This window comes from Ensifer canadensis, from assembly GCF_017488845.2.
Taxonomy (GTDB): Bacteria; Pseudomonadota; Alphaproteobacteria; order Rhizobiales; family Rhizobiaceae; genus Ensifer; species Ensifer canadensis.
This window is the reverse complement of sequence record NZ_CP083371.1, coordinates 1,714,776-1,771,243: the sequence shown is the minus strand read 5'-3', so window position 1 is coordinate 1,771,243 and position 56,468 is coordinate 1,714,776. Positions and strand designations below refer to the sequence as shown.

Sequence of the window (56,468 nt, the reverse complement as noted above, 5' to 3'; positions counted from 1 at the left end):
TAGCGTGCGGCCGACCTGGCAGTGCGACCAGGGCAGATAGGCAAGCGCGATGTTCTTGCCGATCGTCGGCCCAAAGGCGATGGAGGTGGTATAGGAGCGGCGGCCGAGTTCGTCGACCAGCACCGCGCCGGTTTCCGGGTCCATGACCGGCAGGCTGCCGACCGGGTAGCGCTTCACGCCGTTTCTATCGGTATTCTCCGTGAGGATGAGCGTGCAGAGCATGGCCGGCTGGTGCTCACGTGCCTTGTATTCAAGATGTTTCGCCTTGCCGCGGAAGTCCACGTCCTTCACCTTCGGACGAGCCAGATCGGCCTCGATGAGGTTGTACTGTGTGAGAAGATCGGCATTCTGCAGGCGCAGGCTCTTTTCCAGACGGCGCGAGTTTGCATAGGTTTCGACGCCGAAGGCCATGACGCCGGTTGAGCGCAGTGCGTCCCAGACGGCGAGGCCGTCCTCATATTTCATGTGCAACTCCCAGCCCTGCTCGCCGACATAGGAGATGCGGAAGGCGGTGACCTTCCTGCCGGCGATTTCGATCGGTTTGATCGCAGCGAAAGCAAAGTTCTCGAGATCGAGGCCGGCCGGATCGGCAACCACCTTCTTCAGCGTTTCGCGGGCGTTGGGGCCCCAAATGCCGATGGTGATGAACTTCTCCGAAACGTCGGTGATGGTGACGTCAAGGCCGCGATCTTCGGCGACGCGGCGCATGTACTGGAAGTCGCGCGGGCCGGCATCGGCGCCGTTCACGAGACGGCAGCGATCGGCCATGCGGAAGACGGTGAAGTCGGCCCGTACCATTCCTTCGTCATCGAGGAAATGGGTGTAGATGCCCTTGCCGATATTGCCGTCGCCGCCGATCTTGGCGGCGCAAAGCCACTCCAGCAACTCGACGTGGTCAGGGCCTTCGATGTCAACCATATGAAAGTGCGAGAGGTTGACGATACCGCAATCCTCGCTCATCGCCAGATGTTCGGCGTTGGACACGCGCCAGAAATGGCGGCTGTCCCACTCGTTCTGGCGCACTGGAACGCGGTTGCCGTATTTTTCTAGGAGGTGCTCGTTGGCGGCGTAGCCATGGGCGCGCTCCCAGCCACCGAGTTCCATGAAGTAGCCGCCGAGCTCTTTCTCGCGCTCGTAGAAGGGCGAGCGCTTGACGTTGCGGCCGCTGGCATAGGGCTCGCGCGTGTGCACGGCCGGATAGTAGATCTTCTGCGCCGCCTCGAAGCAGCGGCCCTCGATGAACTTCTCCTCCAGCTGGTGCGGGTAGAAGCGAGAATAGTCGATCGAGGCGTGGTCGATCTCAGTGCGCCCGTCCGTCATCCAGTCGGCGATCAGCTTGCCGTAGCCGGGACCGTCCTTCACCCAGATGGCGACGCAGTACCAGAGGCCGCGCACCTTCTGGCTCTCGCCGCAGGAGGGGCCGCCGGCGGCCGAGACCTGCAGCAGGCCGTTGAAGGAATGGCCTTCATTGTAGCCGAGTTCGCCGAGGATCGGCGTCAGTTCCATGGCGCGCTCGAGCGGCTCGATGATCTGCTCCATATCGAGGTCGCGCTGCGAGGGCGACAGGCGTGCCTCGTGCTTTTCGAGAATGTTGCGCGGATGGCAGAGGCGCGGGTTGGTGGTCTCGTAATAGCCCCACTCGATCTGGCCACCTTCGGTGGTCTTCGGATCGCCGGTGTCGCGCATATAGGCGGAGTTGCCCTGGTCGCGCAGGAGCGGGAAGCCGATTTCCTTGCCGGTGCCTTCGAATTCGTTATACGGGCCGAAGAAGGTGAGCGGATGGTCGACCGGCATCACCGGCAGATCCTCGCCGACCATTTCGGCGATCAGGCGGCCCCAGATGCCGGCGCAGACGACGACATGGTCGGCCATGATCGTGCCGCGATGGGTGACGACGCCCTTGATGCGGCCGTTCTCGACGATGAGCGACCTTGCCGGCGTGTTGCCGAAGATCTGGAGCTTTCCGGATTTCTCGGCCGCATCGACCAGTTTGCCAGCAACTGTCTGCGAGCGCGGGATGACGAGGCCGGCATCCGGGTCGAACATGCCGCCCATGACCTGATCTTCCTCGATCAGCGGGAACATCTTCTTGATTTCCGCGGGCGAGACATAGTGGGCGCGGGTGCCGAAGGCCTTGGCGGAGGAAAGCTTGCGCTTGATCTCTTCCATCCAGACATCGTCGCCGGTACGCGCGACTTCCAGGCCGCCAATGCGGGCGTAGTGACCCATCTTCTCGAAGAAGTCGATCGAATACTGCGTCGTCCAAACCGAAAGATAATCGTGGCTGGTCGTGTAGCAGAAGTCGGACGCGTGCGCCGTCGAGCCGATATCGGTCGGGATGCCGGACTTGTCGATGCCAACGATGTCGTCCCAACCGCGCTCGATCAGGTGATGCGCGATCGAGGCACCAACGATGCCACCCAGCCCGATGATTACGACCTTCGCCTTTTGAGGAAACTCTGCCATTGATTGCGACCCTGATTGAAACTGAAGCCGGATTTTAGGATTTGCGGCGCTGCGATTAGAGCCTGTCTACGACATAATTATCGTGCTGCACGACCAGAGCCTGCACTCTGCAAACAGGATTTCTCCATCACGACAGAGCCGTCGACAAGGGTGCATCTCCTCGAACTCGGGTTTTTTCTTATCACCGCGACGACGCAGGGCCGCTGCAGAGTGGATCGCACGTGGCGCTGACAGCTTCATAAGTCACGAGCCCTTGACGTCGTTAGCTCTCGACGTCGTTCATTTTCTCCTGATGCGCGGAATGCGCGCCGAAAATTGCGTTACGGGGACTGTACTCTGCTGGGGGAAACGCCAAACTTTTCAGATAAATAAGCCGGCCGCGATAGATTGGTGTTGACAATACACAACAGTCTTTGGCAAATGTCATCGCCGACCTCATCAGGTCGGCCGTCGCGGCATCCGAACTCGAAAGAGGTCCGGGTGCGCGCTCACGGAGCGTGCCTAGGAGCACGCTGGGAGCCGTGACTGCGCTTGCCTGCGAACGACAATGACGGAGGGCGCGCTTTGGAATTTCGGGTTGATCGCCAGTTGGCATTTTTGGCCGTCGTCAACGTTGCTGTGCTGGTAGCGGGCGGCGTGTTGGTCGGTGCCAGTTTCCTCGACATCTACAACCTGCAATCCATGGCGGGCCAAGTCCCCGAGCTCGGGCTTCTCGCGCTCGGCGTGATGCTGGCGATGATCTCGGGCAATGGCGGCATCGATCTGTCGGGCATCGCCCTTGCCAACCTTTCGGGTGTCATCGCTTATCTCGTGCTGCGCGACACGGTTTCGCCCGATGACGCGCCGCTGCTGTTCAGCTGGAGCTTTGCCGGCATAGCACTGCTCGTCGGCCTAGTTGGCGGAATGCTGAATGGGTTTCTGATTTCGAGCGCCGGCTTGACGCCGATCATCGCCACGCTTGGCACGCAGCTGTTCTTTACCGGCCTTGCGATCGCTTTCACCAACGGTTCGGCGCTGGGCCTCGGCTTCATCGAGCCGCTCGACGCCTTCGGTAACACACCGGTTCTCGGCGTGCCGCTGTGCTTTGCGCTCTTCTTACTGATTGCTCTCATCCTCGGCGGCGTGCTGCGCTACAGCCCGTTCGGCCTCAGGCTCCTGCTGCTCGGCAACAATGCCAAGGCCGCGCGCTATGCCGGCATTGCGGAAAAGCGCATCCTGTTTTTGACCTATACCGCCTGCGGCGTGCTTGCGTCGGTCGCCGGCATCGTGATCGCCGCGCGCACCTCGAGCGTGAAGTGGGACTACGGCAATTCCTACGTGCTGATCGCCATTCTCATCGCCGTCATGGCGGGCGTTCGCCCTGAGGGCGGCTATGGCCGGGTGATCTGTGTCGTCCTGTCGGCGACGTCGCTGCAGATCCTGTCGAGCCTGTTCAACTTCATGGACATTTCCAACTTCTTCCGCGACCTCGCCTGGGGCGTGCTTCTGCTCGTCTTTCTCGCGACATCCGGCTTCGACGCCAAGGCCTGGTTCAAGGCATTGCGCGGCTGATCCAAGTTCCAGGGCCGGCGAGATGCCTTCGCACGCCGGTCGATCTGTCAAAATTCGAAGGTTCTTTGGGAGGAATGCATGCTTGCCATTCGTAAATTCGCTGCCTGCGCCGTCGCGCTTGGAGCACTGACTGCAACCACGGCTGCCATTGCCGAGGAAACCCCCAGCATCGTCACGGTGGTGAAAGTCACGGGCGAGAACTGGTTTACTCGCATGAACGAAGGCGTCGATGCCTATGGCAAGGAAAACCCCGGTGTAGCCACCAGCCAGGTCGGCCCGGGCAAGGCCGACGCAGCCCAGCAGGGCCGTCTGATCGAAGATCTGGTTGCCAAGAAGGTTGCCGCGATCGCCGTCGTGCCGATGGATGCTTCCGCCCTCGAAGGCGTGTTGAAGCGCGCCGCCCAGCGCGGCATCAAAGTCATCACCCATGAAGCCGATAATATGAAGAACACGCTCGTCGACATCGAAGCCTTCGACAACAAGGTCTTTGGCGCGCGCTTCAACGAGAAGATCGCCGAATGCATGGGCAAGTCCGGCAAGTGGACCTCCTTCGTCGGCTCGCTCGGCAGCCTGACCCATGTGCAGTGGGCCGACGGCGGTTCGGAAAACGCCCAGAAATACCCCGAGATGGAACTGGTCTCCGAGAAGAACGAATCCTTCAATGATGCCAACCGCGCCTATGAAAAGGCGCGCGAGATCCTGCGCAAGTACCCTGACATCAAGGGCTTCCAGGGCGGTTCGGCCATCGACGTCATCGGCATCGGCCGTGCCGTCGAGGAAGCCGGCCTGCAGGACAAGACCTGCGTATTCGGCATCGGCCTGCCCAAGGACACCGGCTCCTACCTCGAATCGGGCGCTGTCGACGGCATCAGCTTCTGGGATCCGAAGGATGCCGGCTACGTCATGAACAAGGTCGCCGACATGGTGCTGAAGGACGAGGAACTGAAGGACGGCATGGACCTCGGCGTTGCCGGCTACGAAAAGGTCACCGTCAAGAAGGGTGCCGGCGACGGCGTGATCGTGGTCGGCCAGGCATGGGTCGACGTCGACAAGTCGAACTACGCCAAGTACCCGTTCTGATTGGGTCGAGATGATGGCGATGCCGGGCCCGACAATGGGCCCGGCGTTGCGCGTCGAGTGCCGCTACAGCGTCGCGCGTCGAATGTGATGCGCCAGGGACACTGTAACGCTTTAGACCTGCTGCAATCGTCTCCTGGATCTATGGCGATCCAAGGAAACGTGCAGCAGGCCCGTTCTTTTTGGTCAGGACAGTGCCATGCAGCTCAAGCACGAAGCCGGCGCGCCGCATCCCGGCGGCGAAACCTCGAAAGCCGCAATTCCCTATCTGGAAATTCGCGATGTCCAGAAACGCTTCGGCGGCGTTCGCGCGCTGAAGGGGGTCAGCTTTTCGATCGAGCCCGGACAGATCTACCATCTCATGGGCGAGAATGGCTGCGGCAAGAGTACGCTCATCAAGATCATTTCCGGCGCGCAGCCGGCCGATGCCGGCGAACTGCTGATCGATGGCAAGCCCGTGGGCCATCTCACACCGGTTGCCGCGCTCGCGGCCGGGATCGAGACCGTCTATCAGGACTTTTCTCTGCTGCCCAACCTGTCCGTCGCCGAAAATGTCGGCCTGACGCAGCAACTGGTCGCAGCCTCCGGCAAGCTTGCCCGGCGGCTTGATCTCGGACGAATGCGCCAGACGGCGGAACGGGCGCTCGCGGCCGTGAACCTGCCGACGACCCGCGCCTTTCTTTCGACCCGCACGGACGAGCTGCCGATGGCCACGCGTCAGCTCATTGCCATTGCGCGCGCCATTGCTTCCGATGCGCGCCTCGTCATCATGGACGAGCCGACGACGGCACTGACGAAGCACGAAGTCGATAATCTCATCTGCATAGTCAACCGACTGCGCGCCAAGGGCGTCGCAGTGCTGTTCGTCACCCACAAGCTCGACGAGTGCAAGTCGATCGGCGGGCGCGCCGTCATCATGCGCGACGGCCAGAAGGTCGCCGAATGCGACATCGCCGATCACACCAAGGCCGAACTCGGCTTCTGGATGACGGGCAAGGTGCTGGACGAGGCGCGCTATCGTTCGGCGCCGAAGTTCGGCGAGGATCTGCTTGTCGTCGACGCGCTGTCGCTGAAGGATACCTTCGCCAATGTTTCCTTCTCCATGCGCCGCGGCGAGATCGTCGGTATCACCGGGCTTCTGGATTCCGGCCGCAACGAGCTGGCCCGGGCGATTGCCGGCGTCGCTCCAGCCGATACCGGACGCATCCGCCTCAATGGAAAGGATGTGACGCCCCGCAAGCCCGCCGATGCCATTGATGCCGGCATCGGCTACGTCCCCGAGGATCGCCTTTCGGAAGGTCTCTTTCTCGAGAAGCCGATCGAAGAGAACATTGTCGTGCCGGTGCTCGATCGCCTGCGCGGCGCCTTCGGCATCCTGGACGGCCGCCGCAGCCGCGCGCTGGCGAAGCGCTCGGTCGAAGACCTGCAGGTGGTCACGCCGGATGTCGCCAACCCGGTGCAGTCGCTGTCGGGCGGCAACCAGCAGCGCGTGCTTATCGGCCGCTGGCTGACCATCAATCCGAAGCTTCTGGTCCTGCACGGGCCGACCGTCGGCGTCGATGTCGGATCCAAGGACACGATCTACCGGATCATCCAGCGTCTCGCGGACGAAGGCATGGGCGTCATCATCATCAGCGACGACCTGCTCGAACTTCTGCAGAACTGCGACCGGATCATGGTGATGCGCAAAGGCGAAGTGGTGGAAACCTTCCAGGCCGAGGCGCTGGAGGAAGAGGCGCTTTACCGCGCCCTTGTAGAAGAGACGACCGTGAGGACCCCGCAATGACCGATACGACATTCAATGGGGCCACCCCAGCTGGCAACGACAAGGTTTCGCTTGGCTCCGCCTGGCGCTGGCTGCTGCGTCATCCGCCGGTCGTGACCTTTGCGCTGATCGTGCTCGTCTGCCTGGTGGTCGGCTCGATCAATACGGACTTCTGGCAGGTGTCGAACCTGTTCGACATCCTGCGCGCTTCCGTCGTGCGCGGGCTGTTCGCGCTCGGGGTCCTGGTGGTGCTGGCGTCCGGCGGCATCGACGTTTCCTTCACCGCCATTGCCGCCTTCGTCATGTATACGGTGACGATGCTGGTCACGAACCTGCTGCCGGGGTTGCCGATGCCGGTGATTTTGCTGGTCGCTGCCGCCGGCGGCGCCTGCTTCGGAGCGCTCAATGGCGTGCTCGTCCACGCGCTGCGCGCGCCGTCGCTGATTGTGACGATCGGAACGCAATACGTCATTCGCAGCTTCCTGCTGACCTTTGTCGGCACTGCCCTGTTCATGAACATTCCGGGCTCGATGGAGGCGTTCGGCAAACTCGCGCTTTTCACCCATCAAAGCGCCAACGGCTCCATCTCGGTGCTGCCGGCCTTCGTGCTTGTGCTCGCTGTTGCGGCCGCGGTGACCTGGTGGATCCTAGAGCGTACTTTGATGGGCCGGGCGGTTTATGCGGTCGGCGGCAATCCCGGCATCGCCGAACGCCTCGGCTTCAATCTGCGCACCGTGCATATCTTCGTCTTTGCCTATGCGGGCCTGCTGGCCGGTATTGCCGGGATCATGCATGTGGCGAGCAACCGGCTTGCCAATCCGTTCGACCTTGCCGGAACCGAGCTTGAGATCATCGCCGCGGTCGTTCTCGGCGGTGCGCGCATCACCGGCGGTTCGGGTAGCGTGATCGGCACGTTGCTCGGCGTGGTGCTGATCACGCTTGTCAGCAACGTCCTCATTCTCGTCGGCATTCCGAGCACGTGGCAGCTCGCCATTATCGGCGTCTTCATCGTTTTTGCCGGCACCGTCTTCTCGCTTCGTGCAAAAGGCTAACGGGCTTCGGCCGTCGTCCAGCGGGTCAAGGACTGCTATCCGCGGTCACCAATTCAGTAGGGAAGGTTGAGTGCATGGCGCACGACGTATCTGTAATCGGACTTTACATTCTAGATATTCTCGGCCGACCGGTGGACCGGATCCCGTCCGGCGGCAACGTCGAATTCATCGACGAGATCCGCTTGACCGTTGCGGGCACTGCCGGCGGTACGGTCGTCGACCTTGCCAAACTCGGGCTGAACTGCCTCGCGGTCGGTGCGGTCGGTGACGATGAGAAGGCGGACTTCGTGCTCGCCACGCTCGACCGCTTCGGTGTCGACCGGTCGGAGATGCAGCGCATTGCCGGCGTGCCGACATCCGCGAGCATTCTCAACATCCGCCGCAATGGCGAACGGCCGGCTTTGCACGTACGCGGCGCCTCCGGACATTTCGAGATCCCCGCGGATGCGCGCGAGCGGGTGCTGGCGCCGCCGATCGTCCATCTCGGCGGCACTGGGCTGCTCGATCGCCTCGACGGCGAACCCAGCCGCGTTTTGCTCGAGGAAGCCAAGCGCTTCGGCAGAACCACGACCTTCGACCTCCTGGGCGCGAACGACAACACGCTGTCGCTGATCCGGCCGCTTTTCCCCTTTATCGACTATTTCATGCCTTCAGTGGAGGAGGCGATGCTGATTTCCGGCCAGAAGACCGCCGAGGATGCCGGCCGTTTCTTTGCCGATCTCGGCGTCAAGCACTGCATCTTTACGCTCGGCGGCGACGGCGTCTGCTTCCTCGATGCCGACGGTAAGAGCCTGCGCCTCCCGGCATTCGAGATCGACGTGGTTGACACCACCGGCTGCGGCGACGCCTTCAATGCCGGCTTCATTGCCGGGCTTCATCATCGCATGGAGACGGAAACCGCCTTGAAGTTCGCCCAGGCATCCGCCGCGCTCGTGGCGACGGGTCTCGGCTCTGACGCCGGGATCACCTCTTTCGAGGCGACCTGGGACTTCATGAACAATGCCCGCGTGAAGGCCAACTGACGCCAGTCGTGGCTGCTGCCCGATCCTGTATCGGGCAGCAGGACGGCTATTGCAGCAGCATTTCTGCCGTCGCGATGTCAGTGACCAGATGGGTAGCGTAGCCGCCCTTCAACGTCGCCCTGATGGCCGTCAGCTTGCTGGCGCCCCCGGCAACGCACAGGCGCCGCGGCACCTGGCTTAACTCGTTGAGTTCGATGCCGACCATGCGGTTGTCGAGATCACCGCGCACCGGCCGGCCTTCCGCGTCGATGAAGCGGCAGATCAGCACCCCGACCGCTCCTCCGGCCTGGTAGGCGTCGATGTCTTCCTGCCCGGTGATATTGGCCGAGCGGATCAGCGTCTCGGGGCCGATGTCGCCGACACCGAAGAGGATGATGTTGGAGGAATGAATGAGCTCGAACTGCTTGACCAGCACCTGTTCGGCCAGAAGCGCCTGCTTCAGGGCGGGTGTCGACAGCAGGGCCGGTGCAAGCAGGTTGATGCAGCGGGCGTGGATGCGGCGCGACATCAAGGATGTGCAGAATTCAGGCGCGAAATCCGGATTGGCGATCGAGCTTCCGGAGACCTGCACCACCGTCAATCCCTCTACCGGCTCGGGAAGCGAGATGCTGTCGGCCACGGCCAGCACCGTCCGGCCCCAGGCGACGCCGATCGTGTCGCCTGGCTGAACCATATCGGCAAGCAGGCGAGCACCGGCCTCGCCAAGCCGTTGCACCAGGTCGCTGTTGTCGAGGGCGGGAATGACCAGCGCACCCTCCAGGCTGAACTTGTCCTTCAGACGCCGTGCGATACCAGTCCGGGAGCCGACTTCCGTGTTCAGGCGAATGTTGACCAGGCCACGCTCGCGCGCTTCCTGCAGGTAGTTGACGATCGTTGCCCTGGATACACCGAGCATCTTGGCGATTTCGCTCTGGGTGAGCTGGTCGACATAATAGAGCCAGGCAGCCCAGACGACGCCGTCGTCGAACTCCGCAGGCAAGACTATGCCTTCGCCGACTGCCCGGTTTCCCCGCGCCGTATCCATCATCGTCTGCTCCCCTGGATTGTCATGGCTTCTCCTGAAGCGGAAAAAGTGTCCGCCGTCAAACAAATTTGCCATGCGTGTTGACACATGACACAGCATGGTGGCAATTGTCTCGACGAAGGTTTTGGGAGACGCCGAGATGGAATGCTCGACTATAGGCGCGTGCCAGTGGGTTGGAAACGAACCAATCGGCAAAGCGCGGCTTGGTGTCTTTCCCGCCCCCACAAATCGGCTGCAGCTCGCTCTCGACGTCGACCGCAATCCCAAGGCCATGCAGCCTTGGCGTGATGGCGCAGACGCAGGTTGCCGCCTGCAGCCAACCGACGGATAGCGTCGCCGTTTTGTCCTCACGGCGTGCGGGGAACGGTCGTCCGTTCGGCGCGCAGGCCGAGCAAGGGCTGCTGACGACAGGACTTGATTTTCAAACCCCATGGAAAACGCTGCCAAGCGCGGGAAGACAGGAGCCTTTTATGAAATCCAGATGGTCAGAAACCGAATTCGCCCGTGTCGTCGACACCTACGTCAACGCCGGCGTCAACCGGGACCTAGCGATCCGCACCTACACGACACGGCTTCTGGGTTCGGATCCCGAACTGGTACTGCATGGCGGCGGCAACACCTCCGTCAAGACCACGTTTACCGAGATGGATGGTTCCGAGGTTTCCGTTCTGTGCGTGAAAGGCAGCGGCTGGGACATGGGCACGATCGAACCGGCGGGCCTGCCTGCCGTCAGGCTGGAGCCGCTTCAGGCCATGGTCAAATTCCCGACACTCAGCGACGACGACATGGTGATGCTGCAGCGCCGGCTGCTGCTTGATCCTGCAGCGCCGAACCCTTCGGTGGAAGCGATCCTGCACGCCAACCTGCCGTTTCGGCATATCGACCACACCCATGCCAATGCGATCGTGTCGCTGACCAATCAGCCGCATGGCGAGGATCTGGTGCGCGAACTGTTCCCCGATTCCATCATCGTTCCCTACGTGATGCCGGGCTTCGATCTCGCCAAGGCCTGCGACGAGGCGTTCCGCGCCAATCCGGGCGCCGACGGCATGATCCTGCTGAAGCATGGCATTTTCACCTGGTCGGAAGATCCGCGTGAATCCTATGAGAAGATGATCGCCGCCATCGACAAGGCCGAGCGCCGCATCGCCCGCGGCAACCCGCGTCCGTTCATGGTCGTCCAGCCGGCGGCCCCGCTTGCCACGGCAGCTCAGATCGCCCCGGTTCTGCGTGGCGCCATCGCGATCGATACCGGCGTCGAGGGCTGCCCGCGCCGCTTCGTGCTGGAACATCGCTCCGGCCCTGATGTCCTCGATTTCTGCAATGCCGAGAATGTTGCCGATCTGGTTCACCGCGGCAATGCAACGCCCGAGCATGTCATCCACATCAAGCGCTTCGGCGTGGCGCTGTCCGCTCCTGTCGCCGGCGACATGGCCGGCTGGGCTGAAGAGGTGCGCGCAGCCGTCGCCGCCTATAAGGACGAGTATCGCGCCTACTTCGAGCGCAACAACGCGCGCGTCGGTGGGATCAAGCGCATGCTCGATCCGATGCCGCGTGTCTTCTATGTTGCCGGTGTCGGCCTGTTTGCCGCCGGCCCGACAAAGAAGGCCGCCCGTGTCGGCGCCGACGTTGCCGAGGCGACGATTGCCGTGATCCGCAATGCCGAAGGCATCGAGAGCTTCGAGGCATTGTCGGAAGAGGACCTCTTCGACATCGAGTACTGGTCGCTCGAGCAGGTTAAGCTGACGAAGCAGGCGGAGAAGCCGCTGAGCCGGCAGGTCGCGGTGATCACCGGTGGTGCGGGTGGGCTCGGGCTGGCGATTGCCGAGGCTCTGCACGCCGAGGGCGCCGAGATCGCGCTCTTGGACCTTGCCGAGGATGCCTTGCAGAAGGAAGCGGCAAGGCTCGGTGGTGTCGGCCTCGTCTGCGATGTGACGAAGCCCGAAGCGGTCGACGCGGCGCTCGCCGATGTGGCCCGGCATTTCGGTGGCATCGATATCGTCATCTCGAACGCCGGTGCGGCCTTCCAGGGCGCCCTGCTCGATGTTTCGGAGGAGGTCTTCCAGAAGGCTTTCGCGCTGAACTTCTGGGGGCACCACTATATTGCCCGCAGCGCGGTCCGGATCATGAAAGCCCAGAGAACTGGCGGTGCACTGGTCTTCAATGTCTCGAAGCAGGCGGTCAATCCCGGCCCCGACTTCGGCCCTTACGGCACGTCGAAGGCGGCGTTGATGGCACTGATGCGTCAATATGCCGTCGAACATGGCGCCGACGGCATCACCTCGAACGCGGTCAACGCCGACCGCATTCGCACCGGCCTGATGACCGATCAGATGATCGAGGAGCGCAGCCAGGCGCGCGGCATTTCGCCGGAAAGCTACATGCGCGGCAACCTGGTTCGACGTGAGGTAACGGCACGGGACGTCGCGGCCGCCTTCGTCCACCTCGCCAAGGCGCGCACCAGCACAGGCGCGGTGCTCACGGTCGACGGCGGCAATGTCGGCGCGATGATGCGCTGAGTTTAAAGCGTCCGTTATTCCGCCAAGTCCGAAGTAGCTCGGCCCCGGTCAGTCCAACTTGACCGGGGTTGGGCATATCCGTCCTTCAGGGCAGTCGCTCCCATTGGCTGTTCCCGCCGATCCATCTGCCGGCCGCCGCAGTTCCCTGGGGCACAACGATCCATGCGCGGATTGCAGGGGTGGAGTGAAGTCTTAGCGCTGCTATGGGCGCGGGGTATCGACTATATATCCCTCATCGAAGTGAACGAAGCGCCAAGGACTGGCAGCTAGGCTTCGAAAGCCCACGGAAAGGGGATCATCATGAACGTAGCACGCTCTTTCAACAACTGGCTCAAGTACCGGCAGACGGTCTCCGAACTGGGCCGCATGTCCACGCGCGAACTGCGCGACCTCGGCATCGACCGCGCCGACATCCCGAGCATTGCCCGCAATGCCTTCGGCCGCTAACCGCGCCTGAGACCATCAAAGATTTCATGAAGCGCCCGCTCGGAAACGAGCGGGCGCTTTCTATTTCTGACGCTGCTCGTTCGGTCCGGACACTGTCGCTGAGCGCCGCGCTTCGAGCCCCGGAGCCATTCGGCAGGTCGGCGCTTGCGTCCCATATTTTCCTCGGACTGGATGCGTTGAGGGCCTGCGACGCTTGGCGCGTCGACGCGGCAATTTCGATCGGCTAGATCAATGCCGCATGCGCGGAGGCATGGTGGCTCGGCCGCCGCAGAAAACCGTGCCCGCTTCCAACTCGACCAAGCCTTAGATTGAGGCATGCCCGAGCCCGACAGCTCGCGCCGTTGACTCGAGGCGACCCAAGCCCGTCGCACCGGCAAAGGATCTTCATGACCGCGCTCATACAACACGGTTCTGCTCTGTTTCGTGACTATTCACTGGAGATTACCGGCAAGGATATCTGGCAAATCGAAGCTGCGAAATCCGAGATTCCTGCCGGCACGCCAATCAATATCGCCTACCTCGGCAACGAGAGCCACGCGCAACGCATCGAGGCGGCCGCGCGTATCCGGCAATGGGGCTTCGAGCCTGTCCCCATCATTTCGTCCCGGCGGCTGAGATCGGTGCAGGATCGGGACGAATTGCTCACGGGCCTGATCAGCGCAGCGCGTCCTGCCCGGTTCATGTTCGTGGGTGGCGATCCGTCGTCGCCAACCGGTCCCTATAAGGACTCGCTCGATCTAATTGCCGGCGGCATCGTCGCGGACCATGGCATCGTCAACGTCGGGATCGCCGGCTACCCGGAAGGCCATCCGAAGATTGACCAGGCGCGCCTGTGGGTGGCCCTTGGCCAGAAGACCGAGCTTCTGAAGGCCCGCGGCTGCAGCGTCGAGATCACCACCCAATTCGGCTTCGATGCGGATGCGGTCGTCGACTGGATCGCGCAGGTCAGGGCGCGTGGCATCGATGCGCCGATCCGCATCGGCGTGCCTGGACCTGCGGATGTGAAGCGATTGCTGCGGTTTGCGGCGCAATTCGGTGTGGCTTCGTCCGCGGCGATCGTCGGGAAATACGGGTTCTCGCTGGCCAACCTCGTCAACAAGGTGGGGCCGGATCGTTTCATGAGCCGGCTTGCAGGCGGCATGGCGGGCCGCGATCTCGGCACGGTCATGCTGCATCTCTACCCCTTCGGCGGCATTGCCGACACGGTCGCCTGGGCTGCGCGCGCCGCTGGCCGGCAAACGAATGAAAGCGTCGGTGCGCTCGACAGGCCCCGATATTATTGATCGGGCGGAAAACACGTCAACCAAGCGGTGCGAATGCCGTCGCCTTGATCTCGACCAGCCCACCGTCCGGATTGAGGTCGGCCACGGCAAGCTCGACCGCGGCGGGGTAGGGGATAGCAAAGAACTCGTCCCGCACCGCGGCGATCGCGGCCAGTTGCCCCGCCTTGTCCAATGCCAGGCGGTCACTTCCGAACACATGAAACATCTGGAGTTCGACGACGTCATCGAGGCGCGCCTCGCACGCAGCCAGCAATTGCTCGATCAACGTGAAGACACGGCGCAGTTCGCGACGAAATCCTTCGGCGTCCATCGGTTCGGTGTCGCCGTTTGCGGCAACAATGCCGGACAGGTAGACGAAATCACCGGCACGGCGCGCGGGCGCGTAATGAAACTGATCCACATCCGACTGGAGTTCGGCCGGTATCACGACCTTTCCGGTCCGGGTGGGCACAGCGTTGACGGTCGTTCCGATGGGCTGCATCATATTCTTTCTCAAGGTGTTGAGACTTCTTGATCGGCAGCCGGTATTCCCTGCAGTGCGGCGAGGGATGGACCGACGAGGGCTTCGAGCTCCTGTCGGGTCGCGCCATCGCGGGCCTGCATGGAAATGGCTTGCATCATGGCACCGTAATAGGTCGCCAGTGTCGGTATGTCGGTGGTTTGCGGGAGGTCGCCGTCGGCCACGCCGCGCTCCAGCCTTGCGTGTACGCGCTCCACCGTTTCTTTCCTTATGCCTTTGAGCAGGTCGTAGAGTGGCCCGGTTTCTGGCTGGCAATTCATCACGCCGAGAATCAACAGGCAGCCGTTCGATTGCGGTGCCCTAAGCGCGACCTCGATACTGGCGAGAAGCATCGCGCGTATCGCCTGTCGCGCCGTTTCACCCTCATCGAGTGCGCGCATCGGGCCCGATCCTGCTGTCGCGGCATAGAGGCTGACCGCCTCGCGAAACGCGGCTTCCTTCGACCCGAACGCGGCGTAGAAGCTCGGCGGCGTGATGCCGATTGCCGCCGTCAGGTCGTTGAGCTGGGCGGCCTCGTAACCCTTCGCCCAAAACACCTCCGTGATTTTTTGAAGCGCAAGATCGCGGTCGAAACCACGTGGCCGTCCCCTGGTCGCCATGAGCACTCCTTTCTGTAGTGAAGTTTATATAAATAGCAAAAATATCTCCCGCAACCCTGACCGCAGAAATATGTAGTGATAATTATAGAAAGCATTCGCCGGTAGCGAACACCGCTGATCGCCAACCAATTGCTTCTCCGATGCAGACGGATGCCGGGCGGCACTAGAAATGGATTCCACTCAGCCTTACGCGCAAGGAACAGCGCCTCCATATTTGTTCAGCTATGGACAATATCCGGGGCTTGACTACAGTCCCTCGAATAAACGGTTGCGGATCGGCGATGCCGGTCGTTGTTGGGCAATAAGGGCGAGCCAGTCTCGCTGATAACGAGGGACGGGCATGAGGCAGAGCAGTACTTTGAGCGCGCGAAACAACGCATCGATCTATGCGCTGTTTGCCGTTTGCGCGGTTCTCGCCATCATCGGCAGTCTCTTGGCCGGCGGCGATCAATCCGGCTGGCGGTGGTTGCATTACGTCACCAAGCCGACGGCAACGATACTTTTGCTCATTGCTGTTCTACGCAACATCGGCCCGCCATCGCGGGCCTATGGGCTGGCGATTGTCGCCGGGCTCGCCTTTGCGGCGGCAGGCGACTTCTTTCTGATGTTGCCGGGCGACTATTTCCTCGCCGGCCTCGTCTGCTTTCTCCTGACCCACTGCGCCTATATCTGGGCGCTGACCCGCGATAGCCGCTTTGCCGCCGACAAGGGGATATTCGCGATCTTCGCAGGGATCGGTTTGATCGTCATTACCGGATTGTGGTCGTCCTTGCCGCCCGGTATGCGCCTTCCCGTTGTCATCTATGCGCTGGCGCTGGCAGCAATGGCCGCACAGGCAATTTCCCGTGATCGACAGCTGGCGGTTGGAGCGCCGCAGAAATCCGCCGCGCGGTCGGCAGCCCTCGGCGGCCTGTTCTTCATGGTCAGCGACACGCTGCTTGCCTATGGGCGGTTCCGCTGGAACATTCCCTATAATGCCGTCTGGGTGCTGGGTACCTACTACACGGCGCAATGGCTGTTCGCGCGCTCGACTAAAGGCAATGCGCATGCAAGATAACCATCCGTTTCAGCTGCAGCCCAGCTTCGAGCGGCTGCGTGCCGCCTGGCTCGAACAGCGTCCGTCCTACGAGCAGCGCCGGGACGATCTGAAGCGTCTGCGCCGTCTTTTCCGCGAGCGCCTGGATGAGATGTCGAAGGCGGTCAGCGCCGATTTCGGCCATCGCTCAGTTCACGAGACGCTGCTCGGCGAAGGCAGCGTGGTTCTTTCGGAGATCGATCACACGCTGGCCAGACTCAAGGCCTGGATGAAGCCCGAACGCCGGGCGGCCGGATGGAAGCTCTGGCCGGCAAAGGCAGAAATTCGGTTCGTTCCGCTTGGTGTCGTCGGGATCATTTCGCCGTGGAACTACCCGGTCAATCTGGCGCTCGCGCCTCTGGTCGCGGCGATCGGTGCCGGCAATCATGTGCTTCTCAAGCCGTCCGAACATACGCCGCGCACGTCGGAGTTTTTGCGCACGCTCATCGCCGATGTTTTCCCAGACACGCGCGCGACGGTGGTGCTCGGCGGTGCTGATCTCTCGGCGGCCTTTTCCGCCCTGCCGTTCGACCATCTGTTCTTCACCGGCTCCACCGCCGTTGGCCGTAAGGTGATGGCGGCTGCCGCTCAAAATTTGACCCCGGTCACGCTGGAGCTCGGCGGCAAATCACCCGCCATCGTCGGGGAGACGGCGGATTTGCCGCGTGCTGCGAACCGCATCGCCACCGGCAAGTTCTTCAATGCCGGCCAAACCTGCATCGCGCCGGACTATGTCCTTGTTCATGAGAGCAAACGCGATGCTTTCGTCACCCTGCTGAAGCAGCAGATGGGCGAGCGCTACGGTGCCGGCAACGGTTATGAGGACTACACGTCGATCATCAACGAAGCCCAGCACGACCGCCTCGCCACTCTGGTAAACGATGCGCGCGCGCGCGGATACGAACTGGTTTCGCTGCTGGACATGAAACAGATGCCACCGTCGCGGGTGCGAATGCTCGAGCCCACCGTAGTGCTCGATCCGGACCAAGACAGCGCGGTTATGCGCGAGGAGATCTTCGGGCCGATCCTGCCGGTCATCGGCTATCGCACCCCGGCCGAGGCGATCGGCTATGTGCTCGGTCGCGATCGGCCGCTGGCGCTTTATTGCTTCAGCGCAGATGCGGCCGAGATCGAAGCGATCCTCGCCCGTATCGTTGCCGGTGGCGTTTGCGTCAACGATACGCTCTACCAGTTTGCCTGCAACGACATGCCTTTCGGCGGTGTCGGGGCGAGCGGCATGGGCCACTACCACGGCAGGGAAGGGTTCCTGACCTTTTCCAAGTCGATGTCGGTGCTCAGAAAATACGATCCGGCGCCGAGCGATTTGATCTCGCCGCCGTACAAGGGGCTGACGGACAAACTCGTCCGTTTCATCACCTGGATCCCCGGGCGCTGAATGTTTCGGCTGCCCGGGATCACGCCTGGAAAGCGGGCGTGATCGTGCAGTTCGTATTGCAGCCGGTGGTGTATCGTCCTCATATAGGTGATGCCGCCTGTGGCGCCCACGCCGTAGACGCCGCCGGGCGGCCCCGCGCAGAACATCGCAAGGCGAAACTGCAGCCAGTCGGGTTGTTGGGCGAAACCGAGTGAAAGCTGTCAGTCTGTCATCGAAGTCTCTGGAGGAAAGGCAATCGGCAGGTGATGATTGTCGCATGACCGATTCTGTTGCGAGCACCCCTTCATGACCAGTCCCTCCGGGCACCCACTCAATCCGCTGCATCTCCTGGCCGCCTTTGGTACCGGCGGGCTCTTGACCCTCATGGTTCACTTCAACGGCGAACTGGGACGCTACGGCAACGCGTTGTTCTCGTCCTGGGCGGCGCATGGCACGGGGACTGTGGCGGCGCTTGTGATGCTCGCCATGCTTTATCCCTGGCGCAACCGGAATGCCGGGACGAAACCGCATGCGCCGCTCTGGGCCTATCTTGGCGGGATTTCCGGCGGCGTGACCGTCATGTTGACCTCTTTTGCCGTGAACTCACCGCTTGCACTATCCGGGACTCTTGCCTTGGGGCTGGCGGGCCAGGTGGTATTCAGCATCGCTGCGGATCGCTGGGGGCTGTTCGGCCTGCCGATGCGCCGCCCGGATCGCCGCGATCTGGCAGCCATGGCACTGATCGTTGCCGGCAGCGCCCTTATCATCCTGTTCGGCAGAGGCAGCGCATGACCTTGCCGATCCTTCTCGCCTGTCTCGCCGGTGTGCTTGTTGGTGTCAGCCGGCAGGTCAATGGCCGGCTCAGTCTCTCGACGTCACCGCTGATCGCATCGTTCTGGAACCATGTCGTCGGCTTCGTCGCGTTGAGCATTCTTGGGCTGTCGGTCGGCGGGCTGATCCCGGCGGGCGCTGCGGACGCGCCTTGGCACGCCTATCTCGGTGGTTCGATCGGTGTGGTCTTCGTTGCCGCCGGCAGCTGGCTCATCGCGCGCATCGGTGCCGTCAATACCGCCCTGCTGGTGATCGGCGGGCAGATGGTCTCGGGCGTGGCGCTCGATCTGTTGCGGGGAACATCCGCAACCTTCCTTGCAAGCGCCCTTGGCGTGGTTCTGATCCTGGCAGGCATGGCGCTGACTCAACGACGCCGCTAATCGCCGAATTGCGCAGGCAAGCGCCATAGCCGTAATAGGCGGCCTCTGACATCACTCGCTCTGATAGATACTGGCGACAGGCGCCTTGCCGATCATGCCTTGCGCAGGCCCTCGTTCGATCCCGCGCAAGGCAATGGGTCTTAGGCCCGCCGACAGGAATGGTGCCACTGCTTTCGTGGCCTCAATAAGGCGTCCAGACGCGTCGGGAGCGGGCACATCGCGGGCTGCCGGTTGATCCCCAACTTATTGCTCAAGCTGTGGACAGCCTCCGTCCGCATGGAAAAAGCGACGCTGAGCGAAAAAAGCGTCATTCGGGTGTCACGGGCGGCCACTGCCGATCGTCATCAAGGTATCGCGCTTGAGCGTGCAGGCCCAACCCATGGTGATATCGAAATGACTCAACCAACCTCGCTTCTTCTGATCAAAGCCGTACTGCTCTCCGGGCTCGCGCTCTGGCTTGCCGTTATCGTCCTCAACAACGTCGTCGCATTTCGCAATGGCGTCTTTGCGGTTGGTATGCTGATGGGCATGCAGCTCTTCGATCAGGAACCGCCCATCCGTACACCGCTGTTGTCGCGCCGTGTAACGAACGCTGTGTGGCATCGTATGGTCTTCAGCTTCGTTCTGGTGATGGAGGTGGCAACCATGATGCTTTTGGCGGCGGCCGCCATCATGCTTATCGGCACATTCTTCGGACTATCGGACGGTGCCGCCGCGATGATATGGGCGAACCTCGCTCTCGCAGCCTTCATCGCTCTCAGCCTGATCATGCTGCTCGGCGGTGCCTGGTTTGCCTACTATGTCCGTCAGGAGACCATGCAGATCACCCATTTCATCCTGATTGGGCTCGGGGTGGCCGGCACCCTGTTGGTGAACATGCCGATGCAATAGAGTAGCGCCTGACCCTGCGGTTGACGGAAGGGTCAACCTCAGGCTTTGCCTGCTATCGCCACCGCGCGTTGCTTTGGAAGGACACGCCGACAAGGACTCCGATGGCAAAGCCGATCAGTCCCGCCGTACTGACGACCGTCGTCGCGGTGCCCGGGTTGTCCTTTGCCGCTTCGACAACGCTTTGTCCCTGTGTACGCACAACACGTGCGGCCGAGCTCACCCGTCCTCTTGCGTCCTCCGCCAGATCGGCGGCACTGCCTGCAGCCTCGCCAGCGCGTGCGGAGATCGATCGTGTCAGATCGGCAACCTGTGCCCGCAGCTCGGAAATCTGGTCTTCGACGGATCGCTGAATGTCATTTGCCATTTTTTTGCACCTCGTTTGTTCTACAGCGACCTTTGCGCGTCTTATTAGACGCGCAAAGGTCGCTGTAGCACTTTGAATGGCTGCCTGTTTTTATCCTTAAATCGAATAGGATTTAAGGAAACATGCAGCAGCAAGGTACCAACGACGACGGCCGGCTTAAGTTCCGCATGGGATCGTAACCGGGGGCAACCGCCGATGCCGTATCTGAGTATGCGTTGAGTTCTAGCGCGGCTTGAGCGTCTTGCTCATATTGGTGCCGGTGACCCGAAACCCTGTTGCCTCATAGACATGCCGGGCGCGGCTGTTGTCTTCGGCGACGCGCAATTTGATCTGGTCGAACCCGTTTGCCAAGAGCTCGGCCTCAAGTGCTTCGATCGCGAGCTTTCCAAGGCCTTTTCCCTGGTGGGTGGGCAGAATATGGAAATCGCTGATGAAGGCTGAGCGGCCCTTTGCGTCCGGTCGATACCAGAGATAGCCGACATGCTCGGCGCTTTCGCTGTCGATCAGACACAGCAGGACGTTGCCTGGCGTGCCGACGCCTTGCGGCAGGTCCTCGGCGATTTCACCGGTTGCCTGGGCGAGGGCGTCTGCGTCGGGGAGCCCGTAGTTGGCGGCGATCTCCGTGGCATAGTCGGGGATGAAATAGGCGAGATATCCAGCATACTCGCTCTCAAGCATAGGTCTGAATGAGATCATGGCTCTTTCGCATGTCAGCGGCGCCGCCATTCCGACGGCTCATGCCGCGGAAAATTCGTGAACGGCCACGTGGTCTCGTGGCAGCGAGGTAGACGTCAATCGCCCGCCCGACCCCACCCTAAAACTGATGGCGATCGCGTTCCCGGGTCTTCTGCCAGACAAAGGCAGTCGAGCGCAACCGATCTGTTCGGATTTTGATGAGGCAGAGGGATCCCAAAAACAAAAAAGGCCGGCAATGCCGACCTTTTCCCGTTCGCTGCTTTACCCTGCCAGTACATCCGTGGTCAGCGGTTTAGCGCAAACTCTGACCGGAACACATCCGTCTCACCGAGACTGTCTATGCTCAACGATCAATTCGTTATGCCCCATATGGCGAGCGATTGCGGCTATTTCAAGCCCTTACATTCCAAATCCTGTCTTCGGCCCCGGAGACCTGAGGCGGCCAAGGTGCCGATGCTCCGCCACCATTGACGGACCTCAGGTCGGACCTAAATTTCTGCCGATTGCGAACGGAGGATTTCCGGATGGAATTGCACCGCGGTCGGCTGATCGACCATATTCAACTCGTGATCAAGGATCTCGGCGCCAGCCGGAGGTTTTACGAAGCCGTGTTTCAAGCTCTCGATGTGCCGATGGGAGGCGAGGGCAAAGACTACTTCTGGGCCGACGAGCTGTTCGTCTCGACCGCCGACAGCGAAGCGGCCCAGGGAAAGCTGACCGGGCGCCATCATCTCGCGTTCCAGGCCCGGGACCGCACCATGGTCGACGCCTTTCACAGGGCCGGCCTTGAAAACGGCGGTAAGGACAATGGGCCACCCGGCGAACGCCCCTATCACCCAGGTTACTACGCCGCCTTCCTGCTCGATCCGGATGGCAACAACATTGAGGCGGTGTTTCACGGACCGGCGAACCGCAGCGCCAGTTCGGTGAAGATCACGTTCTAAAGCATGTCGCGCAAAAGTGCGCAGCGGTTTTGCGATGACGACATGCGCAAAAACCAGAGCTTAAAGCGCAACAAGCGAATCCTGGAGATCGCGACGCGCTTTAGCGGCTGCCGGGGTGACCCGCCGCTCACGCGCTGCTGTCGCGCCGACCGGCTTGCGTTGCCGCTGTTCTCGACCTGGAATCTGTTCACTTGACATTCTGCTAAAAATAGAACAAAAAGAGAACAGATGTGGAGATGAACGATGACCCGCACTGACATCATCAATCGCGCACTGGCAGCCGTCGCCGACTCCCGCCTGAAGCGAGAGCGCGACAGCGAGCGGCGCAAGCAGATTTTTGGTCGTATCGACCTCACGGCACCCTTGCCGAAACTGAGCCGCGGTGTGCAGCTCAGCTTGAATCTCGATGGCGGGCGGAAACGATCCGAGCCGACGAGGGCGAAGTCCCATTGACCCCGAAGGCCACCGCGATTGGTGGCGCGCAAAGTCGATGCCGAGCGGTTGCTTTCCAATGAAAGAGCACTGTACGCCTTGGTGTGGGACTGCCTGCGGTTAATGCCACGAACGCGGCGGCGCCTAGGATAATCGGTACGACGGGCGGGTATAAAGGCATCTGTCGCGGCCAGAGTCATGTTACCTCAGTGATAGAACCGCTCGGCCACGGTGCCGGGTGAGGCATCCCATCTTCCAGAAACCGTTGTCGGAGGGAGCCTGACTCCAAGTCGGAGCCGCCGCTTTCGCTTCGCCCGCCGCGGCATGCCATGCTGTCTCAATCTAGATCCGTAAGGTGTTCGAACGGTCGGCGCCGACATCAATGTCGGCCCGGCTGGATCAGCCTGCGGACGGAGCGAGATGGCGGTGAACTGCGGAGAACGATGGGACAGGTGGCATCTCGTGCGGTCAGATGTACGCGATTTGCGGCGGTTATGGATCACCGCCGGCCGCGTCCTGAGGAGAGGCGTCCTTGTCGGCGCCATGATCTTGTCCGGCTGCATGGCGCCCGATACGCGCCCGACCAACAAGCCACTTGTCTTCACCACCGGGAGCATCCAACTCCGGGACACGCAAAACTTTGGCGACGTCGGCATCATCATTGCCTTTTCCGGCGGTGGTGCCAGATCTGCCGCCTTCGGCTATGGCGTCCTGTCCGCCCTGGCTGATCAGCCTTCGCCCGGTGGTCTGAGCCGAATGCTCGCCGATGACGTCGCAGTCGTTGCTGGGGTTTCCGGCGGTGCGGTCCTTGCCTCACATTTCGCGCTTCGCGGGCGGACCGGTCTTGACGATTTTCGCCGGAATTTTCTCGGTCAGGATGTGGAAGCCTCGCTGCACACGGCCTTCACGCCGCAAAATCTGCTGCGCGGTTATCAGGGTGGCATGAACGACCTCTCGGGGTTCCCGTCCTGGCTCGATCGCAAGCTCTTCCGGGGCGCGACACTTGGCGACATGAGCCGTCCTGACCGTCCTCGGCTGGTGATCCACGCCACCGACCTCTACAATCGCAACCCGTTCATTTTCGATCGTCCGTCCTTTGCCGCGATCTGCAGCAACTACAATGATTATCCGCTGGCCTATGCCGTGGCGGCGTCCGCTGCTGTCCCGGTGGTGTTTGCGCCGGTTACCCTGCAGAACTTCAGCAAAAGCTGCCTACCAGGCGATGGCGGAAGCCCGCGAGCACAGTCGTCGGCGCGTAGCGCGACGTCGCTTGTCGAGCGCGAATATTGGAATGCGCTCGGCCGCTACGAGACGGCGCCGGATCTGAACTATCTCAAATTATACGACGGCGGCCTGGTCGATGGCATTGGAACACAGAGCCTGCTGCATCTGATGGGCCGGCCAGCGCCGGAACCGCTTCCTGCCGCCCGCGCGCGACGGCTCCGACACCTGCTGGTCATCGTCGTCGATGCCTCGACGCGGGTTGGAGGTGATCTTTCCATCAATGCAAAGAGCCCGAATGCCCCCGATGCGATCGTGGCCGCGATCGATGCGATGATCAACATCCCGAACTTCCAGAGCTTCGATGCCCTGCAAAATCGATTGCCCGTCTGGCGTGATCAGGTCATCAGATGGCGCTGCGCCGCTCAGCGTTCCGGCAAAGGCTGTCGCGATCTCGATGTCGGCATCGTTCGCCTGGCGCTCGCCGATATCGCCGATCCGCCAACGGCAAAACGCATCATGCGGCTGCACAACCGCCTGACGTTGAAGCCCGACGATGTCGACTTTTTGTCAGGCCTTGGCCGACGGCTTCTCATCGAGCATCCGGCTTATCGACAGTTCCTGCAACGCACGGGCAAGGGGATGCCGCTTGCGCGTTCAACGCCAGATCTCCGGCGAGGCGGACTCGTGACGGCCCGGCGGATCACCAGTATGTTCTGACGTTTACGCTCGGCATCGAAGCGATACGAATGCCCATCAGTGGTATCGGCTGATCGCCAGGTCCGCCGTTTCGATCTCGGGCTTGGTGCCGCTGATCAGATCGCTCAGTACGCGGCCCGAGCCGCAGGCCATGGTCCAGCCGAGCGTGCCGTGCCCGGAGTTGAGGAACAGGTTGGCGAAGCGCGTTGCACCGACCACCGGTGTTCCATCCGGCGTCATCGGCCGCAAGCCGGACCAGAAGGTTGCTTGCCTCTGGTTGCCAGCGCCGCCGAACAGGTCTTCGACCGAATGTTCGAGCGTCGCGCGACGTGTCTGGGGAAGGGCACTGCTGAAGCCGGCGATCTCCGCCATGCCGCCGACGCGAATTCGATCGCCAAGCCGGGTGATGGCGATCTTGTAGGTCTCATCCATGATCGTCGATACCGGCGCCCGCGTCTCGTCGACGATCGGAACGGTGATGGAGTAGCCCTTCACGGGATAGACGGGCAGGCGAAGGCCGAGCGGCTTTAGGAGCGCCGGCGTATAGCTGCCGAGGGCGGCGACGAAGATGTCGGAACGGATCTCGCCCTCTGCCGTCTCGACGGCGACGATGCGGTTGCCCTCCTGTCGAAGCCGGCGGATATCGACGCCGAAGCGGAACTGCACGCCGAGGGCCTCGGCGCGTTTCTGCAATTCGTTGGTGAACTTGAAGCAGTCGCCGGTTTCGTCGTTGGGCAGCCGAAGGCCGCCGACGATCTTGTCGCGGACCGGCTGCAGGCCCGGTTCGGCGGCCACGCAGCCGGCCGGGTCGAGCACTTCGAAGGGCACGCCATCGGCCTTCAGCACTTCGATATCCTTGCCGATGCCGTCGAGTTGCTTGGCGGTCCGGAAGAGCTGCAGGGTGCCCTGCGTGCGGTGATCGTAGGCAATGCCCGTTTCCCCGCGTAGCGCAATCAGGCAATCACGGCTGTATTCGGCAAGGCGGACCATCCGCCCCTTGTTGATGGCGTAACGCGCCGAGGTGCAGTTGCGCAGCATTGCCGTCATCCAGCGCCAGGTGGCAGCGTCCACCATCGGGCGGATGATCAAGGGCGCGTGCTTCATGAACAGCCACTTGAGTGCCTTCTGCGGGATGCCGGGTGCCGCCCAGGGCGAGGCATAGCCGGGAGAAATCTCGCCGGCATTGGCAAAGCTCGTCTCCAGCGCGGGGCCGGGCTGCCGATCGAGGACGGTCACCTCGTGACCCGCCTTGGCGAGATAATATGCGGAGGTGACGCCGATCACACCAGCGCCCAATATGGTAATCTTCATCGCATCCTCAGGATCACAGATCGATCGTCAAACTGGCTGAGGTACGCGCAAAATGCTCGCTGTTACCAGCCCCCAACCCCGGCAGAAGTTGCGCTCGAACATAGTGAAATAATCGAGCACGATCATGCGAAGTAGCGCTTGAATATTCGAGTATTCGCTGATCTTAAGAATTATCGGCGGGAAAATGAAAGAATCTGCATGTCCGGTTTGGATGCGATCGATCGCAACATCATTCGTCTGCTGCGTCTCAATGCGCGCATGAGCAACACAAAGCTCGCCGCCGAGGTGGGGCTGTCGCCTTCGGCCTGCCTGAGGCGCATCAATCTGCTGGAGCAGGGCGGCGTGATCCGCGGTTATACGGCGCTGGTCGGAAACGCCGATGGCGACAACGCCATTGCGGTGATCATCAACATCACGCTCGAACGCCAGACCGAGGAGCACCTCAATCGCTTCGAGGCGGCGGTGAGGAAGCACCCGGAAATCCAGGAATGTTACCTCATGACCGGCGGTTCCGATTATCTGTTGCGGGTGGAGGTCGAAAATGCCGGCGACTTCGAGCGCATCCACAAGGAAATCCTTGCGAAGCTCCCGGGCGTGTTGCGCATTCATTCCAGCTTTTCGATCCGCAACGTGCTTGTGTCACGCGCGAGACGGCGCTAGCTCATTCGCGCAGCGAGAACCGTAGCGCGCGGCTTCTGCCCTATGGAGCGGTTCCAGCGGACGATGGCCGATACCAAGCATGTTTCCTCAACCAACCCGTTCACTGGCATTGTCCAAGCAGAGGCCATTGCGACGGCCTCCGCACAGACTTCCGAACGCGGATCAGTGAAGCGCGCGCTGCTCGGGTGGTGTGGATTGCAGCCACGGCGGGAACGCCCGGCTCGAAACCAGACGCGCGATCAGGCGCCCGCTCGGGGATAGGACGTCGACGATCGCGCCCCGATATTCGTATTCCTCGGCGAGTTCGTCGACGATGAGTTGTCCGTAAGCGACCGCACGGCCGTCATTGGGGTGCTGTTTGCCGGCCTGATCGCGGCTCGTCACGCCGGCCGCATGGATATGGTACATGTAGCGGGGCATAGTCCGCCGATCCTTTCCGATTTGCATGGGCTTTCAATGCTTCTCGCATCCACAACCGATGGCGGAGGGATGTCCGAGACACGCGATGACGGGATTTTATAACACGGTTTGTGGGACCGTTCCCGTGACATGGGCGTGACGCTTGCAGTCGCGGTCGCTAATATTCAACTAACCATTTGGAATATTATCGTTTTTTGCCGACTTAGTGGGCGCGCCCACGCGAAGGGGCAACCGTGCGCCGGCATTTCTATGGTCTCTTCAGTCAAGACCCACTGCATGTTTCCCTAACTCCTATTCGATTTAAGGATGGAAACATGCAGCAATTCAAAGTGCTACAGCGACCTTTGCGCGTCTCATAAGACGCGCGGCGCTGTAGAACCTGTATGGTGCCCTCGGAGCGCCTGACCGGCGCTCCGCGCATGGCTGGTCTGCGAAGTCAGGTCTACGAAATCGCGCGCATTTTTGTATAGTCAACTCATCGAAGCGATGCATCTCCTCCCGCAGGACTTCGAGTGTGCAGGCGCTTTCTCCTCCTCCCAACGAGCGCTTGCCGGAATGGCGACACTCCTCCTCCCGGTTGCCATTCAATCCCTTTGAAAGCCTGCCGCACCTCCTCCCGCGGCAGGCTTTTTCTTTTGGAGAGCTGCCTTTATGCAAGGCAGGTCGTCATCACTCAGGATTTGGAATTGAGCCTGGAGCGCGCGGCTGCTCCCGTTCGCAATGCGGCGGCCCAAGTGCATAGGGACGGCACCACAGCAGGTTTCGGCACAGGGGCAACGCAGTTGTGAAATAGAGATCAGGCCAGCCAGGCACACGTCAGGCGCCTCGTCTGTCGCAAATCCTAGCTCGCCCGTCTGGCGAGCCAGTTCTGCCATTCGTTCTCGTTGCCGTGGAAGACATTGAGATCGATCTTGCCTTCGACGCCGTGCGACAGCCCGGAGCCCGAATACTGCCAGAAGATCCACTTGCGGCCTGGATATCTCTTGGAGGGATGAGCTGCCACCGAGCGCAGCCAGAACGGATAGTCGAGCAGTTCGCCGGTCAGGTTGTCCTGATAGAAATCCGGGGCGGTGTAGATGATCGGTCGCTGGCCGTAATGCGCCTCGAGCTTGTCCATGAAGACCTGCATCTTTTCAAGCACACGGGCGCGCGACAGGCGTCGCTTGCAGCTGGACTCACCGTTGTATTCGACGTCGATGACAGGCGGCAGAGCGCCGGCTTCTCTTGGAACATTGCGGATGAACCAGTCGGCCTGCTCGCCGGCCGTGCGGCACCAATAAAAGAAGTGGTAGGCGCCGCGCTTCAGCCCGGCTTCTTTTGCCTTGCGCCAGTTCTTCTTGAACATCGGATCGAGGTGGTCGCCGCCATCCGTCGCCTTGATATAGGCGAAGTTGGCACCTTGCGTGCGCAGCTTGGGCCAGTCGATCTCACCCTGCCAGCGCGACACGTCGACACCATGAACGGCCATCTTGCGCGGGGATGCGCGGCCGAAGTTGATCGGTTTGGCGTCCCGGAAGCGATGGCTGTAGATCTGCGCGCGCGTTCCTGGCGTCGTCAGAACCGCAGGTGTGGCCGGCGTGATCACGGCAACGGGCCGCTCCAGCGGCATGGGCGTTGCCGCCGTCTTAGCCTGCGGTCGGAAGGCTTCCGGTTCCGGTACGGCTCCGGCCCAGGCCAGCACCTCCTGCGGCGGCGCTGCTTGAGCCACTGCGACGCCGACATTGGCCGAAGGCACGGGAGACGTCGGCACGACCGAACTCGTCGTTTCGCGCGACGGCTGCTGCGGCACGATCGTGTCCAGCGTCGAACTGGACGTGCAGCCCGCCAAAACCAGACAGGCAAGGAACATTGCTGGCACAGCTGAAAAACGCATGAGCACCCGTACGCAAAACATTGTCGACGGCGAACAACAGTACCGCCGGGACCCCATTGATGTGAAATTGCTAACGGAAACTTACCGGAAAAGATTAAATACAATCTTTACGATCGACCCCCTTTCCGAAAAGTCGAAGCGGCGAGCATGGCGCAGAGAGAACACGCTTCTTTACAGCGCCGCGCGTCTTATCAGACGCGCAAAGGTCGCTGTAGCACTTTAAATTGCTGCATGTTTTTATCCTTGAATCGGATACGATTTAAGGAAACATGCAGTAGCGCGTCATGCCGGCGGCAGGTCGATCCTGAAACATGCGCCGCCCGATGTCGCGTCGACGATCGCGACATGGCCACCGTGGAGGTGCACGATCTCCCTGACCAAGCTCAAGCCCAGCCCGGCGCCCTTGCCGCCGGGATGAAGCCGGCTGAACGGCTCGAAAATTCGTTCGCGCTCTGCAAGTGGGACGCCGTCACCTTCGTCGCAGATTTCGACGCGCGCCGGCGCCATGACGCGAAAAGTGATCTTGCCGCGACGACCGCCATGCTCGATGGCATTCTGCACGAGATTGGTCAAAGCCCGTTCGAGCGACGAATGATCGCCAAGGACGATCATCGGCTCGTCTGCCGGATCGAAGGACATTTCGTATCCGGCGGCAAAGGCAAGTGGCGCCAGATCGACAATGACGCGTTCGGCGAGTGCCCTGAGGTCGAGCGGGCAAAACGGGGTCGTTCGTTTGCCGAGGCGCTGCAGGTCGAGCAGCTGGCCGGCGAGTGTCGCCAGGCGATTGGTGTCCTCGATCAGCCGCGCCTTGCCGTCGCTCGGCGGCAACGTTGCTACCCGCGTGTTGAGGATTGCAATGGGGGTGCGCAACTCGTGAGCCGCCTGGGCGAGAAAGCGCTTGTGGCGGGCATATCCCTCGTCGAGGCGTTTAAGGGCATTGTTGAAAGCTTCGACCAGCGGCAGGAATTCGGCCGGAACGCCCTTGATCGGCATCTGCACGCCCTGCTGGTCAAACTCGATATGGGCTGCATGGGCTGCTGCATGCGAGAGACCGGCCAGCATCCGGCGAACGACGATCGGCGTGACGATGATGGTGGCGAGTGCCAGCAACAGCAGCATAGGCACGAAAATGGTCAGGAACGCGCCAGAGGTGCCGAGCAGCAGCCGGCGAAGCGTGAGTTGCCCCTCCGTGCCGGTGAAGATCTGGATATTCCCCGCGGGCGAATCGACCCATTTGACGACGGCTTCCGGCCGCGAATCCTTGTCGGGCGAGAGCCTGAAGCGTCCGTCGTTCATCCGGTCGAGACCGGCCGTGGCAAAGGCGAATGCCAGAGGCACCGCGCCTTCGGAAAGCCTGTGTCCGGCGCGGTCGCGAGCGATGAACCAGATCTCGCCTACTTCGCGCCGCAGCCGCGCCAGCTCTGGGGTTTCCTGGACCACGAGGTTGTTCTGCCCATCGCGCACGATCGCGTCCGTGAGCACATCGATATTGCCGTTCTCGTAGCCGTCGATAAGATAGCCAGTCGCCCAGAGCAGACCGACCGCGATGGCGATTACAAGGCTGATGGCGGCTGTTTCGAAGAGCACCAGCCAGCGGACGAGCCGCCATTTGAAGGAGTGCGGCGTGCCGGTGATCATTGCGCTTCCCGCAGGAGGTAGCCGACGCCGCGAATGCCATTGATCGTGACGCCTGCATTGGCGTCGAGAAGCTTTCTCCGCACACGCGATATGTGGGTATCGAGGGCGTTCGACTGGATTTCGTCGTCAAGGCCGAACACGGCTTCCATGAGGGCCGCACGCAGCACCATCCGCCCCATGCGCCGCGTCAGGGTTTCGAGAACCAGCAGTTCACGGCGTGGCATTTTCAGGGGCACGCCATCGACTTTGGCTTCAAGATGGGCGAGGTCGAACGACAGGCGGCCGACCGCCACGACGTCGGATTGTACGGCGACAGGGCGCCGCGCCAGCGCCCGCAGGCGCGCCAGAAGCTCCTCGAATGCGAAGGGCTTGCCGATATAATCGTCGGCGCCGCCATCAAGTCCGGCGACACGATCCGCAAGTTCGCCCAGCGCCGTCAGCACAAGCACCGGCACGCTGTTGCCCCGCAATCTGATCGCCGGGATGAGCGAAAGCCCGTCTCCATCCGGCAGCCGCCGATCGAGCACGACGACGTCATAGACCGCATCGCTGAGAACGAGGGTCGCCTCCGCCAGGTCACGCGCATGATCGACGACCATGCGGTGTTGGCTAAGCGCTGTCTTCAGCGCCCCCGCAAGTTCTGCCTCGTCCTCGACCAATAGCACCCGCATGAAACCGCTTCACTCCGCACGACGCTCCGACGCGCGGCGATCCTCGCGCACGTTCATTGAGGGAACCTGTCATCAGCCGGAAAAACAAACGATGTCCGGTTCAATCAGTGACGAGGTCTTCAACTCGGCTCTGTCGGATGACCTTTGCACGAGGACAATCGGTTGCCCGTGACAGCGCCATAGCGCCGCTCGAAATCGGCGGCGATATCGGAGATGGCGATCTCGCCCAATCGCGCGAGCAGCAGGGTCTCTGCCTCATCGAGTGTTCGCTCCAGCGCCGAATTGACAGCCTGTTCGACCAGGCATTGCGGTTCGTCGGTTGCGACACCCATGGCGAAGAAGCCGGGACTGCCGATGGTTCGATAGACGTCGAGGAGGGTGATCTCGGAAAGCGGCCGCGACAACGTCCAACCGCCGCCATGGCCCTTCTCGGACGACACGTAACCGGCATCGCGAAGGCCGGCCATCGTCCGGCGCACGACGACGGAGTTCGTGCCGAGCATCCGGGCAATGGTTTCGGATGTCATCGGCGCTGCGTGCTTTTCCATGTGCAGCAACACATGCAGCAGCCGTGAAAGCCGTCCGTCCTGGCGCATTGGCAATCTTCCCTGTTTCGCATCTGATAGCATGGATAGTGCCGCCTAGGGGAGGCCGCCGTTTCATTGTCCAGCGGCGTGACGACCGGACCCGCTGCAGTCGCTGTCAGTCGAACATCAGCGAGCGGTGGGTTGCAGCTCCGGCCATGGCACCGTCTCCAACGGCGAGCGCGACCGACCCCGTCGGCCTTGCCGCATCTCCGCAGGCAAATACGCCCGGAACCGTCGTTGCCTTCATCGCATCGGTTCGGATGTAGCGTCCGAGCGGGCCGTCGTCCAAGGTGCAGCCGAGCTGTTCGGAAAATGGCGCCGAGACCACCGTCCTGGTGGTGGTGAATATGCCGTCCATCGGCAACACCCGCCCGTCCTTCATGACGACATCGACCCGTTCACCCTCGATCCTGTCGATAAGCCCGTGCTCCAGCGTGACATTGCGCCATGCAAGCTGCTGTAGCTGGTCCGCGTCGGGCTCGAATGCACCGTTGAGAAAGAAGGTGGTCGGACCCCAGTCCGGCAGCATCAGCGCCTGATGCATCGAAAGGGGCGACGTCGCGAGCACGCCGATCCTACCCTGGTCGAGTTCGTAGCCATGGCAATAGGGGCAATGGAAGACGCTCCTGCCCCAGCGTTCGGCAAGCCCGTCAAGATCCGGCAGGACGTCGGTGACGCCGGTGGCGAGGACAAGCCGTTTGCCAGTGACATCGGGGCCCTGCTGCAGGGCGACCTTGAAGCCATCCTGCACACGTTCGGCACTTATGGCGGCAGTCTGCAGCCATTCGACCGACCGGTATTCCATCAATTGCGAGCGGGCTTCGGCGGCGATTTCAGCCGGCGCGCTGCCATCCTGGGTCAGGAAACCGTGCGATGTCGCGGCGAAACGGTTCCGCCGCATTCCGGTGTCGATAACCAGCACGCTCCTGCGGGCGCGGGCGAGTTGAAGGCCGGCGGAAAGGCCGGCGTAGCTGCCGCCAAGGATGATTACGTCATGGGTCATATCGGGCCTCTTCGTCTCAAGATCGTATCTTTATAAGTTACGTGAAGTTGGCTTTCAATATCACGAAACAACAAAAGTTCCATGACTGAGCCTGGCGGCGATGGCTGGCGCCTCAGGATCGGCTCCGGCCGAAAGACGCGAGGCTACGGATAGCTTTGCTGGCGGGGCGGACCAATAGGACCGTCGCTCAAGTTGCTCTGGCGCGATTTCAAGGCAGACAAAAATCCGCCTGTTTGGTAGTCGACTGGATATTATCGTTGCGTGTTCAGCCTCTGTCCCCGGCATCGGGGATCGGAACGCTTCCCGCCAAGGTCCCGCACGGGACGCCCCCGATGAACGACCGGATTTCCCATGCTTCGCAGTTTGTACAATTGGACGATGGACCTCGCTGGCCGGAAGTCCGCCGCATGGTGGCTGGCGCTGGTAGCCTTTGTCGAAAGCTCCGTCTTCGTCGTTCCGGCAGACGTCCTGTTCCTGCCGATGGTGCTGGCAAAACCGCATAGGGCCTATCGTTATGCCTTCATTGCCACACTGTTCTCGGTGCTCGGCGGCATCGCGGGCTGGTTCCTCGGACACTACGCCTTCGACGCGATCGCCCGTCCAATCCTGCAGTTCTACGGCAAGATCGATGCGTTCGAATCGATGCGCGCTTCGGTCGACATGGAGGCAATCGTGCTTCTGCTGGTGACATCGGGGCTTGCGCACGTGCCGCCGATGAAGGTCGTCACCATCCTCTCTGGTGCCGCCAATGTCAGCCTTGGCATGTTCATCGCGTCGGCGGTGATCACGCGCGGCGCGCGCTTCTTCATTTTGGCGGCGGTTCTTCGCCGGCACGGCGAAGCCGTCCGGCATTTCATCGAGAAGCGCCTGGGGTTGATTGCAGCCGTCGCTGCGGCCGTGCTGATCCTGCTTTACGGCGTCTACGTTCTCGCAAAATAACAACAGCGAAGCTGTGCCGAAAGCCTGCCTGCCGTCGGTGGAGGCAAAGGCTTAACGGCCATTTCGGCCCGACAGTGCGCGCCTTGAGGTATTTGGCAAGGCGTTATTCCGTCCATCCGCGCGCAGCGTCTACCGCAAATTGATATCTTGCAAACCGTCGGCAAGCGGCAGCCAAATGGGGGAGATCCAGGTCGCCCAGTAAAGTCTCCGAGAGGCAAGTGTTCATGCGGCTTATCGTTGTCAACGACGTGTCGGAGGCCCTGGGCGGTGCGACCAAGGTCGCGCTCCAATGCATTGAGGCAGGCGTTGCGGCGGGGCTCGACTGTTCCGTTCTGGTCGGGGATGACGGTGCGGGCATTCGCTTGCGATTCCCGGGCGTACAGGTGGAGGCGCTGGGCGAGCGCCCCTTGCGCGACGGCGTCCGCTTCGCAAACCTGTTCGACAGGAATTTCAACGGCCGCGCCTACCGTGCCTTGCGCCGATTGCTCAAGTCCGGAAGTGACACGGTCGTTCATGTTCACGGTTGGTCACAGATCCTGTCCCCTTCGATTTTTCACGCGCTGGAGCGCAGTGACGCCAAGGTCATCGTTACCGCGCATGATTTCTTTCTGAGCTGTCCGAACGGCGCGTATGCTCATTTCGGGAAGGGCGATATCTGCGAGGAGAAACCGCTGACTGCCGGTTGCTTGGCCAGCGCCTGCGACAAGCGCAACTACCTTCACAAGCTGTGGCGTTTCGGCCGTTCGATGACCCAGAGCGCCGCGGGTGAGGTCTTCTGGGGCCGCGTCGGTGTCATTCTCGCGCATGAAGCCATGGAACCTTACCTGAGCACGGGCTCGCTTCGAAACTTCCTGACGTTGCGCACGCCGTCGACGCCGCTCACGCGGTTTCCCGTTGAAGCCTGGAAGAACGAACGCGCCATGTTTCTTGGCCGCATGACGGTAGAAAAGGGCGTCCGTACGCTGGCCGAGGCGCTCAACGTGACGGGCAAGGCGGCGACCTTGATTGGACAAGGGCCGTTGCTCCAGGAAATACAACACACACTTCCTCACTGTCATGTTCCGGGATGGCTTGATGACGGCGAGGTTACCGCCGTCGCGGCCAAGGCACGCTATTTTTTCATGCCGTCGCGGATGCCCGAACCCTACGGTCTCGTCGCCGCCGAGGCGCTGATGTCGGGCATACCGGTGATCGCCAGCAGCAATGCGCTCATTGCCAGAGAAATCGAAGAGAACCAGGCGGGGCTGGTTTTTCAGAGCGGCAATGCCCGATCCCTCGCCGAGAAGATGGTGCTGATGGAAAACGACGATCTCGTTCGGCGTTTGAGCGAGGGTGCATTCGCCTATGGCAAGAGGATCGCGCCTTCGCGCGATGAATGGCACCAGCGGATGGTCGATATCTATGCCGGACGGATCAAATTTTCGATCCGTGATGTGATGACAGGGGCGGTGGGGCGACCTGGACATCCAGAGTTTGGGATGGCCAGCCGGATCTGAAAGGGAGAGAGGATGGCGCGTGCATTGGTGACTGGCGGAGCCGGATTTGTGGGACGCCATCTCTGCGGCAAGCTGATGTCGGAAGGTGTCGAGGTCGTTTGCGTCGATAAGCTCGCGCGCGGAACCGGGGCAATGCGTCCTGAGGATTGGCCGAACCCGCCGAGGGGCGGCTTCTCCCTCATCGAGGAGGATTGCCGCCGCTACTTCGATCGCTCCGACGACCGTTTCGACATGGTGTTTCATCTCGCCGCGATGGTCGGCGGTCGTGTCATGCTGGAGACCCAGACGCTTCTGGTTGCTGAGGATCTCGCGGTGGACACCGATATGTGGCGCTGGGCCGCGCGCACGCGTCCGGGATCCGTCATCTATTTCAGCTCGAGTGCCGCTTATCCCGTGAGCCTCCAGCGCCCGGAAGGGTACCGCAAGCTGAGCGAAGACATGATCGACTTCGAGCACACGATCGGCGTCCCGGATCTGAGTTATGGCTGGGCGAAGCTCAGCGGCGAATACCTCATGAAGCTTTATGTCGAGAATTATGGCGGGCGGGCGGTCGCCTACCGGCCGTTCAGCGGCTACGGCGAGGATCAGGACCTGAGCTATCCATTCCCGGCGATCTGCAGACGGCTCCTCGATGAGCGCGGCACGGAAGAGGTTTTCGTCTGGGGCTCGGGCCGGCAATGTCGCGACTTCATCCATATCTCGGATTGCGTCGATTTCGTCTGGCGAACCTTTACCCGGTTGCAGAACGGCGCATCTCTCAACATCTCCACCGGCATCGCCACCTCCTTCATTGAACTCGCCCAACTGGTCAGCCGGTGCATCGGCTGGGAGCCGAGAGTAAGCGGCCGGTCAGACAAGCCCGAGGGCGTGTTCTTCCGTTGTGGCGATACGGCGCTGCAGGCGTCCTATGGCCTTGCGCCGCGCATCGATCTTCAGGCCGGCGTGGCGCGGGCGCTCGACCAAATGCAATCGAAGCGACCCTATGCACTCGGTGGCGTTGCCTCTCAATAGCCGGATGCGGGCGGCGCAACCGGCTGTTCGGCAAAGTTCGCACGCAGGCGGCTGGTCGCTCCCACGAGCAGGCTAACATCGTTCCCAACAGCGACGAAGAGCGCGCCCAGTTCGAGGTAGCGCTTGGCGAGTGCGGTGTCCGAGGTCAGGATGCCGGCAGCCTTGCCGTGCGACTGTATGCGCGCGAGTGCAGCCTCGACCGCCTCCTGCACCTCGGGTGCCCCGGGCCGGCCAAGGAAGCCCATGTCGGCCGCCAGATCCGCCGGACCGATGAAGACGCCATCGACCCCTTCGGTCGACGCAATTTCGTCCAGTGCCGCCAGTCCCGCACGGCTTTCCACCTGCAACAGCAGGCAGATCTCGGCATTGGCGGTCGGGAGATAATCATCAATGCGGTTGAAGGCCGACGCGCGGGCAAGCGCTGCGCCGACGCCGCGCATGCCGTGGGGCGGATACCGCACGGCACGGACCAGCGCGCGGGCCTGTTCGCCGGTCTCGACCATAGGCACCAGCAGCGTCTGCGCGCCGAGATCGAGAAGCTGCTTGATCAGCCACGCCTCGCCGATCGGCGGGCGGATGATCGGATGGCTCGTCGAACTGGAGAGCGCCTGGAGCTGCGCCATCATCAGCGGCACGTCGTTCGGGGCATGTTCGCCGTCGATCAGCAGCCAGTCGAAACCGGCACCGCCGCAGATCTCGGCGGCGTAGGGATTGGCGAGGGCCAGCCAAAGGCCGATCTGCGGCCGGCCCTCGGAAAGGGCAAGCTTGAACATATTGCGTGGAGCAGGCATGGGCGCACCCTATTCGAAGAAGCAGCTGACGGTTCCCTGCGGCCCGAAATCGGCGACGATGGTGTCGCCGTGCCGGGCCTCGACGGGGCGGATGAACGAGCCGGCAAGCACAATCTGGCCGGCGTCGATGCGGTCGCCATAGCTGGCAAGCCGGTTGGCAAGCCAAGCGATGCCGCGGGCCGGATGGTTGAGAACGCCTGCACCAAGCCCGGTTTCTTCAACCGCGGCATTGCGCGAGACGATGGCGCCCATCCAGCGCATGTCGACATCCTGCGGGCGCATGGCGCGGCCGCCGATGACGATGCCGGCATTGGCGGCATTGTCGGAAATGGTGTCGACGATGGTTCGGGCCTTCTTCGTTTCCGGATCGACACGCAGGATGCGTGTGTCGAGAATCTCGAGCGCTGGAGTGACGTAGTCGGTAGCATTGAGGACGTCGAAGACGCTGACATTGGGGCCGGCGAGCGGCGCCTTCATGACGAAAGCGATCTCGGCCTCGATGCGCGGCTGGATGAAACGATCCCTGGGGATCGTGGCGCCGTCCTCGAACATCATGTCGTCGAACAACACGCCGGAATCGGGAATATCGATGTTCAGCGCATATTGCATCGCCTTCGACGTCAGCCCGATCTTCCAGCCGATGACCCTGCGTCCGCGGGCGATCTTCTGCTTCACCCAGGCCGATTGCACGGCGTAGGCGTCGTCCATGGTCATGTCGGGATGCTTCAGGGAGAGAAGGCCGGTCTGGATACGGCTCGCCTCCGCCGCATCGAGCGTCCTTGCGGCATCGGCGATTTCGCTGGCGTTCAACACGGCTCACACCTCGTCGGCGATGGGGTTGCGAAGCAGGCCGATGCCATCGGCCTCGACCTCGACGACATCGCCGGGTTTCAGCCAGATCGGCGGGTCGAAGCGGGCGCCGGCACCGGTCGGCGTTCCCGTGACGATCACGTCGCCGGGCACCAGCGTGGTGAAGGTCGAGACGTAGTTGATGATCTTGCGGAAGGAGAAGATCATCCGGCTGGTTCGGTCCTGCTGGCGGACCCAACCATTGACGCGGGTTTCGAGCTTGATGTCTGCGATCTGCGCCTCGTCGGTGAAGGGAACCAGCCATGGCCCGATCGAACCCGTGCGGTCGAAGTTCTTGCCTTGCGTGACGTTGAACTTGGCGTGGCGCACCCAGTCGCGGATCGTGCCTTCGTTGCAGAGCGACAACGCAGCTATATGGTCGAGCGCCGAGCCTTCGGGGATGCGCCGGCCGCCCTTGCCGATGACGATGACGATCTCGCCCTCGTAGTCGAGCTGCGGGCTTTCAGGCGGGCGGATCAGCGGCTGTCCGTGCCCGGTAAAGGAGCGCGGAAAACGGATGAACAACGACGGGTTGGGAGGTGCTGCCTGCCCATCCCGGTACTCTTCGTTGCGATCGGGGAAATTGACTCCGACGCAGATGATCTTTTCCGGCGCGGGGATCGGGATTTCGAAGCGGATATCGGCGAGCGACACGTCGGGGGCGAGGGTGGCGGCTTCGTCCGCAAGCCTTGTCAGGGCGCCGTCGGCAATGACCTCGCGCAGCGTCGGCCATTTCGAGCAATAACGCCGGGACAGATCGATGATGCCGTGGTCGCTGACAAGGCCGTATCCCTGACCGTCGCTCGTGTAAAAACTGGCGAATTTCGCAAGCGTCATTTCAATCCTCCGGCCTGGTCGGGCGATGCCGACGGGCAGACATGTTTGATCCCGCAGATCACCGGTTAGCCATGCCCGCAGCGACCTCGGTGATGACATCGAAGGCGACATCGGCGTCCGCCTCGGTCATGTCGAACTGGCCTGCCTGGAAGCGGATGGCGACGCGGCCGTCGACCCGCGTCTGGGTCAGGTAAATGCGGCCATCGTCGTTGATGGCATTGACCAGCGCGATGTTGTGGGCGTCGCTGTCGGCGCCACCGCGATGGCGGAACGAGAACAGCGAGAAGCGCGGCGCGGTGACGATTTCGAAGTTTTCGTTCGCGCCGAGGCGCGCGGCCAGGCGATTTGCCCAGGCGACGTGGTTGCGGATCATCGTCTTCAGACCATCCAGCCCGTGGAAGCGCAGCAGGAACCACAGCTTCAGGGCGCGGAAGCGCCTTCCGAGCGGGATCGTCCATTCAGAATAGTTGATGATGCCGTCGCGGCCATGGGTCTTCAGATATTCCGGTTGGATCGCCAGCGTGCGGACGAGATCATCGGGATTGCGGATGAAATGGGCAGAGCAGTCGAACTGGGCGCCGAGCCATTTGTGCGGGTTGAAGACGACAGAATCCGCCTCTTCGACACCGGCCCAGAGCGAGCGGAATTCCTCGCAGATCATTGCCGACCCGGCCCATGCCGCATCGACATGGACATAAAGGCCGTGCTTGTGGGCGACGCGAACGACTTCGGCGATATCGTCGCAGGCGCCGGTGCTGGTGCCGCCGGTACAGGCAATGACGCCGGCCGGCAGGAAACCTGCGTCTTTATCCCTGATAATGGCCGCTTCGAGCGCTTGGCAGTCCATTGCGTGGAGCGGCCCGGCCGCCGGTATGCGCACGAGGTTTTCCTCGCCGATGCCCGACACCCAGATGGCCCGGTCGATCGAGGTGTGGACTTGGTCCGAGGAGTAGATGCGCAAGGGCGCGTGTGCGCTCAGTCCTTGCTTGTTGCCTTTCCAGTTCAAGGCGCGCTCGCGCATGACGAGTACGGCGGAGAGCGTGGCGGAGGACGCCGAGTCCTGGATCACGCCGGAAAAGCCGTCGGGCAGGCCGATCGCCTGGCGCAGCCAGTCGATCACCCTGGTTTCGAGCTCCGTGGCAGCGGGGGAGGTCTGCCACAGCATGCATTGGGCGGCCATCGCCGTCACCAGATATTCGGCGATGACGGAAACCGGGGCGGCGTTGGCAGGGAAATAGGCGAAGAAGCGCGGGTGCTGCCAATGGGTCATGCCCGGCAGGATGATGTTTTCGAAATCCTCGAAGATCGCCGCCATGTCCTCGCCGGTCTGGGGCGGCTTGCTCGGGATCTGGGCTGCGATCGCGCCCGGTGCCGTCTGGGCGCGAACAGGCCTGTCGCGTAGCGACGCCCGATAGGCCGATCCCCATTCCGCCGCTTTCTGCGACCACTCACCGAAAGTCTTCTCGTCCATAACGTTCCTCCCCTTGCGCCATTCGTGCCGGCCCTGTTGTGCCGGCATCCACCTTTCATGCCTCGATTTACGGGGCGATGATAGGTTGCGCCTTCAACGCCGGTTCCACCGTCTCGGCGTCTGCAAATTGGCTGCCCTCTTCGAACCAGGAGCGTGGCGCAGGCGCGCCCCAGAGCGTTTGGCGCTGCGGGTCCTTGAGATCCCATTTGATCGGTTCGAGATCGGGATCAACGGTCTGGTAGTCCGAGCAATAGATCTCGATGCGGTGGTTGTCGGGATCGCGGACATAGAGGAAGAAGGCATTGGAAATGCCATGACGTCCGGGGCCGCGCTCGATATTGGCGAGCCAGCCGGAGGTCGACATCAGGTCGAGCAGGTCGATGATGTTGAGCGGCGTCGGCACCCAGAAGGCGGTATGATGCAGGCGCGGGCCGCGACCATTGGTAAAGGCGATGTCGTGTACGCCGCCCTTGCGGTGGGTCCAGGCCGCCCAGAGCCGGCCGGTCTCCTCGTCGGCCGTATACTCGGTCACCCGGAAACCGATCTCGTTATAGAAGGCGACGGCGTCGTCGACATTGGGCGAGAAGCAGTTGAAATGGTCGATGCGCAGCGGCTTTACGCCGCGATAAAGCGCATATTTCTGATGGATCGGCGGCAGGCGGTCCATCTTCGAATAGAATTCCAAGGGAATGCCCTGCGGATCGCGGGTGCGGAAGGTGCGCGACTGATAGGGCCGCTCGATCCATTCGACCGGCAACCCCTTCTGCTTGAAGAAATGCGCCGCCTTGTCGAGGTCCTCGTCACCAAAGACCTTGAAACCGAGATCGCGGGCTTCGGCAGTCGCTGCCTTCTTCAGCACGATGCAGTGATGGCCGCGTTCTTCCATGGCGCGCAGATAGATCGTGTCGGCCGTCTCGTCGGTCACCTGCAGGCCCAGCACATCGACATAGAAGGCGCGCGATTTGGCGAGATCGGTGACGGCGAGTTCGACATGGCTCAGCCGCACGATGTTGAAAGGCGGGTGAAGGTTCGGCTTCGGTAAGGGCATTCTTGTCTCCTCCAGTTTTGGGCGGCGCGGTTCGTGTCTCGCGCTCAGCCGCCGAGCTTGGCGATCGCATGCGCCGAGCTGGCAAACGCGATGTTCTTGGTTTCCATGTAAAAGTCGAACGACCAGTCGCCGCCGTCGCGGCCGATGCCGGAGCTTTTGACGCCGCCAAAGGGCGTCGGCAGATGACGGACATTTTCGGAATTGACCCAAATCATCCCCGCCTCGAGATGATCGGTGAAGCGGAAGGCGCGCGTGATGTCGGAGGTCCAGAGGTAGCCGGTAAGGCCGTATTGAACGTCGTTGGCAAGCTCCAGCGCCTCCGCCTCGTCCTTGAAGGCAATGGCGGTCAGGACCGGCCCGAAGATCTCCTCCTGCGCGATCCGCATGGAATTGTTGGCGCCGGTAAAGAGCGTCGGCTGGACGTAGCAGCCGCCACCGGGGCCGTCGAACTTTGCACCGCCGGCAGCAACCGTCGCACCTTCTTCCTGGCCGATGCCGATGTATTCGAGCACCTTCTTTTCATGCTCCGGGTGGATCAGCGGCCCGACTACGGTTTCCGGATCGAGCGGATGACCGATCCTGATGCGCTTGGCCTTCTCGGCAACCAGCGCGGTAAAGCTGTTGTAGATGCTGTCTTCCACCAGCAGCCGAGAAGAGGAGGTGCAGCGTTCACCGTTCAGCGAATAGATCATGAAGACCGCGGCGTCAGCGGCGCGCTCCAGATCGGCGTCGGCAAAGACGACGACCGGGTTCTTGCCGCCGAGCTCGAAATGCACCCGCTTCAGCGTGTCGGCGCCCTGTTTCATGATCAGCGATCCCGTCCGGCTTTCGCCGACGAAGCCGATGGCCTTGATGGCAGGGTGCTCGGTCAGCGCCTTGCCGGCGTCCTCGCCAAAGCCGTTGACCAGGTTCCAGACACCCTTGGGTAGACCGGCTTCCTCGGCGATCTCGACGAGCAGGCGGGCCGTCAGCGGCGAGAACTCCGCCGGCTTGTGGACGATGGTGCAGCCGGCCGCGAGCGCGGGCGCTATCTTCCAAGTCGACAGCATGAACGGCGTGTTCCAGGGCGTGATGATGCCGACCGGGCCGATCGGTACGCGCGTGGTCATGTTGATCTGGTTGTCACCGCGTAGCACCTTGCCGTCGCGGGCCTCCGGTGCGCGATCGGCAAAGAAGCGAAAGTTCTCCGCACCACGCAGAGCGGCCTTGGCCATGAACTTGAGCGACTGCCCCGTGTCCATGCATTCGACGAAGGCAATCTCCTCGGCGCGCGCGACGATGGCATCGGCGATCTTGTGCAGAAGTTTTTTGCGCGTTTCGCCCGGCATGGCGGCCCAGGCTGGGAAGGCCTCCTTCGCGGCACGGGCAGCGCGGTCGATATCGGCTGCTTTGCCGCGTGAGACGGTTGCAAGCGGCTTGAGATCGACTGGCGAGATCGTCTCGAAGCTGTCGCCATCCAGCGCCGGCACGGCTTCGCCATTGATGTGGTTCAAGACGCCGTGCGTGCCGAAGCGGGCGAGATAGGCGTCCGCCTTCTTGAAGTTCTCGTCGAGTTTGGACATGTCATTCTCCAATCGTGGTGCGCTGCCGTTGTGCGGGCGCAGAAACTCTTGCCGACTTCTGCCGGGGTCAGTTGCCCTGCTTTCGAAGGCGCGGGTGGATCGCGTTCTTCTTCCAGCTGAGATCCGGGTCGATTTCGCGGATCTCCAGGCTGAGGGCGAAATGAGGTGTGTCGAAAAGGCTTGCGAGCTCTTGTGTGGCGGCATCGAAGATGGCCGTCCCGGTCGCCTGCTTTTCGGCGTCCGAGCGGCCCCAGCCGATTCGGAAGGACATGTCGATGAAACTGTTCTCAGGCAAGAGATCGGCAATCGCGTAGTCGGCGCTGCGGATTGCGCGCACGCGAACGGCGCCGGTTTCAAAGAGACCGGTGCCGAGGATGGTCTTGTGGATCGTGCGGCACAGGCGGTCGAAGTCGACGCGCGCGTCGAGATTGGCGGAATGTTCGATCGTGAAGTGCGGCATTTCCTGTCCCCCGTGTCTCTCTGTTTATTAATTAACACGTTAACAATATGCCGTTCCGTGTCAAGCGACTTTCGCTGTCGCCCGAAGCTCGCCGGCAATTGCAGAAAGGTGAAAAATCGCCCATAGATCGCGCATGAGCCGTGCGAAAACCCCGATCGAGCTTGGGCCCGACGCCCTTCTTCCCCACAATACGCGTCGGTCGCTGCCGATCGCGCTTCTGCGCGCGCGCGAAGCGGTGATGGGGCATTTCCGACCGATGCTGGCGCGTCACGAAATCACCGAGCAGCAATGGCGCGTCATCCGGATCCTCGCAGAATCCGGCAAGGTCGACGCGTCCGAGATGGCCGACAAGGCCTTCATTTTGGCGCCGAGCCTCACGCGTATCATCCGCTCGCTCGAGGAGCGCGGACTGATCACCAAGCACAAGGACGCCGACGACGGTCGTCGCGTGCTGCTCGAGATCGCGCCCGCGGGCATGCGCGTCATTGCCGATGTCAGCCCGGAAAGCCGGGCGATCTACGACCAGCTCGAAGCGCGTTACGGCCGCGAACGTGTTGAGGTGTTGCTCGACATGCTGGACGAGCTCGCAACGCTCGGCGATTGATAAGGCATCTGCATTCCTCATGCGAGGACCGGTAGCGCTTGCGCCAAGAGCAACGCCTCATCCGCGTAACGACGCACACGCGCCTCCGCGTCCGGAAGTTCCGGGCGCGCGGCAAACCAGCCGATATAGGTGAGGCTACGAAGCGCCATGAAGATCGGCAGCGCCGAAAGTGCCGGATCCGTCAATGGGCGCTTGCTTCTGTATCCTTCGATCAACGCCCTTTCGATCGCCTCGTAGGCCGGTTCATTGCGGTTCTTCAGGAGCGCCGTCGCGATATCGAACAGGCGAAAGCCGAAGCCCGCGTCGTCGAAATCGATGAACGCCACGCCGTCGTCACAAACCAGCACGTTCTCGCGCACGAGGTCGGCATGGACGAGGCCGTAGTCGAACTCGCCCGCAGGCACGTTTTCCAGAATGCTCCGAAGCCGATCGCGCAGAATGCCGAGCCCACACCTCTGCTCGACCGACAGGCCCTCGCAATCCCAGAAGCGGCCCCAGACCGGCCTTTCGCCAAGCAGGCCCGCGATGTCCCAGGCAGGACGTTTGAAGCCTGATGGCGCCGACCAGCGATCGGCAAGGTTGTGCATGTCGGCCATCATGGCCCCAAGCGCATGAAACAGGACGATCTGCCTCTCACCGCTATGCGCGAGCGGAACGCCGCTTTCACCGAACGGCGAGCCGTCCAGCCAGCTGACGATATCGGCATGCTGTGCGCCAAAATCATCGGTCGGGTCGAGATGCACGAGAAGACGGCCGTCCGGTGTCGCAATCGCGCTCGGCACCGTAAGGCCGCCGTCGCCCAAGGCTGTCATCCACTGCAGTTCGGAGCGCAGCGCGGCCTCGTCGTGATAACCCGGTCGGTGCAGTCTGAGCGCAGCCGGCTCGCCGTCGGCGAGGGTGACCCGGAAGACGGCGTTCTCCCGATATTTCAGCAGCTCGGGCCGCACGTCGGCAAGTCCCCAGTGGGTTATGGCTTCCAGTGCGCGGGCCTCGAGTGCTAGCAGCAGATGTTGTGGCAGATGCTCGGCCATGGCGCGTTCACAAGCCTGAAAGCACGTCGTCGAGGGTCGACAACATCAGGTCGGCGTTCTCCTTGGAGAACGGCATCGGCGGGCGGATCTTTGTCGCGCATTGATGGATGCCGAGCTTGCCCATCAGCACGCCACGCTCGCGCATGTCGTTGATGACCTTGGTGGCGAGTTCGGCGGCCGGCGTCTTGTTACCCCGGTCGAGCACGAGTTCCGCTCCGAAGAACAAGCCGCTGCCGCGCACGTCGCCGATGATGGCGTGCTTGTGCCTGAGCCGGTCGATGCCGGCCTTGGAATAGGCGCCGACCTCGCGGGCATTATCTACAAGCTTTTCATCCTCGATGACGTCGAGCACGGCCATTGCCGCGGCGCAGGACACCGGATTGCCGCCGAAGGTGTTGAAGTAGCGGAACGCCTTGCGGAACGCGTTCAGCGCATCGCTGCCGGCAACGACGCCGCCGATCGGATGGCCGTTGCCCATCGGCTTGCCTAGCGTGACGATGTCGGGGGTGATGCCGGCCTTCTGGTGGCCCCACATGTGCCCGCCCGTGCGGCCGAAACCGGGCTGGACCTCGTCGGCAATCACCACGCCGCCGGCTTTCCGCACGGCCGCAACGGTCCTGTCGAGGAAGCCCTCAGGTAGATCGGGGAAGCCCTCATTGGCGAAGAACGGGTCGATGATCAGCGCGGAAAAACCAAACGGGCTTTTCTGCAGCTCGGCGATCGCCTTTTCCACTTCGGCCGCAAACGCGATCGAAAAGGCTTCGCCGGAAACGCCGCCGAGTGGCCGGTAGCTATCCGGTGCCGGCACGTGGCGCACATGGCCGCCGAAGCCGCCGACCGGCGGCATCCGGGTGGAAAGCTGCGAAACGGAGGCAGTGTTGCCGTGATAGGTGTGATCGGTGGCGATGACCCCGGTTTTTCCGGTCACCGCCTGAGCCATGCGCAGGGCAATGTCGTTGGCCTCGCTGCCGGTGCAGGTCAGGATCGCTGTGTCTAGACTAGGATCGAACGTCGCGGTCAGTCGTTCGACATAGTCGAGGATACCCTCGTGCAGGTAGCGCGTGTGGGTGTTCAGCGTCGATGCCTGCCGGGTGATCGCTTCGACCACGCGGGGATGGCAATGGCCGACATGCGGCACATTGTTGTAGCAGTCGAGATAGCGTCTGCCGTCGGCGTCAAAGAGCCAGACGCCTTCTCCCCTGATGATATGGACCGGGTCGCTGTAAAACAGCGACATGTTCTTGCCGAGCAGCCGTTCGCGGCGTGCCAGCAGCGCTGCCGTGTTGCTCATGTCATTTGCCCCCGGCAGCACTCAGGCCGGCGTCGAGCGCCGAAAGAATGCGCGTGACATCCTCGGCAGTGATCACGAGTGGCGGCGACAGGATCACGTTCGGGCCGGAGGTGCGGACCATGACACCAGCCTCATAGGCTGCGTCCTGGACCTTCTGCACCACGTCCTTGGCAGCCGGCGATTTCTTTGCCTGGTCCGACACCAGTTCGAGCGCGCACATCAGGCCCTTACCGCGCACATCGCCGATGAGGTCGTGGTTGGCCTTCAGAGCTTGCAGGCCGGCCATCAACTCCTCGCCGCGCGCGCCCGCATTGGCCGCCACATCAAGGCGTTTTGTTTCCTTGAGGGTTGCAAGGGCGGCAGCCGCACCGACCGGGTGACCGGAATAGGTGTAGCCATGGCCGATCGAACCGGCAGCCGTCCTGTTGGTCTCGAAAGCCTCGGCAACCTTGTCCGAGATCATCACCGCGCCGAAGGGATAATAACCGTTGGTGATGGCCTTGGCCGTCGACATCAGGTCCGGCTTGACACCCCAAAGACGCGAACCGGTCCAGGCGCCGGTGCGGCCGAAGGCGGTGATCACCTCGTCAGCAATCAGCAGGATGCCGTGGCGATCGCAGATCTCGCGCATTAGCGGCATGAAGGTTTCGTGCGGCACGATCACGCCGCCGGCACCGAGCACCGGCTCCATGATCAGCGCGGCGATGGTGTCGGCCCCCTGGAAGGCGATCTCGTCTTCGAAGAGGCGGGCAATGCCCCTGGCGATCTCGGCGCCGTCCGTCGTCGCGAACGGATTGCGGTAGGTATAGGGGGCGGGAAGGTGGAAGACGCCCGGCAGCAGCGGCTCGTAGTTGCGGCGGAAATTAGAGTTGCCATTGACCGACGCGCCGCCGAAATGCGTGCCGTGGTAGCCCTTCTTCAGCGCGACGAATTTGGTGCGCTCCGGCTGGCCGTTGAGCTTGTGGTACTGGCGGGCGAGGCGAAGGCAGGTCTCGACCGAGTCCGAGCCGCCCGAGGTGAAGAACGAGCGGCTGAGGCCATCCTCCTTGAACCATTCGGCAAGTTCATAGGAAAGCTCGATCAGCGGCGAGTTGGTGGTGCCGCGGAAGGTCGAATAATAGGGCAGGTCGTCGAGCTGATCGCGGATCGCCTTCTTCACCGGCTCGCAGGAATAACCGAGATTGACGTTCCACAAGCCGCCGACCGCATCGAGTACCTTCTTGCCGTGGATGTCGACGATCTCCACGCCCTCACCGGCATTGATGATGCGCGGCGGCGTCGCGTGCATTTCGGCGGGGTGTGCCATCGGATGCCACAGGTGGCGGGCGTTGTTCTCGATGAGGAAATTGGTTTCGCGCATGTCTTGCTCCTGGTCAGTTCAAATGCCGAGCATCCGGAGGGCTCTGGCGTAGCTTTCGGCGGGTCTGGTGACATCGAAGTGCACGTTGGGCAGGGACACTGCCTCGGCGCCCTCAATGTTCTTTTTCTGGTCGTCGACGAAGACGCAGGCCTCTCGCGGCAGGCCGAGCTCGGAAAGTGCGAGTTCGTAGGCCCGCGGGTCCGGTTTCAGGATGCCGGTGTAGGTGGCATCGACGATGACGTCGAAAAGCTGGATCAGCGGGAAGCGCTTGCGAAACTCGACCCCGTAGAAAAGATCGAGCTCGTTGGAAAGAATGGCGAGCCTGATACCGGCGTCCTTGGCCTGTAGGATCGCATCGCGCGCTTCCGGGCGCAGCACCAGTTCCGGCTCGGCGCCGCGCGCGCGCTGGACGAAGGTCTTCATATCCGTCCAGTCTTCACCGACGAGGTGCCCGACTTCGCGGGTGCGCTCCGTCCAATAGTCGCGCTCGGTGATCTCGCGCCTCTGCATCGACACCCAGAGTGGATCGGTGGCGGTGTCGAACGGCCCCCGCCAGGTCAGGCTGCCGGGGGCAAGGCCGAGCGCGCGCTCGGTGACATCGTGGGTTTCAAACAGCGTGCGTGTAACGACGCCGCCGAAGTCGAGGATGAGAGCGCGATCCGTCACGGGCGGCCTCCCGGGATCACGCCGCGGGCGATCCAGTCGTCGAAGATGGCGAGCGCCTTTGCCGAAAACTCCGGTGCGTTGATGTGGCTGTCGATTTCATGAAGGCTGACGGAGGAGGGGACGGCGCGGCGCATCTCGTCGATGAAGGCGTCGAGCGCTTCAGGTTCGTGCAGCGGTTCCTCCGGCTTGTCCCATTCCTGGATGCCCTTGAGCGGCAGGATGAAGGCGACTTCGGCGCTGGTCACGGCGAGCTTGCCGCCGATGATGCGGGCGATCTCGCGCCGGCCTTCTGGCGATGTCGTCACCGAGCCCAGCAGCCGGTTGTGGGCATGATAGGGCCGGCCAGCTAAGGCTGCGGGCAATGCCTGCCAGGCGGGCAGGTCGACCATATCGACTGCTCCCGGTGCGACAAGCTGCGGAATTCCGGCGCGTCCGGCATTTTCCAGCCGATCTGGCCCTGACGTGACGACGGTGCCGTGATGATGGTTGCTGACTTCCTGGATGCAGAAGTCGAAGACGGCGGTAAAGCCGTTCTGTGCGGCAATCGCCTCGAAGGCGCGGCCGCCCATGCCGGTCGCATGAAACACTGCGACGTCATAGCCGCGGCGCTCAAGTTCGGGCTTCAGGTATTTCATGTATTTGAGGCAGCTCGATCCGAGCGAGGTCATGCCGATGAGCGGCCGCTCCTTGTCCGGTTTGGTGCCGAAGCGCGCCGCCCCGACGACGGCGCCACAGGCTTGCGAAAGCACCGACCGGCAAATGCCGTTGAGGCCGTAAAGTCCGCCCGCCCACAGGATCATCATCAGATCGGGCGCGATGCGTTCCGGCGGCAGCAGGTGCGAATAGGCGATCGTCGAGACGACGAACTTCGGCACGCCGAGCGGCAGGGCTGCAGCGACGTCGAGTGCCAGGTCCGTGCCCATCGAACCGCCGAGAATGATGACGCCATCGGCCTGGCCCGCATCGTAGAGGCTGCGGGTGAGGGCCGCCGCACCCTTGGCCATCAACTCCATCGCACTGTTTTCGTCGCCGCTTGCGGCAATCGCTACGATCGACGTGCCTGCCGCCTTGGCGATATCGTGACGGGAATATTCCGGCGCATAGGGCGGATCACCGAGAACGCTGACGTCGATCATCACAGGCAGGCCACCGGCCTCGCGAATGACGGATGCCATGAATTGAAGCTCTTCGCATTTGGTGTCTCCCGTCCCAACGACAAGGATGTTGGGTAGACGGTTCATCGCATTCATCAGCCGGCCCTCCTTGCCAGCGGATTGGCAGGCACCTGCTCCAACCCAAAGAATTTCTCCGAAATGCGTTTCGCGATCGCCGCCGTTGCCGGTCCGAGTTGCTCGATCGTGTCGGCATTGGCGCGGACCTGCGGTGCGGCAACGGCGATCGCGCCGATCGGCACGCTGTCCGGCGCACGGATCGGGGCGGCGACACTGATGACGCCGCTTTCGAGCCCCTGCTGGCTGATCGAATAGCCGCGGTGGGCGGTCTCTACGAGCAGGCGGCGAAGTTCTGTTTTCGACGTGATCGTGTACTCGGTGAAGGCTTCAAGGGGCATGGACAGTGCATCTTCGATCTGCCTTGCCGGGCAGAAGGCGAGGAAGGCGTGGCCGGATGCGGTCGCATGGAAGGGCAACGCGCTGCCGATGTCGACGATGACCCGATGGGCGCGCGGCGAATCTTCCACGTGAACGGTCGAAAGCCGGTCGGCGACGAATTCCGAGAGATGCACGGTCTCGCCTGATGTGCTGGCAAGCTCTTTTACGAATGGAATGGCGAGCGTGAGAAAGGGGAACCGTGCTTCCCGGATGCGGGCAAGCCGGACCGGCGCGCCGCCGATGCGGTAGCGCTTGGTATCCGGATCCTGTTCGACGAAACCGTGTTTTTCAAGCTCGACGAGAAAGCGTCGCGCCGTCGCCTTGTCGAGCACGCAATGCCTGGCGATGTCGCTCAAGCCCACTTCCCTGTCCAGTCGCGAGATCGCGTCCAACAGGGTCAGTGCCTTACCGATGGTGCTCATCCAGTCCTCCGTCGTTGAGCGCCGCCGTCAGTGATCCCGATGCCTGTTCCCTTGATTCCCAGGCGGTTTGGTCGCCCGTATCGCGTTTTTATCCGGCCGAGATACTTAACATGCGAAATAACTTGACAGGTCGCCGTGGCATTTGCAAGTCTATATTTGAAGCAACGGTTTGAATATTGAACCGATTATTGCGCGCGGCCAAGAACAAAAAGCAACATGGTCAGCAGCAGCTTCGCGGAGGATGCCTTTGGAGAGATGGACCTGAGGCGAAGGCAAATAGTGCCAAGAAAAGGGGAGCTAAGAAGCTATGGACAATCAATCGTCGCCCGCAACCGGCGCCAACCAGCTGCGCAGGAATGCGCTCGGAGTCGGTGCCGTCACATTTCTCGTGGTATCGGCCGCCGCGCCGTTGACGGCGGTCGCCGGCGGTGTGCCGCTGGCAATGCTGCTCGGCAACGGCGCCGGCATTCCCGGCACGTTTCTGCTGGTCACGCTGATCCTTCTGATGTTTTCGATCGGCTACGTCGCCATGGCGCGGCATATCCGCAACGCCGGCGCCTTCTACGCCTATACCGCGCAGGGGCTCGGCGGGTTGATGGGCGGTGCCGCCGCGATGATCGCGATCCTTGCCTATAACGCGATGCAGATCGGCGTCTTCGGCCTGTTCGGCGCGGCGACCGCCGGCCTCTTTGCCGGGCTCGGCCTCGACCTGCCCTGGTGGGTCTGGACCTTCATCGGCATCGCGATTGTCGGCGTTCTCGGCTACCGCCGCGTCGACCTGTCAGCGAAAGTGCTGACGGTGCTCGTCATTCTCGAATATCTCGTCGTGCTGGTCATCGACGTTGCGATCATCGCCAAGGGCGGCGACAGCGGCCTGACGATGACGTCCTTCGCGCCTTCGGCCCTGATGTCCGGCTCGCCGTCGATCGGCATCCTGTTCTGCTTTGCAGCCTTCATCGGCTTCGAGGCGACGACGATCTACAGCGAGGAAGCCCGCGATCCGCACAGGACCGTGCCGCGCGCGACCTATATTTCCGTGCTGATTATCGGCGTTTTCTACATGCTGACATCCTGGCTGATGGTGAATGCGGCCGGTGCAGACAAGCTGGTGCCGGAACTGCAGGGCCTTGCCGATCCGACCACCTTCCTCTTCGGTCTCGCCGAGCGCTATGCCGGAGGCTGGCTGCCGCCGATCATGAATGTACTCTTCGTCACCAGCCTGTTTGCCGGCGTGTTGGCGTTTCACAATGGTGTCGCCCGCTATCTCTACGTCGCTGGCCGCGAGCGCCTGTTGCCGGCTTCGATCGGCGTCACCCATCCGGTCTACCATAGCCCGCACGCCGGCTCGGTCATCCAGACGATTACAGCTGTGCTTGTCGTTGCGCTGTTTGCGGCAACCGGACAGGATCCGGTGCTGGCGCTGTTTTCCTGGCTGACCAATGTCGGCACGCTGGCCGTGATGGTGCTGATGGCGTTTACCGCCTTTGCCATCGTCGCTTTCTTCAATCGCAATCCGGGATTGGAATCGAATGCGCTGGTGACCAAGATCATCCCGGTCATCACAGGCATCATCCTGATTGCAGTGATCATCGCCATTGCGATCAACTTCGGCGACCTCGCCGGCGCCACCGGTCTGCTTGCGGTCTTCCTGCCCGGACTTGTCGTTATCGCTGGCGTCATCGGGCTTGGCTTGGCGGCGATGCTCAAATCGGGCCGTCCGCTCGAATTTGCCCGGCTTGGCGCCGGCCAGGAGATCTGATCCGATAGGGGCGGCCGAGCAATCGGCCGCTCTTCTGCCTGACACATGGAACGGAAAACATGCAGAAAAAAATCGACCAGTTGCGCCGCAATGTGGTGCCGCCGCAAAAGCTCTTCATCGGCGGCAACTGGCGCGGCGCCCAGTCCGGCAGGATGCTGGATGTCATTTCCCCGATCGATGGCACGCGCCTCACGACCATCGCCGATGCTGATGTCGACGACGTCGATGCCGCTGCGCGTGCCGCCCGGGCGGCCTTTGAGAAGGGCACATGGTCGAGGGCTGCACCGGCGGAGCGCAAGAAGGTGCTTCTGCGCATAGCCGAACTCATCGAGAAAAATGCTCTCGAACTTGCCGTTCTCGGCGTACGTGACAATGGCACCGAAATTTCGATGGCGCTGAAGGCTGAGCCAGGCAGCGCCGCCGGTACCTTTCGCTACTACGGCGAGGCGATCGACAAGGTCTACGGCGAGATCGCGCCGACCGCTGACAACGTGCTCGGGCTCGTTCTTCGCGAACCCGTCGGTGTTGTCGCCGCTATCGTTCCCTGGAACTTTCCGCTGATGATCGGCGCCTGGAAGATCGCGCCGGCGCTCGCGGCCGGCAATTCGGTCATTCTGAAGCCTGCAGAGGGCGCGTCACTGACCTTGCTGCGGCTCGCCGAACTTTGCGCCGAAGCCGGCCTGCCTGAGGGCGTGTTGAATGTCGTGACGGGCAGGGGGGCGGTCACCGGCGAGGCGATCGGTCTCCATGCGGATATCGACGTGCTCGCCTTTACCGGCTCGGGCGGCGTCGGCCGGCGACTGCTTGAATATTCGGCGCGCTCCAACCTCAAGCGCGTCTATTTGGAGCTAGGCGGCAAGTCGCCCAACATCGTCTTTGCCGATGCCCCGGATCTCGATCAGGCGGCGAAAATCTCAGCCTATGGTATCTTCCGCAACTCCGGCCAGGTCTGCGTTGCCGGCTCGCGCCTGCTGGTGGAGCGATCGATCCACGAGGCCTTTACCGAGAAGGTTGCGGCGATCGCAGCAAACATGAAGGTCGGCGATCCGCTACTGCTGACAACCGAGGCCGGTGCGATCTCCAGCGAAATCCAGCTTAAGAAGAATCTCGGTTTCGCCGAGCAAGCGATAGCCGAGGGCGCGCGGCTGAGGGCCGGCGGCAAGCGTATCCTCGAGGAAACGGGCGGCTTCTACATGCGGCCGACGATTTTTGACGTCGATCCGGGCATGACGCTCGCCAGAGAAGAAGTCTTTGGGCCGATCCTCTCGATCATCCCCTTCGACGATGAAGCCGACGCGCTCCGCATCGCCAATGGCACCGAATACGGGCTTGCGGCGGCCGTCTGGACCGCGAACCTGTCGCGGGCGCATCGCATTGTGCGCTCTATTCGGGCCGGCGTCGTGCACGTCAACACCTATGGCGGCGCCGACAATACGGTGCCGCTTGGCGGAGTGAAGCAGTCGGGCAATGGCCACGACAAGTCACTGCACGCGCTCGACAAATACACCGACCTCAAGACCGCCTGGATCCAGCTCTGAGGGCAGCGAATAATCGCCACCAAACGAAACGGGCCGGAGTTGAACACCGGCCCGTTTCGTTTTTGTATTTCGGTATTCTACCCGCCGAAACTGCCGAGCTGTGTTGGCACGTGCACGTAGTTGCGATCGAAGTAGAGGAGCGCGTTGCCGTCGCTACGCGATCTTATGCCGACGACGCGGCCGATCAGGATGTGGTGGGTGCCGAGCAATCTTGCTTCCGCCAGTTCGCAATCGAGCGAGACGATCGCATCCTTCACAGCGAGACTTCCCGACTGCATCTCGACCCAGTCGGCGGCGGCATAGCGGGTTGCCATGTCCTTGGTGGCGCCGGCGAAATGGCCGGCGAGCTCGGTGTGGTCGTGGCTGAGCACGTTAACGCAGAAGCGCCGGTTGTCGATGAACAGGCCGCATTGCGTCGAGTTCCGGTTCATGCAGACGAGCAGGCTCGGCGGGTCGTCGGTCACCGAGCACATCGCCGTTGCAGTGAACCCGCCGCGCCCGGCGGGTCCATTGGTGGTGACGACATTGACGGGCGCACAGACCCGCGCCATCGCGTTGCGGAATTCGGTCTTGGAGATAGCCGTTTCCATGGCAATCGCCTCACTCGGCCGCATTGCGGATCGGCGCCTCGGCGCCAATTGGCGGCAGCCAGGTGTCGCCGGTCCAGCCATGCTGGTCGTAGTCGCTCATACAGGTGTCGACGAGGGCTTCCATCTCTTTCAGACGCCCGCCGCGCTCGGCGCCCTTCAGCACCTGCAGGCGGACTTCTTCAGGCGCGCCGGCATAGTTGAGTTCATAGAGCGCATGGCGCCCGCCGAACTCGGTGCCGGTCGCGTCCCACAGCAGCTTCATGATCTTGATGCGCTCGATATGCCCCATGTCGTTGGAGCCGCGGACATATTGCGCGAGGTAGCGATCGATCTCGCCATTGCCGAAATCCCTGACCGAGGACGGCAGGTAGATGAGGCCGGACGCGATAACCCGGCGAATGGTGTCGACCACTCGCGGATAGGCTTCCGACATGAACGTTCGGTAAGAGAGTGCGGCTTCGAGATTGGGCAGAACGGCGCCATCCGCCCACGGGATGGGGTTGTAGGCCATGGCATTGGAAAAGCTCCAGAACATGTGCCGAAGCGCGATGACCTCGCCAAGGGCTGCCTGGTTGCCGCGAAACGCGTCGCCGCCGGTTGCCCGCAGCGCTTTGGCCAGCAGGCCGGCGAGGAAGTCGAGCTTGACGGCAAAGCGGGTGCAACCCTGGAAGCAGTAGCCGTGCATGAAGCCCGATGCCGGATGAAACGAAAGGATCTTGGCGGCATCGCGCAGCACGAGCACGTCCTCCCAGGGCACGAACACATTGTCGAGCACCAGGATGGCATCGTTCTCGTCGAAGCGCGACGACAGCGGATAGTCGAAGGGATGGCCGACAGTGTTGGCCGTCTGCTCGTAGGAGACGCGGCAGAACATCTTGATTCCAGGCGCATTCATCGGGACGATGAACATCACCGAGAGCGACGGATCCTCGGTCACTGTTGCCGAGCTCTGGGCAAGGAAATTATAGTGCGTCAGCGCCGACGACGTCGCCACCACCTTGGCGCCGGAGACATAGATGCCGGCATCGGTTTCCTTGGTGATATGAACGAACACGTCTTTCACCGCATCGGCAGGTTTATGCCGGTCGATCGGCGGGTTGACGATCGCATGGTTCATGAACAGCGCCGCTTCCTGGGCGCGTTTGTGCCAGGCGAGTGCATTGTCCTTGAAGGGTCCGTACCAGGAGGCGTTGGCGCCAAGCGTGTTCATCAACGCCGCCTTGTAGTCGGCCGTGCGTCCCATCCAGCCGTAGGACATGCGCGCCCATTCGGCGATCGCGCCCTGCTGGGCAACGAGGTCGGCAGACGATCGGGCGACGCGGAAATATTTGTGGGTGTAGCCGCCGGAGCCGGTGTCAGTGGGGGTGGTCAGGGTCTCTTTCCTCGCCGGGTCGTGCAGCGCATCGTAGAGCCTTGCCAGCGAGCGGGCCGAATTGCGCATGGCTGGGTGGGTGGTCACATCGGCGATGCGCTCGCCGTTGATATAGACCTCGCGGCCATCACGCAGGCTTTCGAGATATTCGGCCCCGGTAAACGGGCGCGCCTTGTCGGCGCGAAAATCCTCAGCTCTCATGGTTCTCCTCCTTGAGTTTCGTCAAGACTAGGCATTGATTGTCGAGGCAGCCATGGACAGAATGCCAAAATGACTTGCACTTTTTCGGGTGGTTGATGGCCGACATCATTCCAAGCTTCTTTGTCTACGGCGAACCGGAACAACAGCTCGAACCGGGGTTCTTCCACGTCGAAACGGTGATGGCTCGGCGTGGACTGCATCAAGGACAGGTCAGGGCCCATAAGCATGATCAACTTGCCCAGGTGACCTACTGGTTTCGCGGACGTGGGTCGTATTTCATCGAAGACAAGGTTTTGGACTTTTCCGCGCCAGCCGTCAGCTTCGTGCCAAGCGGTATCGTGCACGGTTTCTCCGTCGAACCGCTGGAAAGCGATGCTTTCGTAATATCGATCGCCGACGGCTTGATGCTGTCCGCCCGGGAGAGAACAGTCCTGGCGCTCGATGCGCCGATCATGGTTGCCGGCGCCCGGGACGACCGGCAGTGGCAGCGCCTATCGTCATTGATGGACATGATCGCAGAGGAGTACGGCACGGGAGCTTTCGGTACCCAGTCGATGATGGCATCGCTGGTATCGGCGATCCTGACGCAGATCGCGCGCCTTGCCACCGCCGCGCCATCGCCGTCGCAGTCCCCCGATATGATACTCGCAACACAGTTGCGGCGCATGATCGATGCGCATTTTCGCGAGAACTGGACGGTTGGGCGCTATACGAGTGCTCTTGCGACCACCCCGCACCTGCTTGCCAAGGCCAGCAATGCCGCGTTCGGGATGCAGGTGAAGGAACTGATCAATGAGCGCCGGCTGCTGGAAGCCAAGCGTCTGTTGCTTTTCACCGTTCGATCACTGGAAGATATAGCCTACGAGATCGGACTGAAGGATGCCGCCTACTTCTCCCGTTTCTTCCGCTTGCGTACCGGCATGGCGCCAAGCGACTGGCGACGGCTCAAGCTGGCGGACGCGATCGTGCCATCCTGATTACGACTTCGCCTATCTGTCCCGACAATGCGCTCATCCATGCTTCATTACGGACCGCCGAGTGGAAGAAATCCCGATCGGATCCGGCCCGACAAAGTGTCTTTGCCGTGCCGATCAAACAATTTCCGGGATAATCATGATTGGGCCTTGAAAACCCTGAGCCACTGACTATCTAGGGCATCACTAC

General features: G+C 62.1%; 53 protein-coding genes (1 of these 53 only partly in view). 25 read left to right on the top strand and 28 right to left on the bottom strand.

Features of this window, described 5'->3' with window-relative positions:
- Positions 1-2,466: the 5' portion of a GcvT family protein gene (locus J3R84_RS27835; protein ID WP_203529009.1), read on the bottom strand. It extends 96 nt beyond the left edge of the window; the window shows 2,466 of its 2,562 coding nt (coding positions 1-2,466); it begins with the start codon at positions 2,464-2,466; the stop codon falls past the left edge of the window.
- 564 nt (positions 2,467-3,030) lie between these two features.
- On the opposite strand from J3R84_RS27835, the gene J3R84_RS27830 reads away from it, so the two are divergent.
- The 5 genes from J3R84_RS27830 (at position 3,031) to J3R84_RS27810 (ending at position 8,933) form a co-directional block, all read left to right on the top strand.
- Positions 3,031-4,017, top strand: coding sequence for an ABC transporter permease (locus J3R84_RS27830; protein ID WP_025428242.1), 987 nt, complete (start codon positions 3,031-3,033; stop codon positions 4,015-4,017).
- A gap of 78 nt (positions 4,018-4,095) precedes the next feature.
- Positions 4,096-5,097, top strand: coding sequence for a substrate-binding domain-containing protein (locus J3R84_RS27825; RefSeq protein ID WP_025428243.1), 1,002 nt, complete (start codon positions 4,096-4,098; stop codon positions 5,095-5,097).
- 196 nt (positions 5,098-5,293) lie between these two features.
- Positions 5,294-6,880 carry a sugar ABC transporter ATP-binding protein gene (locus tag J3R84_RS27820; protein WP_084815040.1) on the top strand — a complete coding sequence of 529 codons (1,587 nt, stop codon included), beginning with the start codon at positions 5,294-5,296 and terminating at the stop codon, positions 6,878-6,880.
- On the top strand, positions 6,877-7,911 hold the full coding sequence (locus tag J3R84_RS27815) for an ABC transporter permease (RefSeq protein WP_171520675.1): 1,035 nt from the start codon (positions 6,877-6,879) through the stop codon (positions 7,909-7,911). Before J3R84_RS27820 ends, J3R84_RS27815 begins: the two co-directional genes overlap by 4 nt.
- 74 nt (positions 7,912-7,985) lie before the next feature.
- Positions 7,986-8,933: a carbohydrate kinase family protein gene (locus J3R84_RS27810; RefSeq protein ID WP_025428246.1), complete on the top strand. Its 948-nt coding sequence runs from the start codon at positions 7,986-7,988 to the stop codon at positions 8,931-8,933.
- A gap of 46 nt (positions 8,934-8,979) precedes the next feature.
- Here the strand turns inward: J3R84_RS27810 and J3R84_RS27805 are convergent, their stop codons facing one another.
- Positions 8,980-9,957, bottom strand: a complete 978-nt coding sequence (locus tag J3R84_RS27805; protein ID WP_057225122.1) for a sugar-binding transcriptional regulator — start codon at positions 9,955-9,957, stop codon at positions 8,980-8,982.
- A 470-nt stretch (positions 9,958-10,427) separates the two neighbouring features.
- Between J3R84_RS27805 and J3R84_RS27800 the strand changes: the two genes are divergently transcribed.
- The 3 genes from J3R84_RS27800 to J3R84_RS27790 all read left to right on the top strand — a co-directional run bounded on the left by J3R84_RS27800 (position 10,428) and on the right by J3R84_RS27790 (position 14,206).
- A complete protein-coding gene (locus J3R84_RS27800; protein ID WP_171520676.1) occupies positions 10,428-12,476 on the top strand; it encodes a bifunctional aldolase/short-chain dehydrogenase in 2,049 nt (682 codons plus the stop codon).
- 300 nt (positions 12,477-12,776) lie between these two features.
- Positions 12,777-12,923, top strand: coding sequence for a DUF1127 domain-containing protein (locus J3R84_RS27795; RefSeq protein ID WP_067698903.1), 147 nt, complete (start codon positions 12,777-12,779; stop codon positions 12,921-12,923).
- 386 nt (positions 12,924-13,309) lie between these two features.
- A complete protein-coding gene (locus tag J3R84_RS27790; protein WP_203529011.1) occupies positions 13,310-14,206 on the top strand; it encodes a methylenetetrahydrofolate reductase in 897 nt (298 codons plus the stop codon).
- A gap of 16 nt (positions 14,207-14,222) precedes the next feature.
- Here the strand turns inward: J3R84_RS27790 and J3R84_RS27785 are convergent, their stop codons facing one another.
- A complete protein-coding gene (locus J3R84_RS27785; protein WP_171520677.1) occupies positions 14,223-14,690 on the bottom strand; it encodes a Rid family hydrolase in 468 nt (155 codons plus the stop codon).
- Between the two features lie 8 nt (positions 14,691-14,698).
- Positions 14,699-15,325 carry a TetR/AcrR family transcriptional regulator gene (locus J3R84_RS27780; RefSeq protein WP_057207386.1) on the bottom strand — a complete coding sequence of 209 codons (627 nt, stop codon included), beginning with the start codon at positions 15,323-15,325 and terminating at the stop codon, positions 14,699-14,701.
- Positions 15,326-15,665: 340 nt separating this feature from the next.
- Between J3R84_RS27780 and J3R84_RS27775 the strand changes: the two genes are divergently transcribed.
- The 5 genes from J3R84_RS27775 to J3R84_RS27755 all read left to right on the top strand — a co-directional run bounded on the left by J3R84_RS27775 (position 15,666) and on the right by J3R84_RS27755 (position 19,877).
- Entirely contained in the window at positions 15,666-16,382 is a 717-nt protein-coding gene (locus tag J3R84_RS27775; RefSeq protein ID WP_057225067.1) for a lysoplasmalogenase, read from the top strand.
- The gene (locus J3R84_RS27770) at positions 16,366-17,796 is read left to right on the top strand and encodes a coniferyl aldehyde dehydrogenase (protein WP_371412280.1); all 1,431 of its coding nucleotides are present in this window, start codon (positions 16,366-16,368) and stop codon (positions 17,794-17,796) included. Before J3R84_RS27775 ends, J3R84_RS27770 begins: the two co-directional genes overlap by 17 nt.
- A gap of 285 nt (positions 17,797-18,081) precedes the next feature.
- Positions 18,082-18,567 carry a DMT family transporter gene (locus tag J3R84_RS27765; RefSeq protein WP_057207383.1) on the top strand — a complete coding sequence of 162 codons (486 nt, stop codon included), beginning with the start codon at positions 18,082-18,084 and terminating at the stop codon, positions 18,565-18,567.
- Entirely contained in the window at positions 18,564-18,986 is a 423-nt protein-coding gene (locus J3R84_RS27760) for a DMT family transporter (protein ID WP_038577720.1), read from the top strand. The genes J3R84_RS27765 and J3R84_RS27760 overlap by 4 nt, the downstream gene beginning before the upstream one ends.
- A 276-nt stretch (positions 18,987-19,262) precedes the next feature.
- On the top strand, positions 19,263-19,877 hold the full coding sequence (locus J3R84_RS27755) for a DUF2165 family protein (protein WP_107027650.1): 615 nt from the start codon (positions 19,263-19,265) through the stop codon (positions 19,875-19,877).
- A gap of 52 nt (positions 19,878-19,929) precedes the next feature.
- Here J3R84_RS27755 and J3R84_RS27750 read toward each other — a convergent pair whose 3' ends face one another.
- Positions 19,930-20,241, bottom strand: a complete 312-nt coding sequence (locus J3R84_RS27750) for a hypothetical protein (protein WP_171520678.1) — start codon at positions 20,239-20,241, stop codon at positions 19,930-19,932.
- A gap of 222 nt (positions 20,242-20,463) precedes the next feature.
- Positions 20,464-20,937 (bottom strand): GNAT family N-acetyltransferase, encoded by a 474-nt coding sequence (locus tag J3R84_RS27745; protein WP_057214676.1) that lies wholly within the window; start codon positions 20,935-20,937, stop codon positions 20,464-20,466.
- 524 nt (positions 20,938-21,461) lie between these two features.
- Here J3R84_RS27745 and J3R84_RS27740 point away from each other — a divergent pair.
- The 4 genes from J3R84_RS27740 (at position 21,462) to J3R84_RS27725 (ending at position 24,254) form a co-directional block, all read left to right on the top strand.
- Complete coding sequence (locus J3R84_RS27740) at positions 21,462-21,881, top strand: VOC family protein (protein ID WP_171520679.1); 420 nt, start codon at positions 21,462-21,464, stop codon at positions 21,879-21,881.
- A gap of 42 nt (positions 21,882-21,923) precedes the next feature.
- Entirely contained in the window at positions 21,924-22,076 is a 153-nt protein-coding gene (locus J3R84_RS27735; RefSeq protein WP_171520665.1) for a hypothetical protein, read from the top strand.
- Between the two features lie 48 nt (positions 22,077-22,124).
- Positions 22,125-22,334: a hypothetical protein gene (locus J3R84_RS27730; protein ID WP_025428259.1), complete on the top strand. Its 210-nt coding sequence runs from the start codon at positions 22,125-22,127 to the stop codon at positions 22,332-22,334.
- 441 nt (positions 22,335-22,775) lie between these two features.
- Complete coding sequence (locus J3R84_RS27725; RefSeq protein WP_171520680.1) at positions 22,776-24,254, top strand: patatin-like phospholipase family protein; 1,479 nt, start codon at positions 22,776-22,778, stop codon at positions 24,252-24,254.
- A 36-nt stretch (positions 24,255-24,290) separates the two neighbouring features.
- Here J3R84_RS27725 and J3R84_RS27720 read toward each other — a convergent pair whose 3' ends face one another.
- Entirely contained in the window at positions 24,291-25,544 is a 1,254-nt protein-coding gene (locus J3R84_RS27720) for a D-amino acid dehydrogenase (RefSeq protein ID WP_057207379.1), read from the bottom strand.
- Positions 25,545-25,742: 198 nt separating this feature from the next.
- Here J3R84_RS27720 and J3R84_RS27715 point away from each other — a divergent pair, with 198 nt between their 5' ends.
- Positions 25,743-26,204, top strand: coding sequence for an Lrp/AsnC family transcriptional regulator (locus J3R84_RS27715; protein ID WP_025428262.1), 462 nt, complete (start codon positions 25,743-25,745; stop codon positions 26,202-26,204).
- A 162-nt stretch (positions 26,205-26,366) separates the two neighbouring features.
- Here J3R84_RS27715 and J3R84_RS27710 read toward each other — a convergent pair whose 3' ends face one another.
- The 6 genes from J3R84_RS27710 to J3R84_RS27685 all read right to left on the bottom strand — a co-directional run bounded on the left by J3R84_RS27710 (position 26,367) and on the right by J3R84_RS27685 (position 32,396).
- Positions 26,367-26,624 carry a hypothetical protein gene (locus J3R84_RS27710; RefSeq protein ID WP_128090487.1) on the bottom strand — a complete coding sequence of 86 codons (258 nt, stop codon included), beginning with the start codon at positions 26,622-26,624 and terminating at the stop codon, positions 26,367-26,369.
- A gap of 841 nt (positions 26,625-27,465) precedes the next feature.
- Positions 27,466-28,497, bottom strand: coding sequence for a GH25 family lysozyme (locus J3R84_RS27705; RefSeq protein WP_171520681.1), 1,032 nt, complete (start codon positions 28,495-28,497; stop codon positions 27,466-27,468).
- Between the two features lie 282 nt (positions 28,498-28,779).
- Positions 28,780-30,135: a sensor histidine kinase gene (locus J3R84_RS27700; RefSeq protein WP_057225059.1), complete on the bottom strand. Its 1,356-nt coding sequence runs from the start codon at positions 30,133-30,135 to the stop codon at positions 28,780-28,782.
- Complete coding sequence (locus J3R84_RS27695) at positions 30,132-30,806, bottom strand: response regulator transcription factor (RefSeq protein WP_057225058.1); 675 nt, start codon at positions 30,804-30,806, stop codon at positions 30,132-30,134. The genes J3R84_RS27700 and J3R84_RS27695 overlap by 4 nt, the downstream gene beginning before the upstream one ends.
- A gap of 119 nt (positions 30,807-30,925) precedes the next feature.
- Complete coding sequence (locus J3R84_RS27690) at positions 30,926-31,402, bottom strand: Rrf2 family transcriptional regulator (protein WP_025428268.1); 477 nt, start codon at positions 31,400-31,402, stop codon at positions 30,926-30,928.
- A 106-nt stretch (positions 31,403-31,508) separates the two neighbouring features.
- Positions 31,509-32,396, bottom strand: a complete 888-nt coding sequence (locus J3R84_RS27685; RefSeq protein ID WP_057225056.1) for an NAD(P)/FAD-dependent oxidoreductase — start codon at positions 32,394-32,396, stop codon at positions 31,509-31,511.
- 351 nt (positions 32,397-32,747) lie between these two features.
- Between J3R84_RS27685 and J3R84_RS27680 the strand changes: the two genes are divergently transcribed.
- From J3R84_RS27680 to J3R84_RS27670, 3 genes are all read left to right on the top strand, one after another.
- A complete protein-coding gene (locus tag J3R84_RS27680; RefSeq protein ID WP_057207375.1) occupies positions 32,748-33,335 on the top strand; it encodes a YqaA family protein in 588 nt (195 codons plus the stop codon).
- 224 nt (positions 33,336-33,559) lie between these two features.
- Positions 33,560-34,831 carry a glycosyltransferase gene (locus J3R84_RS27675; protein WP_063991849.1) on the top strand — a complete coding sequence of 424 codons (1,272 nt, stop codon included), beginning with the start codon at positions 33,560-33,562 and terminating at the stop codon, positions 34,829-34,831.
- Between the two features lie 12 nt (positions 34,832-34,843).
- A complete protein-coding gene (locus tag J3R84_RS27670; protein WP_057207374.1) occupies positions 34,844-35,842 on the top strand; it encodes an NAD-dependent epimerase/dehydratase family protein in 999 nt (332 codons plus the stop codon).
- On the opposite strand, the gene hpaI is transcribed toward J3R84_RS27670, so the two are convergent.
- From hpaI to J3R84_RS27635, 7 genes are all read right to left on the bottom strand, one after another.
- Positions 35,836-36,633: a 4-hydroxy-2-oxoheptanedioate aldolase gene (gene hpaI / locus J3R84_RS27665; RefSeq protein ID WP_203529012.1), complete on the bottom strand. Its 798-nt coding sequence runs from the start codon at positions 36,631-36,633 to the stop codon at positions 35,836-35,838. The genes J3R84_RS27670 and hpaI overlap by 7 nt on opposite strands.
- Positions 36,634-36,642: 9 nt before the next feature.
- A complete protein-coding gene (gene hpaH / locus J3R84_RS27660; RefSeq protein ID WP_057214618.1) occupies positions 36,643-37,446 on the bottom strand; it encodes a 2-oxo-hept-4-ene-1,7-dioate hydratase in 804 nt (267 codons plus the stop codon).
- A 3-nt stretch (positions 37,447-37,449) separates the two neighbouring features.
- Positions 37,450-38,319 carry a fumarylacetoacetate hydrolase family protein gene (locus J3R84_RS27655; protein WP_057214615.1) on the bottom strand — a complete coding sequence of 290 codons (870 nt, stop codon included), beginning with the start codon at positions 38,317-38,319 and terminating at the stop codon, positions 37,450-37,452.
- 58 nt (positions 38,320-38,377) lie between these two features.
- Positions 38,378-39,790 carry a pyridoxal phosphate-dependent decarboxylase family protein gene (locus tag J3R84_RS27650; RefSeq protein WP_025428276.1) on the bottom strand — a complete coding sequence of 471 codons (1,413 nt, stop codon included), beginning with the start codon at positions 39,788-39,790 and terminating at the stop codon, positions 38,378-38,380.
- Positions 39,791-39,857: 67 nt separating this feature from the next.
- Positions 39,858-40,838, bottom strand: a complete 981-nt coding sequence (hpaD, locus tag J3R84_RS27645) for a 3,4-dihydroxyphenylacetate 2,3-dioxygenase (RefSeq protein WP_084815034.1) — start codon at positions 40,836-40,838, stop codon at positions 39,858-39,860.
- A 44-nt stretch (positions 40,839-40,882) separates the two neighbouring features.
- Positions 40,883-42,400 (bottom strand): 5-carboxymethyl-2-hydroxymuconate semialdehyde dehydrogenase, encoded by a 1,518-nt coding sequence (gene hpaE, locus J3R84_RS27640; RefSeq protein ID WP_057225047.1) that lies wholly within the window; start codon positions 42,398-42,400, stop codon positions 40,883-40,885.
- Between the two features lie 67 nt (positions 42,401-42,467).
- Positions 42,468-42,860, bottom strand: coding sequence for a 5-carboxymethyl-2-hydroxymuconate Delta-isomerase (locus J3R84_RS27635; RefSeq protein ID WP_057225045.1), 393 nt, complete (start codon positions 42,858-42,860; stop codon positions 42,468-42,470).
- Between the two features lie 133 nt (positions 42,861-42,993).
- Here J3R84_RS27635 and hpaR point away from each other — a divergent pair, with 133 nt between their 5' ends.
- A complete protein-coding gene (gene hpaR, locus J3R84_RS27630; protein ID WP_057225044.1) occupies positions 42,994-43,464 on the top strand; it encodes a homoprotocatechuate degradation operon regulator HpaR in 471 nt (156 codons plus the stop codon).
- A gap of 17 nt (positions 43,465-43,481) precedes the next feature.
- Here the strand turns inward: hpaR and J3R84_RS27625 are convergent, their stop codons facing one another.
- Genes J3R84_RS27625 through J3R84_RS27600 form a run of 6 tightly spaced genes read right to left on the bottom strand, consistent with a single transcriptional unit; the run spans position 43,482 to position 49,844 of the window.
- Positions 43,482-44,495 carry a phosphotransferase enzyme family protein gene (locus tag J3R84_RS27625; RefSeq protein WP_084815033.1) on the bottom strand — a complete coding sequence of 338 codons (1,014 nt, stop codon included), beginning with the start codon at positions 44,493-44,495 and terminating at the stop codon, positions 43,482-43,484.
- Between the two features lie 7 nt (positions 44,496-44,502).
- Positions 44,503-45,786: an aspartate aminotransferase family protein gene (locus tag J3R84_RS27620; protein WP_203529013.1), complete on the bottom strand. Its 1,284-nt coding sequence runs from the start codon at positions 45,784-45,786 to the stop codon at positions 44,503-44,505.
- A gap of 1 nt (position 45,787) precedes the next feature.
- Positions 45,788-47,146, bottom strand: a complete 1,359-nt coding sequence (locus tag J3R84_RS27615) for an aspartate aminotransferase family protein (protein ID WP_057225038.1) — start codon at positions 47,144-47,146, stop codon at positions 45,788-45,790.
- Positions 47,147-47,164: 18 nt separating this feature from the next.
- Positions 47,165-47,812 (bottom strand): HAD family hydrolase, encoded by a 648-nt coding sequence (locus J3R84_RS27610; RefSeq protein WP_057220701.1) that lies wholly within the window; start codon positions 47,810-47,812, stop codon positions 47,165-47,167.
- The gene (locus J3R84_RS27605; protein ID WP_057225035.1) at positions 47,809-49,062 is read right to left on the bottom strand and encodes a Tm-1-like ATP-binding domain-containing protein; all 1,254 of its coding nucleotides are present in this window, start codon (positions 49,060-49,062) and stop codon (positions 47,809-47,811) included. Before J3R84_RS27605 ends, J3R84_RS27610 begins: the two co-directional genes overlap by 4 nt.
- Positions 49,062-49,844 (bottom strand): IclR family transcriptional regulator, encoded by a 783-nt coding sequence (locus J3R84_RS27600; protein WP_057225033.1) that lies wholly within the window; start codon positions 49,842-49,844, stop codon positions 49,062-49,064. Before J3R84_RS27600 ends, J3R84_RS27605 begins: the two co-directional genes overlap by 1 nt.
- A 307-nt stretch (positions 49,845-50,151) precedes the next feature.
- Here J3R84_RS27600 and J3R84_RS27595 point away from each other — a divergent pair, with 307 nt between their 5' ends.
- Together J3R84_RS27595 and J3R84_RS27590 are read left to right on the top strand one after the other, a co-directional pair.
- Positions 50,152-51,603, top strand: coding sequence for an APC family permease (locus tag J3R84_RS27595; protein WP_057225031.1), 1,452 nt, complete (start codon positions 50,152-50,154; stop codon positions 51,601-51,603).
- Between the two features lie 59 nt (positions 51,604-51,662).
- Positions 51,663-53,141, top strand: coding sequence for an aldehyde dehydrogenase (locus J3R84_RS27590; protein WP_113567143.1), 1,479 nt, complete (start codon positions 51,663-51,665; stop codon positions 53,139-53,141).
- Between the two features lie 77 nt (positions 53,142-53,218).
- On the opposite strand, the gene J3R84_RS27585 is transcribed toward J3R84_RS27590, so the two are convergent.
- Both J3R84_RS27585 and J3R84_RS27580 read right to left on the bottom strand, forming a co-directional pair.
- Positions 53,219-53,731 (bottom strand): flavin reductase, encoded by a 513-nt coding sequence (locus J3R84_RS27585; RefSeq protein ID WP_057225027.1) that lies wholly within the window; start codon positions 53,729-53,731, stop codon positions 53,219-53,221.
- 10 nt (positions 53,732-53,741) lie between these two features.
- Positions 53,742-55,304 (bottom strand): 4-hydroxyphenylacetate 3-hydroxylase N-terminal domain-containing protein, encoded by a 1,563-nt coding sequence (locus J3R84_RS27580; RefSeq protein WP_113567141.1) that lies wholly within the window; start codon positions 55,302-55,304, stop codon positions 53,742-53,744.
- 95 nt (positions 55,305-55,399) lie between these two features.
- Here J3R84_RS27580 and J3R84_RS27575 point away from each other — a divergent pair, with 95 nt between their 5' ends.
- Positions 55,400-56,281 (top strand): helix-turn-helix domain-containing protein, encoded by an 882-nt coding sequence (locus J3R84_RS27575; RefSeq protein WP_057207357.1) that lies wholly within the window; start codon positions 55,400-55,402, stop codon positions 56,279-56,281.
- The last annotated feature ends 187 nt before the right edge of the window (positions 56,282-56,468 follow it).

Coding starts and splice junctions, on each gene's coding strand:
- J3R84_RS27810 (WP_025428246.1), top strand. CDS start 7,986: ATGGCGCACGACGTATCTGTAATCGGACTTTACATTCTAGATATTCTC.
- J3R84_RS27590 (WP_113567143.1), top strand. CDS start 51,663: ATGCAGAAAAAAATCGACCAGTTGCGCCGCAATGTGGTGCCGCCGCAA.
- J3R84_RS27715 (WP_025428262.1), top strand. CDS start 25,743: ATGTCCGGTTTGGATGCGATCGATCGCAACATCATTCGTCTGCTGCGT.
- J3R84_RS27595 (WP_057225031.1), top strand. CDS start 50,152: ATGGACAATCAATCGTCGCCCGCAACCGGCGCCAACCAGCTGCGCAGG.
- J3R84_RS27655 (WP_057214615.1), bottom strand. CDS start 38,319: ATGACGCTTGCGAAATTCGCCAGTTTTTACACGAGCGACGGTCAGGGA.
- J3R84_RS27815 (WP_171520675.1), top strand. CDS start 6,877: ATGACCGATACGACATTCAATGGGGCCACCCCAGCTGGCAACGACAAG.
- J3R84_RS27625 (WP_084815033.1), bottom strand. CDS start 44,495: ATGGCCGAGCATCTGCCACAACATCTGCTGCTAGCACTCGAGGCCCGC.
- J3R84_RS27740 (WP_171520679.1), top strand. CDS start 21,462: ATGGAATTGCACCGCGGTCGGCTGATCGACCATATTCAACTCGTGATC.
- J3R84_RS27680 (WP_057207375.1), top strand. CDS start 32,748: ATGCTTCGCAGTTTGTACAATTGGACGATGGACCTCGCTGGCCGGAAG.
- J3R84_RS27620 (WP_203529013.1), bottom strand. CDS start 45,786: ATGAGCAACACGGCAGCGCTGCTGGCACGCCGCGAACGGCTGCTCGGC.
- J3R84_RS27600 (WP_057225033.1), bottom strand. CDS start 49,844: ATGAGCACCATCGGTAAGGCACTGACCCTGTTGGACGCGATCTCGCGA.
- J3R84_RS27690 (WP_025428268.1), bottom strand. CDS start 31,402: ATGCGCCAGGACGGACGGCTTTCACGGCTGCTGCATGTGTTGCTGCAC.
- J3R84_RS27685 (WP_057225056.1), bottom strand. CDS start 32,396: ATGACCCATGACGTAATCATCCTTGGCGGCAGCTACGCCGGCCTTTCC.
- J3R84_RS27705 (WP_171520681.1), bottom strand. CDS start 28,497: ATGCGTTTTTCAGCTGTGCCAGCAATGTTCCTTGCCTGTCTGGTTTTG.
- hpaR (WP_057225044.1), top strand. CDS start 42,994: ATGAGCCGTGCGAAAACCCCGATCGAGCTTGGGCCCGACGCCCTTCTT.
- J3R84_RS27825 (WP_025428243.1), top strand. CDS start 4,096: ATGCTTGCCATTCGTAAATTCGCTGCCTGCGCCGTCGCGCTTGGAGCA.
- J3R84_RS27800 (WP_171520676.1), top strand. CDS start 10,428: ATGAAATCCAGATGGTCAGAAACCGAATTCGCCCGTGTCGTCGACACC.
- J3R84_RS27670 (WP_057207374.1), top strand. CDS start 34,844: ATGGCGCGTGCATTGGTGACTGGCGGAGCCGGATTTGTGGGACGCCAT.
- J3R84_RS27755 (WP_107027650.1), top strand. CDS start 19,263: ATGGAAAAAGCGACGCTGAGCGAAAAAAGCGTCATTCGGGTGTCACGG.
- J3R84_RS27695 (WP_057225058.1), bottom strand. CDS start 30,806: ATGCGGGTGCTATTGGTCGAGGACGAGGCAGAACTTGCGGGGGCGCTG.
- J3R84_RS27615 (WP_057225038.1), bottom strand. CDS start 47,146: ATGCGCGAAACCAATTTCCTCATCGAGAACAACGCCCGCCACCTGTGG.
- J3R84_RS27585 (WP_057225027.1), bottom strand. CDS start 53,731: ATGGAAACGGCTATCTCCAAGACCGAATTCCGCAACGCGATGGCGCGG.
- J3R84_RS27650 (WP_025428276.1), bottom strand. CDS start 39,790: ATGGACGAGAAGACTTTCGGTGAGTGGTCGCAGAAAGCGGCGGAATGG.
- hpaI (WP_203529012.1), bottom strand. CDS start 36,633: ATGCCTGCTCCACGCAATATGTTCAAGCTTGCCCTTTCCGAGGGCCGG.
- J3R84_RS27605 (WP_057225035.1), bottom strand. CDS start 49,062: ATGAATGCGATGAACCGTCTACCCAACATCCTTGTCGTTGGGACGGGA.
- J3R84_RS27730 (WP_025428259.1), top strand. CDS start 22,125: ATGACCCGCACTGACATCATCAATCGCGCACTGGCAGCCGTCGCCGAC.
- J3R84_RS27775 (WP_057225067.1), top strand. CDS start 15,666: ATGAGGCAGAGCAGTACTTTGAGCGCGCGAAACAACGCATCGATCTAT.
- J3R84_RS27820 (WP_084815040.1), top strand. CDS start 5,294: ATGCAGCTCAAGCACGAAGCCGGCGCGCCGCATCCCGGCGGCGAAACC.
- J3R84_RS27785 (WP_171520677.1), bottom strand. CDS start 14,690: ATGATGCAGCCCATCGGAACGACCGTCAACGCTGTGCCCACCCGGACC.
- J3R84_RS27710 (WP_128090487.1), bottom strand. CDS start 26,624: ATGCCCCGCTACATGTACCATATCCATGCGGCCGGCGTGACGAGCCGC.
- hpaE (WP_057225047.1), bottom strand. CDS start 42,400: ATGTCCAAACTCGACGAGAACTTCAAGAAGGCGGACGCCTATCTCGCC.
- J3R84_RS27795 (WP_067698903.1), top strand. CDS start 12,777: ATGAACGTAGCACGCTCTTTCAACAACTGGCTCAAGTACCGGCAGACG.
- J3R84_RS27765 (WP_057207383.1), top strand. CDS start 18,082: ATGACCAGTCCCTCCGGGCACCCACTCAATCCGCTGCATCTCCTGGCC.
- J3R84_RS27675 (WP_063991849.1), top strand. CDS start 33,560: ATGCGGCTTATCGTTGTCAACGACGTGTCGGAGGCCCTGGGCGGTGCG.
- J3R84_RS27720 (WP_057207379.1), bottom strand. CDS start 25,544: ATGAAGATTACCATATTGGGCGCTGGTGTGATCGGCGTCACCTCCGCA.
- J3R84_RS27700 (WP_057225059.1), bottom strand. CDS start 30,135: ATGATCACCGGCACGCCGCACTCCTTCAAATGGCGGCTCGTCCGCTGG.
- J3R84_RS27780 (WP_057207386.1), bottom strand. CDS start 15,325: ATGGCGACCAGGGGACGGCCACGTGGTTTCGACCGCGATCTTGCGCTT.
- J3R84_RS27750 (WP_171520678.1), bottom strand. CDS start 20,241: ATGGCAAATGACATTCAGCGATCCGTCGAAGACCAGATTTCCGAGCTG.
- J3R84_RS27790 (WP_203529011.1), top strand. CDS start 13,310: ATGACCGCGCTCATACAACACGGTTCTGCTCTGTTTCGTGACTATTCA.
- hpaD (WP_084815034.1), bottom strand. CDS start 40,838: ATGCCCTTACCGAAGCCGAACCTTCACCCGCCTTTCAACATCGTGCGG.
- J3R84_RS27635 (WP_057225045.1), bottom strand. CDS start 42,860: ATGCCGCACTTCACGATCGAACATTCCGCCAATCTCGACGCGCGCGTC.
- J3R84_RS27770 (WP_371412280.1), top strand. CDS start 16,366: ATGCGCATGCAAGATAACCATCCGTTTCAGCTGCAGCCCAGCTTCGAG.
- J3R84_RS27760 (WP_038577720.1), top strand. CDS start 18,564: ATGACCTTGCCGATCCTTCTCGCCTGTCTCGCCGGTGTGCTTGTTGGT.
- J3R84_RS27580 (WP_113567141.1), bottom strand. CDS start 55,304: ATGAGAGCTGAGGATTTTCGCGCCGACAAGGCGCGCCCGTTTACCGGG.
- J3R84_RS27575 (WP_057207357.1), top strand. CDS start 55,400: ATGGCCGACATCATTCCAAGCTTCTTTGTCTACGGCGAACCGGAACAA.
- J3R84_RS27735 (WP_171520665.1), top strand. CDS start 21,924: ATGCGCAAAAACCAGAGCTTAAAGCGCAACAAGCGAATCCTGGAGATC.
- J3R84_RS27745 (WP_057214676.1), bottom strand. CDS start 20,937: ATGATCTCATTCAGACCTATGCTTGAGAGCGAGTATGCTGGATATCTC.
- J3R84_RS27805 (WP_057225122.1), bottom strand. CDS start 9,957: ATGGATACGGCGCGGGGAAACCGGGCAGTCGGCGAAGGCATAGTCTTG.